53 protein-coding genes, 2 tRNA genes and 1 pseudogene (2 of these 56 cut by a window edge) are annotated in these 56,368 nt (G+C 64.6%); 31 read left to right on the top strand and 25 right to left on the bottom strand.

What is annotated here, in order from left to right; genetic code table 11:
* From G7044_RS06360 to G7044_RS06335, 6 genes are all read left to right on the top strand, one after another.
* Positions 1–520, top strand: partial view of a TonB-dependent siderophore receptor gene (locus G7044_RS06360; protein WP_166327045.1) — the end only. It extends 1,580 nt beyond the left edge of the window; 520 of the gene's 2,100 nt are visible here — the last part of the coding sequence; its start codon lies beyond the left edge, outside the window; it ends in the stop codon at positions 518–520.
* Entirely contained in the window at positions 520–1,434 is a 915-nt protein-coding gene (locus G7044_RS06355) for an iron-siderophore ABC transporter substrate-binding protein (protein ID WP_235931152.1), read from the top strand. Before G7044_RS06360 ends, G7044_RS06355 begins: the two co-directional genes overlap by 1 nt.
* Entirely contained in the window at positions 1,431–3,422 is a 1,992-nt protein-coding gene (gene fhuB / locus G7044_RS06350; protein WP_235931151.1) for a Fe(3+)-hydroxamate ABC transporter permease FhuB, read from the top strand. Before G7044_RS06355 ends, fhuB begins: the two co-directional genes overlap by 4 nt.
* Complete coding sequence (locus G7044_RS06345) at positions 3,419–4,189, top strand: ABC transporter ATP-binding protein (RefSeq protein ID WP_166327043.1); 771 nt, start codon at positions 3,419–3,421, stop codon at positions 4,187–4,189. The genes fhuB and G7044_RS06345 overlap by 4 nt, the downstream gene beginning before the upstream one ends.
* A 105-nt stretch (positions 4,190–4,294) precedes the next feature.
* Positions 4,295–5,764 carry a mannose-1-phosphate guanylyltransferase/mannose-6-phosphate isomerase gene (locus G7044_RS06340; RefSeq protein ID WP_166327041.1) on the top strand — a complete coding sequence of 490 codons (1,470 nt, stop codon included), beginning with the start codon at positions 4,295–4,297 and terminating at the stop codon, positions 5,762–5,764.
* Positions 5,764–7,128, top strand: a complete 1,365-nt coding sequence (locus G7044_RS06335; protein ID WP_166327039.1) for a phosphohexomutase domain-containing protein — start codon at positions 5,764–5,766, stop codon at positions 7,126–7,128. Before G7044_RS06340 ends, G7044_RS06335 begins: the two co-directional genes overlap by 1 nt.
* Before the next feature lie 394 nt (positions 7,129–7,522).
* Here the strand turns inward: G7044_RS06335 and G7044_RS17965 are convergent, their stop codons facing one another.
* The gene (locus G7044_RS17965) at positions 7,523–7,846 is read right to left on the bottom strand and encodes a hypothetical protein (protein WP_235931150.1); all 324 of its coding nucleotides are present in this window, start codon (positions 7,844–7,846) and stop codon (positions 7,523–7,525) included.
* 14 nt (positions 7,847–7,860) lie between these two features.
* Here G7044_RS17965 and G7044_RS17960 point away from each other — a divergent pair, with 14 nt between their 5' ends.
* On the top strand, positions 7,861–8,115 hold the full coding sequence (locus G7044_RS17960; RefSeq protein WP_235931195.1) for an HlyD family secretion protein: 255 nt from the start codon (positions 7,861–7,863) through the stop codon (positions 8,113–8,115).
* A gap of 59 nt (positions 8,116–8,174) precedes the next feature.
* Here G7044_RS17960 and gndA read toward each other — a convergent pair whose 3' ends face one another.
* Both gndA and G7044_RS06320 read right to left on the bottom strand, forming a co-directional pair.
* The gene (gene gndA, locus G7044_RS06325; RefSeq protein WP_166327037.1) at positions 8,175–9,590 is read right to left on the bottom strand and encodes an NADP-dependent phosphogluconate dehydrogenase; all 1,416 of its coding nucleotides are present in this window, start codon (positions 9,588–9,590) and stop codon (positions 8,175–8,177) included.
* Between the two features lie 253 nt (positions 9,591–9,843).
* A tRNA-Gln gene (locus G7044_RS06320) sits at positions 9,844–9,918 on the bottom strand.
* 94 nt (positions 9,919–10,012) lie between these two features.
* Between G7044_RS06320 and G7044_RS06315 the strand changes: the two genes are divergently transcribed.
* The 5 genes from G7044_RS06315 to G7044_RS06295 all read left to right on the top strand — a co-directional run bounded on the left by G7044_RS06315 (position 10,013) and on the right by G7044_RS06295 (position 15,725).
* Entirely contained in the window at positions 10,013–11,200 is a 1,188-nt protein-coding gene (locus G7044_RS06315; RefSeq protein WP_166327035.1) for a BaiN/RdsA family NAD(P)/FAD-dependent oxidoreductase, read from the top strand.
* Between the two features lie 30 nt (positions 11,201–11,230).
* Positions 11,231–12,358, top strand: coding sequence for a tRNA guanosine(34) transglycosylase Tgt (gene tgt / locus G7044_RS06310; RefSeq protein WP_166327033.1), 1,128 nt, complete (start codon positions 11,231–11,233; stop codon positions 12,356–12,358).
* Positions 12,359–12,410: 52 nt separating this feature from the next.
* A complete protein-coding gene (locus G7044_RS06305; protein WP_166327031.1) occupies positions 12,411–13,457 on the top strand; it encodes a glycosyltransferase family 8 protein in 1,047 nt (348 codons plus the stop codon).
* A 127-nt stretch (positions 13,458–13,584) separates the two neighbouring features.
* Entirely contained in the window at positions 13,585–14,763 is a 1,179-nt protein-coding gene (gene rnd, locus G7044_RS06300) for a ribonuclease D (RefSeq protein WP_166327029.1), read from the top strand.
* Entirely contained in the window at positions 14,760–15,725 is a 966-nt protein-coding gene (locus tag G7044_RS06295; RefSeq protein ID WP_166327027.1) for a GNAT family N-acetyltransferase, read from the top strand. The genes rnd and G7044_RS06295 overlap by 4 nt, the downstream gene beginning before the upstream one ends.
* Here the strand turns inward: G7044_RS06295 and G7044_RS06290 are convergent, their stop codons facing one another.
* The 13 genes from G7044_RS06290 to G7044_RS06230 form a co-directional block, all read right to left on the bottom strand.
* Complete coding sequence (locus G7044_RS06290) at positions 15,726–16,685, bottom strand: beta-ketoacyl-ACP synthase III (protein WP_166327025.1); 960 nt, start codon at positions 16,683–16,685, stop codon at positions 15,726–15,728.
* A complete protein-coding gene (gene plsX / locus G7044_RS06285; RefSeq protein ID WP_166327023.1) occupies positions 16,682–17,806 on the bottom strand; it encodes a phosphate acyltransferase PlsX in 1,125 nt (374 codons plus the stop codon). The genes G7044_RS06290 and plsX overlap by 4 nt, the downstream gene beginning before the upstream one ends.
* Before the next feature lie 21 nt (positions 17,807–17,827).
* On the bottom strand, positions 17,828–18,034 hold the full coding sequence (rpmF, locus tag G7044_RS06280; protein ID WP_166327021.1) for a 50S ribosomal protein L32: 207 nt from the start codon (positions 18,032–18,034) through the stop codon (positions 17,828–17,830).
* 193 nt (positions 18,035–18,227) lie between these two features.
* A complete protein-coding gene (gene mobA / locus G7044_RS06275) occupies positions 18,228–18,842 on the bottom strand; it encodes a molybdenum cofactor guanylyltransferase MobA (RefSeq protein ID WP_166327018.1) in 615 nt (204 codons plus the stop codon).
* On the bottom strand, positions 18,839–19,897 hold the full coding sequence (locus G7044_RS06270; protein ID WP_166327016.1) for an Mrp/NBP35 family ATP-binding protein: 1,059 nt from the start codon (positions 19,895–19,897) through the stop codon (positions 18,839–18,841). The genes mobA and G7044_RS06270 overlap by 4 nt, the downstream gene beginning before the upstream one ends.
* 7 nt (positions 19,898–19,904) lie before the next feature.
* Positions 19,905–20,636, bottom strand: a complete 732-nt coding sequence (tpiA, locus tag G7044_RS06265; protein WP_166327014.1) for a triose-phosphate isomerase — start codon at positions 20,634–20,636, stop codon at positions 19,905–19,907.
* 50 nt (positions 20,637–20,686) lie between these two features.
* Positions 20,687–21,055, bottom strand: coding sequence for a HesB/IscA family protein (locus tag G7044_RS06260; protein WP_166327012.1), 369 nt, complete (start codon positions 21,053–21,055; stop codon positions 20,687–20,689).
* Positions 21,056–21,110: 55 nt separating this feature from the next.
* Positions 21,111–23,288 (bottom strand): phosphoribosylformylglycinamidine synthase subunit PurL, encoded by a 2,178-nt coding sequence (gene purL, locus G7044_RS06255; RefSeq protein ID WP_166327010.1) that lies wholly within the window; start codon positions 23,286–23,288, stop codon positions 21,111–21,113.
* Between the two features lie 281 nt (positions 23,289–23,569).
* Entirely contained in the window at positions 23,570–24,118 is a 549-nt protein-coding gene (locus G7044_RS06250; protein ID WP_166327008.1) for a holin family protein, read from the bottom strand.
* Positions 24,109–24,720: a holin-associated N-acetylmuramidase gene (locus G7044_RS06245; RefSeq protein ID WP_166327006.1), complete on the bottom strand. Its 612-nt coding sequence runs from the start codon at positions 24,718–24,720 to the stop codon at positions 24,109–24,111. The genes G7044_RS06250 and G7044_RS06245 overlap by 10 nt, the downstream gene beginning before the upstream one ends.
* A 96-nt stretch (positions 24,721–24,816) precedes the next feature.
* Positions 24,817–25,260 carry a cytochrome c maturation protein CcmE gene (gene ccmE, locus G7044_RS06240; RefSeq protein WP_166327004.1) on the bottom strand — a complete coding sequence of 148 codons (444 nt, stop codon included), beginning with the start codon at positions 25,258–25,260 and terminating at the stop codon, positions 24,817–24,819.
* Between the two features lie 9 nt (positions 25,261–25,269).
* Positions 25,270–26,082, bottom strand: coding sequence for a glutamate racemase (gene murI / locus G7044_RS06235; protein ID WP_166327002.1), 813 nt, complete (start codon positions 26,080–26,082; stop codon positions 25,270–25,272).
* Positions 26,083–26,145: 63 nt separating this feature from the next.
* Complete coding sequence (locus G7044_RS06230) at positions 26,146–29,544, bottom strand: indolepyruvate ferredoxin oxidoreductase family protein (protein ID WP_166327000.1); 3,399 nt, start codon at positions 29,542–29,544, stop codon at positions 26,146–26,148.
* Positions 29,545–29,696: 152 nt separating this feature from the next.
* Between G7044_RS06230 and G7044_RS06225 the strand changes: the two genes are divergently transcribed.
* The 4 genes from G7044_RS06225 (at position 29,697) to G7044_RS06210 (ending at position 33,970) form a co-directional block, all read left to right on the top strand.
* Positions 29,697–30,596, top strand: coding sequence for a LysR family transcriptional regulator (locus G7044_RS06225; protein ID WP_166326998.1), 900 nt, complete (start codon positions 29,697–29,699; stop codon positions 30,594–30,596).
* Between the two features lie 87 nt (positions 30,597–30,683).
* Complete coding sequence (locus G7044_RS06220) at positions 30,684–32,642, top strand: heme lyase CcmF/NrfE family subunit (RefSeq protein ID WP_166326996.1); 1,959 nt, start codon at positions 30,684–30,686, stop codon at positions 32,640–32,642.
* On the top strand, positions 32,639–33,097 hold the full coding sequence (locus G7044_RS06215; protein ID WP_166326994.1) for a cytochrome c-type biogenesis protein: 459 nt from the start codon (positions 32,639–32,641) through the stop codon (positions 33,095–33,097). The genes G7044_RS06220 and G7044_RS06215 overlap by 4 nt, the downstream gene beginning before the upstream one ends.
* Positions 33,098–33,199: 102 nt before the next feature.
* Positions 33,200–33,970, top strand: coding sequence for an enoyl-CoA hydratase-related protein (locus G7044_RS06210; RefSeq protein ID WP_166326992.1), 771 nt, complete (start codon positions 33,200–33,202; stop codon positions 33,968–33,970).
* A gap of 42 nt (positions 33,971–34,012) precedes the next feature.
* Here the strand turns inward: G7044_RS06210 and G7044_RS06205 are convergent, their stop codons facing one another.
* From G7044_RS06205 to G7044_RS06180, 6 genes are read right to left on the bottom strand one after another with little or no spacing between them, the layout of a single operon-like run.
* Positions 34,013–34,642: a nicotinate-nucleotide adenylyltransferase gene (locus tag G7044_RS06205; protein WP_166326990.1), complete on the bottom strand. Its 630-nt coding sequence runs from the start codon at positions 34,640–34,642 to the stop codon at positions 34,013–34,015.
* A 51-nt stretch (positions 34,643–34,693) separates the two neighbouring features.
* On the bottom strand, positions 34,694–35,395 hold the full coding sequence (locus tag G7044_RS06200; protein ID WP_166326988.1) for an ABC transporter ATP-binding protein: 702 nt from the start codon (positions 35,393–35,395) through the stop codon (positions 34,694–34,696).
* Positions 35,388–36,179, bottom strand: coding sequence for an ABC transporter ATP-binding protein (locus tag G7044_RS06195; protein ID WP_166326986.1), 792 nt, complete (start codon positions 36,177–36,179; stop codon positions 35,388–35,390). The genes G7044_RS06200 and G7044_RS06195 overlap by 8 nt, the downstream gene beginning before the upstream one ends.
* Complete coding sequence (locus G7044_RS06190) at positions 36,176–37,132, bottom strand: branched-chain amino acid ABC transporter permease (RefSeq protein ID WP_166326984.1); 957 nt, start codon at positions 37,130–37,132, stop codon at positions 36,176–36,178. Before G7044_RS06190 ends, G7044_RS06195 begins: the two co-directional genes overlap by 4 nt.
* A complete protein-coding gene (locus tag G7044_RS06185) occupies positions 37,132–38,004 on the bottom strand; it encodes a branched-chain amino acid ABC transporter permease (protein ID WP_166326982.1) in 873 nt (290 codons plus the stop codon). Before G7044_RS06185 ends, G7044_RS06190 begins: the two co-directional genes overlap by 1 nt.
* Positions 38,005–38,058: 54 nt before the next feature.
* Positions 38,059–39,195, bottom strand: a complete 1,137-nt coding sequence (locus G7044_RS06180) for an ABC transporter substrate-binding protein (protein ID WP_166326980.1) — start codon at positions 39,193–39,195, stop codon at positions 38,059–38,061.
* Between the two features lie 231 nt (positions 39,196–39,426).
* Here G7044_RS06180 and paaG point away from each other — a divergent pair, with 231 nt between their 5' ends.
* From paaG to G7044_RS06125, 11 genes are all read left to right on the top strand, one after another.
* Positions 39,427–40,221 carry a 2-(1,2-epoxy-1,2-dihydrophenyl)acetyl-CoA isomerase PaaG gene (paaG, locus tag G7044_RS06175; RefSeq protein WP_166326978.1) on the top strand — a complete coding sequence of 265 codons (795 nt, stop codon included), beginning with the start codon at positions 39,427–39,429 and terminating at the stop codon, positions 40,219–40,221.
* A gap of 14 nt (positions 40,222–40,235) precedes the next feature.
* A complete protein-coding gene (gene paaI, locus G7044_RS06170) occupies positions 40,236–40,661 on the top strand; it encodes a hydroxyphenylacetyl-CoA thioesterase PaaI (protein WP_166327443.1) in 426 nt (141 codons plus the stop codon).
* 19 nt (positions 40,662–40,680) lie between these two features.
* The gene (gene paaK, locus G7044_RS06165) at positions 40,681–41,997 is read left to right on the top strand and encodes a phenylacetate--CoA ligase PaaK (RefSeq protein WP_166326976.1); all 1,317 of its coding nucleotides are present in this window, start codon (positions 40,681–40,683) and stop codon (positions 41,995–41,997) included.
* An 89-nt stretch (positions 41,998–42,086) separates the two neighbouring features.
* Positions 42,087–42,683, top strand: a complete 597-nt coding sequence (locus G7044_RS06160; protein ID WP_166326974.1) for a TetR/AcrR family transcriptional regulator — start codon at positions 42,087–42,089, stop codon at positions 42,681–42,683.
* 102 nt (positions 42,684–42,785) lie between these two features.
* Entirely contained in the window at positions 42,786–44,420 is a 1,635-nt protein-coding gene (locus tag G7044_RS06155) for an ABC transporter ATP-binding protein/permease (RefSeq protein WP_166326972.1), read from the top strand.
* Complete coding sequence (locus tag G7044_RS06150) at positions 44,417–46,030, top strand: amino acid ABC transporter ATP-binding/permease protein (protein ID WP_166326970.1); 1,614 nt, start codon at positions 44,417–44,419, stop codon at positions 46,028–46,030. Before G7044_RS06155 ends, G7044_RS06150 begins: the two co-directional genes overlap by 4 nt.
* Before the next feature lie 84 nt (positions 46,031–46,114).
* Complete coding sequence (locus G7044_RS06145) at positions 46,115–47,710, top strand: cytochrome ubiquinol oxidase subunit I (RefSeq protein ID WP_166326968.1); 1,596 nt, start codon at positions 46,115–46,117, stop codon at positions 47,708–47,710.
* A 4-nt stretch (positions 47,711–47,714) separates the two neighbouring features.
* The gene (cydB, locus tag G7044_RS06140) at positions 47,715–48,878 is read left to right on the top strand and encodes a cytochrome d ubiquinol oxidase subunit II (protein WP_166326966.1); all 1,164 of its coding nucleotides are present in this window, start codon (positions 47,715–47,717) and stop codon (positions 48,876–48,878) included.
* Positions 48,879–48,889: 11 nt separating this feature from the next.
* Complete coding sequence (gene cydX / locus G7044_RS06135; RefSeq protein ID WP_166326964.1) at positions 48,890–49,027, top strand: cytochrome bd-I oxidase subunit CydX; 138 nt, start codon at positions 48,890–48,892, stop codon at positions 49,025–49,027.
* A 105-nt stretch (positions 49,028–49,132) separates the two neighbouring features.
* Complete coding sequence (locus G7044_RS06130) at positions 49,133–49,552, top strand: TIGR01244 family sulfur transferase (RefSeq protein ID WP_166326962.1); 420 nt, start codon at positions 49,133–49,135, stop codon at positions 49,550–49,552.
* A 13-nt stretch (positions 49,553–49,565) separates the two neighbouring features.
* Positions 49,566–49,862 carry an RNA-binding S4 domain-containing protein gene (locus G7044_RS06125; protein WP_166326960.1) on the top strand — a complete coding sequence of 99 codons (297 nt, stop codon included), beginning with the start codon at positions 49,566–49,568 and terminating at the stop codon, positions 49,860–49,862.
* Between the two features lie 142 nt (positions 49,863–50,004).
* On the opposite strand, the gene G7044_RS06120 is transcribed toward G7044_RS06125, so the two are convergent.
* Positions 50,005–50,418, bottom strand: coding sequence for a tyrosine-type recombinase/integrase (locus tag G7044_RS06120; protein WP_235931148.1), 414 nt, complete (start codon positions 50,416–50,418; stop codon positions 50,005–50,007).
* A 231-nt stretch (positions 50,419–50,649) separates the two neighbouring features.
* Here G7044_RS06120 and G7044_RS17955 point away from each other — a divergent pair, with 231 nt between their 5' ends.
* On the top strand, positions 50,650–50,904 hold the full coding sequence (locus G7044_RS17955) for a hypothetical protein (RefSeq protein ID WP_235931147.1): 255 nt from the start codon (positions 50,650–50,652) through the stop codon (positions 50,902–50,904).
* A gap of 300 nt (positions 50,905–51,204) precedes the next feature.
* Positions 51,205–51,699 (top strand): hypothetical protein, encoded by a 495-nt coding sequence (locus G7044_RS06110; protein ID WP_166326956.1) that lies wholly within the window; start codon positions 51,205–51,207, stop codon positions 51,697–51,699.
* A 113-nt stretch (positions 51,700–51,812) separates the two neighbouring features.
* On the opposite strand, the pseudogene G7044_RS06105 reads toward G7044_RS06110, so the two are convergent.
* A pseudogene (locus G7044_RS06105) lies at positions 51,813–52,581 on the bottom strand (IS5 family transposase).
* A 1,651-nt stretch (positions 52,582–54,232) separates the two neighbouring features.
* Here G7044_RS06105 and G7044_RS06100 point away from each other — a divergent pair.
* Positions 54,233–55,117: a tyrosine-type recombinase/integrase gene (locus G7044_RS06100; RefSeq protein ID WP_166326954.1), complete on the top strand. Its 885-nt coding sequence runs from the start codon at positions 54,233–54,235 to the stop codon at positions 55,115–55,117.
* Positions 55,118–55,124: 7 nt separating this feature from the next.
* On the opposite strand, the gene G7044_RS06095 is transcribed toward G7044_RS06100, so the two are convergent.
* Positions 55,125–55,200, bottom strand: a tRNA-Ile gene (locus tag G7044_RS06095).
* Positions 55,201–55,419: 219 nt separating this feature from the next.
* Here G7044_RS06095 and purM point away from each other — a divergent pair.
* Positions 55,420–56,368, top strand: partial view of a phosphoribosylformylglycinamidine cyclo-ligase gene (gene purM, locus G7044_RS06090; RefSeq protein WP_166326952.1) — the 5' portion only. 98 nt of this gene lie beyond the right edge of the window; the window shows 949 of its 1,047 coding nt (coding positions 1–949); its start codon is at positions 55,420–55,422; its stop codon lies off the right edge, out of view.

The following is a 56,368-nucleotide window of genomic DNA, read 5'->3' as shown; positions in this document are numbered from 1 at the left end:
CGGGCTGATCACCGCCTCGGTCTATGACCTGCGCCAGACCAATGTGAAACAATGGGCCGGCTACAGCCCCGAGGGCTATCTGCTCTATCGCCAGATCGGCGAGGTGAAGTCGCGCGGGCTGGAACTGGAAGCCACGGCCGAAATCGCCGACGGCTGGGACCTGCGCGCGGCCTATGCCTATAACAACACCGAACAGCTGGGCGGCACCAATACCGGGCAAGAAATGTGGAACGCACCGAACCACCTTGCCAGCCTCTGGGTCGACCGCGATTTCGGCAATGGCTTCCGGGCTGGCGGCGGCATCCGCTATGTTGGCGAGCGTGAGAGCGTGGACAACAACATCACGCTGGACAGCTATACCCTGCTGGATGTCGGCGCGAGCTATACCCGCGAAAACATCGAGGCCAGCCTGAACATCAGCAACCTGACCGACAAGACTTATCTGGCCACCTGCGGCTGGTATGGCTGCCATTACGGCGAAGGCCGCACCGCGACTGCCATCGTCAAGTACAAGTTCTGATGATGCTTCCGGCTGAGTACCGGCCGGATCGCCGCAACTTCCTCGCCGCCGGCCTTGCGCTGGCGGCGGGTTTGTCATTGCGTCCCGCGGTGCTGCTGGCGCAGGATGCGCCCCGGCTTGCTGCCATCGACTGGGCGATGCTGGAAACCGCCGCTGCCATCGGTCACACGCCGCTGGCGGTGACCGAGCTGATCCGCTACCGCGCCGATGGTGGCGGCGTCGATCTGCCCGATACGGTCACGGATCTGGGCCTGCGCGGCGCCCCGAATTACGAACTGCTGCAGCTGACGCGCCCCGATGTGATCCTCAGCTCGCCCTTTTACAGCCATTACGAGGACCGGCTGGCCAGCATCGCGCCGGTCGTTTCCCTGCCGTTCTACACGCCGGGAGAGCCGCCCTTGCCGAAAGCGCTTGCCGCGCTGACGGCACTTGGCACGGCCATCGGCGATGCCTCCGCAGGCGAGGATGCGCTGGCGCGGACCGAGGCCGATCTGGCCGCGCGGGCCACGGCCCTTCGCCCGCTGGCCGCTCGCCCGCTATGCCTTGTTGAGATCGGCGATGCCCGCCACCTGCGCGCCTTTGGCTTTGACAGCCTCTACGGCAGCACGCTGGACCGGCTGGGGCTGACGAATGCATGGGCAGGGCAGACCGAATTCAGCTTTCTCGCCCCCGTGCCGATGGAGCGGCTGGCCGACTTCCCCGAAGCCACGCTGGTCGTCATCGGCCCGGTCGCCCCCGCCGTGCGCCGCGCGCTGTCCCGCAGCGTGCTGTGGCGCGCCCTGCCGGCGGTCAGCGAGGGCCGCGTCTTCCAACTGCCGCAGATGGCACCCTATGGCGGCGTGCCGTCCGCGCTGCGCTTCGCCGCCAGCCTGCAGGCGGCGCTGTCCGCCGGCCCGGTCGAGGCGCTGACATGACCGGCATGGTGCTGCCGCGCGGGCGGCTTGGCTTCCTGATGACCGGTGCGGCGCTGCTGGCGCTGATCCTGTGGCTGCTGGCGGCGCAGGGGCTGCTGCCCTTGACCGACTGGCCCGCATGGCCGTTCCGGGCCGAGGCGATGAGCCTCGATCAGATCCGGTTGGCCTTCGGGCTGATGCCGCGCGGTGTCATCGCGCTGGTGGCCGGTGCGGTTCTGGGGCTGTCGGGCGCGCTGCTTCAGGTGGTGCTGCGCAACCCGGTGGCCGATCCGACGACGCTGGGGATCTCGGCCGGGGCGCAGCTGGCGCTGGTGACGGCGACCATCCTCGCGCCCGGACTGCTGGAGATCGGGCGTTGGCCGGTCGCCATGGCGGGGGCCTTTGCGGCCACCCTGCTGGTGATGGGGATCGGCGCGCGGCGCGCCTTCGCGCCGGTCACCATGGTCATCGCAGGGATGCTGGTCGGCATGACCGCCAACGCTATTGCCACCGCCATCACGCTGGCGCGAGGTGAATATCTGCTGTCGCTGGTGATCTGGAATGGCGGCTCGCTGGTGCAGCAGGACTGGTCGGGCGTCCGGGCGCTTGCGGGCGTGCTGGTGTTCGGCGCGCTCGCCTCGGCCCTGCTGGCGCGGCCCTTGCGGGTGCTGTCGCTGGGGGCCGAGGGCGCGCAGGGGCTGGGGCTGAATGTTGCGCTGGTGCGCATGGCCGCCGTGGCGGTGGCTGCGCTGCTGGCGGCGGCGGTCTCGGCCGAGCTTGGGCTGATCGCCTTCGTCGGCCTTGCCGCACCGGCGCTGGCGCGGACGCTTGGCCTGCGCGGGATCGCGCCTTTGCTGCTGGTCTCGCCCCTGATCGGGGCGCTGATCCTGTCGGTCTGCGACGGATTTGTGCTGGCCATCGCCGGGCAGCGGGGCGAGATGTTTCCGACCGGCGCACTGACCGGGCTGATCGGCGGGCCGCTGCTGATCTGGCTGCTGCCGCGCCTGCGTGGATCGACCCCGCCGGGGACGGAGGCCGCCGAGGGGCCGGCCCCGCGCAGCGACCATCCGGGGCGGATCCTTGCGGCGCTGGTGCTGGCGCTGGTGGCGCTGGCACTGGTGCTGGTCTGGATCGGGCGGGTGCCAGGGGGCTGGACGGTGCTTGACGGCGAAAGCTTCGCGGCCTTCCTGCCCATGCGCCTGCCGCGCCTGATCGCAGCGGCGGCGGCGGGGGCGGCGCTGGCGCTGGCGGGGGCGATCCTGCAACGGCTGACGGCGAACCCCATCGCCTCGCCCGAGGTGCTGGGTGTGTCGGGCGGTGCCGCGCTCGGCTATGCCGCGACGGTGTTTCTGGTCGCCGCGCCCACATCGGTGATGCTGGGCGCGGGCAGCATGGCCGGGGGCGCGCTGGCGCTGGCACTGGTGGCGCTGTTCACCGCGCGGCGCGACATGCCGGCGGAACGCGTGCTGCTGGCCGGGATCGCGGTGTCGGCCTTCGCCTCGGCGGTGCTGACAGCGATGATGGCGGTCGGCGATCAGCGGTCCTGGCAGGTGCTGGGCTGGCTTAGCGGGTCATCCTCGGCCATTGGCATGGGGGCAGCGCTTGGGCTGGCGGCGATGGCGGTGCTGCTGTGGGGCGCAGCGATCGGCGTGCGGCGCTGGCTGGCGGTCCTGCCGCTGGGGCAGGGCGTCGCGGGCGGGCTTGGCCTGCCCCTGCGGCAGGCGCGCCTCGCGCTGATCCTGTTGGCCGGGCTGGCCACGGGTGCTGCGACGCTGCTTGTCGGCCCGCTCAGCTTCGTGGGGCTGATGGCCCCGCATATGGCCCGCCGCATCGGCCTTGCCCGCCCCGGCCATGCCGTGACCGGCGCGGCGCTGATCGGGGCGCTCATGATGGTCGCTGCCGATTTCGGCGCCCGCATGGCGGGCTTTCCCTATGAATTGCCGCTTGGCATGTTCGCCTCGCTGATCGGGGCGCCCTGGCTGATCTGGTTGATGATGAGACGCAGATGACCCCGCTTTTCCAGATCCGCAACCTGAGTGTCGATGTTCCCGGCCGCCGCCTGCTGCACGGGCTGAACCTGGACCTGCCGCAGGGCCAGATGATCGCGCTGATCGGCCATAATGGATCGGGCAAATCGACGCTGCTGAAGGCGCTGGCGCGACAGATCCCTTCGGCCGGTCACGTCGCGTTCGAAGGCCGCGCCCTGTCCGACTGGCCCGCCCGCGATCTCGCCCGGCGCCTGGCCTTCCTGCCGCAAAGCCCGCCCCCGGCCGAGGGCATGACCGTGCGCGAGCTGACCGCCCTTGGCCGCTATCCCTGGCATGGCGCGCTTGGCCGTTTCGGGCCAGCCGATGATGCGGCGGTCGATGCGGCGATCCATGAGTGCGGGCTGGATCCCTTCGCCACGCGGCTGGTCGATACGCTGTCGGGGGGCGAACGCCAGCGTGCCTGGCTGGCGATGATGCTGGCCCAGCAGGCGGGCACGCTGCTGTTGGACGAACCGATCAGCGCGCTGGATATCGCCCACGCGGTCGAGGTCCTGTCGCTGGTCCGCCGGCTGTGCCGGACACAGGGGCTGAGCGCGGTGATCGTCCTGCACGAGGTCAACATGGCCGCGCGCTTCTGCGATCACATCGTGGCGCTGAAGGGCGGGCGTCTGGCGATGCAGGGCACGCCCGCCGATCTGATGCAGGCGGAGGCCCTGCAAGCCATCTATGGCCTGCCGATGGAGGTGCTGCGCCGCGCCGATGGTCAACCGGTCACCGTTCCAGCCTAGACCGCGCCCGATCCGACTGCACGATTGCTTAACCATTCGATGATACGTAATCATGCCGGAAAAGGTGCCGACACGGTGCCTGATCGTTTAGGAATTGCGGGTAACATGCTGTCAGAAAACGCTTTGATCGTTCCGGTTCTTCTCAGTGGCGGCTCTGGCACGCGGCTTTGGCCCTTGTCGCGCAAGTCCTATCCCAAGCAATTCGCCCCGCTGATTGGCGAGCAGACCCTGTTCCAGCAGGCCGCCCTGCGCTTTGCCCCCGAAACAGCGCCCGAGGGGCAGCGCTTCACCGCGCCGCTGGTGGTGACCGGGTCGGATTTCCGCTTCATCGTGGTCGAGCAGTTGCAGCAGGTCGGCGTCGATCCCGGCGCGGTGATGATCGAACCCGAAGGCCGCAACACCGCCCCCGCCGTTCTGTCGGCGGCGCTGTATCTGATGGCGCATCAGCCCGAGGCGATCATGCTGATCGCGCCGTCCGATCACGCGATCCCGGATGGCGATGCCTTCCGCGCCGCCGTGCTGCGCGGGCTGCCCGCGGTTGCGGATGGCAAGATCGTCACTTTCGGCATCACCCCCGACCGGCCCGAAACTGGCTATGGCTATCTCGAACTCGCCGCTGCGCCGGATGCCGGCGAAGGCCCGGTGGATCTGGTCCGCTTCGTCGAAAAACCCGACGCGGCGCGGGCGGCCGAGATGGTCGCCTCGGGCGAATATCTGTGGAATGCGGGGATCTTCCTCGCCCGCGCCGCCGATATGGTCGAGGCGTTTCGCAAATACGCCCCCGATGTGGTTGAACCCGTTGCCGCGGCGTTGAAAGGGGCCACTGCGGATCTGGGCTTTCTGCGGCTGGAACCGGATGCCTACCGGCAGGTGCCCTCGATCTCCATCGACTATGCGGTTATGGAAAAGGCGGACAATCTGGCGGTGGTGCCGTTTTCCGCCGGCTGGTCGGATCTGGGCGGTTGGGATGCGGTCTGGCGCGAGCAGGGGCCGGACGCCGATGGCGTCGCCCTGTCGGGAAAGGCGCAGGCGATCGACTGCCACGACACGCTTTTGCGCGCCGAAGGCGATGGGCAGGTGCTGGTCGGGATCGGTCTGGATAATATCATCGCCGTCGCCATGCCTGATGCGGTGCTGGTCGCACCCAAGGACCGCGCGCAGGATGTGAAGAAAGCCGTGGATCTGCTGAAGTCCAAGGGGATCTCACAGGCCGAAACCCTTCCGCGCGACTATCGCCCCTGGGGCTGGTACGAAACGCTGGTCCTCGGCCCCCGCTTTCAGGTCAAGCGCATCGTGGTCCATCCCGGCGCGCAGCTGAGCCTGCAAAGCCATCACCACCGTGCCGAACACTGGATCGTCGTCGAAGGCACTGCGAAGGTAACGATAGATGACGAGACCCGGTTGGTTTCCGAAAACCAGTCCGTCTATATACCGCTGGGTGCGGTGCACCGGATGGAAAACCCTGGCAAGCTGCCGATGGTCCTGATCGAGGTGCAGACCGGCAGCTATCTGGGGGAAGACGACATCATCCGCTATGACGACATCTATGCGCGCGGGCAGGGGGCCAAGGGCTGATGCTGAACGCCTTCAAGGCTTACGACATTCGCGGCCGTCTGGGCGTCGATCTGGATGCCGGGATCGCGCGGCGCATCGGGCGCGGTTTTGCGCGCGCGCTGGATGCGAAGAAGGTGGTTCTGGGCCGTGACATTCGCGCGTCGAGCATGGAACTGGCGGGGGCGGTGGCGCAGGCGCTGGTGGATGAAGGGGTCGAGGTGTTGGACCTCGGTCTTGCCGGCACTGAGGAGATGTATTTCGCCGTGACCCATTTCGCCGCCGATGGCGGGATCGAGGTCACCGCCTCGCATAACCCGATGGATTACAACGGCATGAAGATGGTGCGGGCAGGGTCCGCACCGCTGGATACGGCGACCGGACTGGGCGCGATCCACGACCTTGCCGAGGCTGATGATTTCGGTCCCGCCCGCCCCGGCGGCAGCATCCGTGACGTGGCGCAGGAAGCACGGGCGGCCTATGTCGCCCGCGTGATGGAGTTCGTCGATGTGGCGGCGCTGCGCCCGCTGAAGATCGTGGTGAATGCGGGCAATGGTGCGGCGGGCCCGACCTTCGATGCGATCGCCGATGCCCTCGCGGCCAAGGGTGCGCCGCTGGAGTTCATCCGCATCCATCATCAGCCAGACGGCGGTTTCCCCAATGGCATCCCCAACCCCTTGCTGCCGGAAAACCAGCCCGTAACCGCCGATGCCGTGCGGTCCGCCGGTGCCGATCTGGGCATCGCCTTTGACGGTGATTTCGACCGCTGCTTTTTCTTCGACGAAACCGGCGCCTTCATCGACGGCGAATATATCGTCGGCCTGCTGGCCGCCGCCTTTCTGGCGCGCGAACCCGGCGCGCGGATCGTCCACGACCCCCGTGTGATCTGGAACACCCGCGACATCGTCGAAAGGGCCGGCGGCACCGCCATCCAGTCGCGCACCGGCCATGCCTTCCTGAAGGCGGCGCTGCGCGAACATGATGCCATCTACGGCGGCGAGATGTCGGCTCATCACTATTTCCGCGATTTCGTCTGCTGCGACAGCGGCATGATCCCCTGGCTGCTGGTCACGGAACTGATGGGCCGCTCGGGCCAGCCGCTTTCGGCGATGGTGGCGGAACGGCGCGCGGCCTTTCCATCCTCGGGCGAGATCAATTTCACGGTCGCCGACGTCGCCGCCGCCCGCGCACGGGTCGAGGCCGAGTTCGGCCCCCAGGCCATCGGCCGGGACGAGACCGACGGACTGTCGCTGGACATGGGCGACTGGCGGTTTAACCTGCGCGCCTCGAATACGGAACCGCTGTTGCGGCTGAACGCGGAATCGCGCGGCGACCGCATGCTTCTCGACCGGCAGGTGGCGCGGCTGCGCGACCTTATCGCCGGCTAGATCCGCCCCAGAATGTAATCGGCGCGGGTCGCGTCATCTTACGTCCCGGGACGACAGCCACTACCGATACATTCCTGCCTGTCGCCAGAGGTGGCAGGCGCGCACCATTACGCATTCCCTCTTACAGAGCGCTGAATTAGCTTAGTCGATTTTCGGCCTTGCCTGCCGGGTTGATGCCGAATGCAAGGCCCGAAAACTACAGCCTCGGGTGGTTCAGAACTGGTAAGCAGAGCAGCTGTCTGCCCGACAGTTAAGCCCCGCAACGCTTTTAACTGAGCACGCAGGATGTTTGGAGATCATCTGATTTCCTCAATTTCTGCCCTTTTATTGGGTCTGGTCGGCCTTCTGGCCGTGCTGTTTGCCTCGCACATGTCGGCCTTCCAGTATGCCTTCCTCAGACCGAGAACGCTGATGTTCGGGGCAATATACTAGGCTTGCGCCACAGCTTTCCGGATATGTTGATGTGGTCAAAGTCGTCGATTTCCAGCAGGTCTAAGAAGGCCGGGTCATCGCTAGTATTGGTGATCACCCATATCGCCAGAAGCAGGCGCAGGCCGAGGTGGAGTTCTTGGGTGCTGAAGACCCAGAACCAGAACCAGAATATCAACTCCGCTATTGCCAAGCAGAAATCGGCGGAAGCCGCGCTGCGTGCGACGCCGCCCACCAAAGCTGGGAACGCGCCAGCGCGCTTAATGCTCGCGCGGCGACCGCGCCGCATTCACCGTCGACGCGATGGAGGGACGCCGCTTTGCCGGCAGGGTCGAATCCTTCTCGCCCGCTACGGCATCCGAATTCAGCCTGTTGTCCGGCACGAACGCCACCGGCAACTTCACCAAGGTTGCGCAGCGCCTGCCGGTCCGCATCAGCATCGACCCCGATCAGGACACGGCCGAATATCTGGAGCCGGGCCTGTCGGTGGTGGTCACTGTGACCGAGGGCTCGGCAGAAAAGGCCGTCAACGCGCCGCGGGTGATTGTGGGCAACTGAGCTGCGCCAGAACGCAAAAGGCCGGCATGGCGCCGGCCTTTTCAAAATTTGCGGTGGGCTTAGCCGTGTGCGCCCCACGGGCCATGCGGCGCGTCCTGGCCGTCCAGCCGTTCAAAGCCGTGATTGCCGAAAAAGTCGCGCTGCGCCTGAATCATATTGGCCGCACCGCGCGGGCTGCGCATGCTGTCGAACCAGGACAGGCCGGCCGCCAGTGCCGGAACCGCAATGCCCGCACCGGTCGCGGCGATGACGGTCTTGCGCAAGGCCGCCTCGTTTTCGCGCAGCAGGCTGGTGAAGGGCTCGGCAAAGATCAGGCTTTCGCCCGGATTGGTCGCCAGCGCCGATGCCATGTCGTTCAGCATTTCCGAACGGATGATGCAGCCATTGCGCCAGATCTTCGCGATAACGGGCATTGGCAGGTTCCAGCCGAATTCGGCCGAGGCGCGGGCCAGCATCTCGAACCCTTGCGCATAGCACAGGATCTTGCCCGCGATCAGCGCGCGCTCCAGCGTTTCGGTGTCCAGCACCCCGTCGGGCAGCGGCTGGGGCATGCCGCCGAAGACCTCGGCACCTTTCTTGCGCTCCGCCAGCCGGGCGGACAGATTGCGCGCCGTCACTGCGGCCTCGATCACCGGGATGGCAACCGCCAGTTGCTGCGCCTCGATCACGGTCCAGCGGCCGGTGCCTTTCTGGCCGGCCTTGTCCAGGATCACGTCCAGCATCGGTGCGCCGCTGATCGGGTCGGTGGCGCGGGCGACCTTGCCCGAGATCTCGACCAGATAAGAGGCCAGCGTGCCCGCGTCCCAGCCCTCGAAGGTCTGGGCCACCTGAGCGGCGTCAAAGCCCATGCCGTCGCGCATCAGCGCATAGGTTTCGGCGATCATTTCCATGTCGGCATATTCGATGCCGTTATGGACCATCTTGACGAAATGACCGGCCCCGCCCGGACCCATCAGGGCGGCGCATGGTTCGTCCTGATACTTGGCCGAGATCGCCTCCAGGATCGCCCCCATCCGCTCCCATTGCGCAGCATCGCCGCCGACCATGATCGAGGGGCCGTGCCGCGCGCCTTCCTCGCCGCCCGAAACCCCGATGCCCATGAAGTCGAAGGCGTCATTTTCGGATTCGCGGCTGCGGCGCTCGGTATCGGTGTAATTGGCATTGCCGGCGTCGATAATCAGGTCGCCGTCCCCCAGCAGCGGGCGCAACGCGGCGATCTGGTCGTCGACCACGGGACCGGCCGGGACCATCAGGATGATCGAGCGCGGCGGGGTGATGGCGGCGACGAATTCCTCCAGCGTCTTGGCGGGCGTCAGCTTCGCCGCCAGATCGCCCGCGCCCGAGGTGAAGGCATCGGTGACCGCAGGGGTGCGGTTGTAGACGGCGATGGGATAGCCGTTTTCGGCAATATTCAGGGCCAGCGCTGCACCCATGGTGCCAAGGCCGATCAGGCCAATATGGGGGGAATTATCCATGATGTCTCCTGCATTGAGGACGCATTTACGGCTGTTAGCGTAATCATCCGTTAATGGCCGGATCGGCGCCGGATGCCAATGCCGAATCTGCGACGGTTCGTGTGGAGCGTTCGCGCAACCTTGGGGGATGCCACGGCCCGGCGGCGCTTCACAAGGAACGCTGGGGTAAGCATGTCTGCGGGCGCGCTGCGTCGATCAACCCACACTCGCGACGCTGTCGCGGCCTGCGCTGCAGATCAGATTTTCGAAGAATTGGCTGGGGCGGTAGGATTCGAACCTACGGTACACGGTACCAAAAACCGATGCCTTACCACTTGGCCACGCCCCAACTGTGGGGGGCTATCTAGCGCCCGTTTCCGGGGGGTGCAAGGGGGGAATTTGAAAAACTTGCGACGCCTTTGCGCAGCGCGTAGGACGCCAGCATGGATTGTGATCTGTTGATAATCGGGGCCGGCGCTGCCGGCCTTTTCTGCGCCGGGACGGCCGTTGCGCAAGGTGCAAGCGTGGTGGTCATCGACCATGCCTCGCGACCGGGAGAGAAGATTCGCATCTCGGGCGGGGGGCGTTGCAACTTCACCAATCTCGCCACGTCGCGAGAGCGGTTCCTGTCCGAGAATCAGCGCTTTGCTGCCTCGGCGCTGGCAGGGTTCAGGCCCGCCGATTTTGTCGCCCTGGTTGATCGCGCGGGAATCGCCTGGCACGAAAAGACGCTGGGTCAGCTGTTCTGCGACGGCAAGGCCACGCAGATCACCGATATGCTGATCCGCCGTATGACCGGGGGTGAATTGTGGCTGGATACCGGCCTCGAAACCCTGGCCCGCACGGCGGATGGTTTTGTGGCGCGGACATCGCGCGGTGTGGTGCGTGCGGGTCGCGTCGTGGTTGCCTGCGGTGCGAAGTCGATCCCGAAGATGGGGGCGACCGGCCTCGCCTATGATCTGGCCCGGCAGTTCGGATTGCGAATTGTCGAGACCCGCCCCGGTCTGGTGCCGTTGACCTTTGCCGAGCAGGATCTGGCCCTGTCAAAACCCCTCGCCGGGATCGCGGTCGAGGCAGAGGTCAGCCACGGCAAGACCCGGTTCCGCGATGCGCTGCTGTTCACCCATCGCGGGCTGTCAGGGCCGGCGATCCTGCAAATTTCAAGCTTCTGGCGGCCGGGAGGAGAGATTGTCGTGAACCTTGCGCCCGATCTCGATATCGGTGCGTTGCTGCGCGAACGGCGCGGGCAGGGCGGCCGGGTCGCGATGCAGACCGTGCTGGGCGCGCATCTGCCGGCCCGGCTGGCCGATGCGATTGCTGCCGAGATGGGACTGGAAGGCGCGCGGCTGGCCGATCAGAACAACGCCGTCATCGACCGGATCGCGGCGCGCATTCATCGCTGGCAGGTCCGTCCGGTGGGTTCGGAAGGGTATCGCACCGCCGAGGTCACGGTGGGCGGCGTCGATACCCGCGATCTGGATGCAAAGACCATGCAGGCGCGGGATGTGCCGGGACTGTATTTCATCGGCGAATGTGTCGATGTGACGGGCTGGCTGGGCGGTTATAATTTCCAATGGGCCTGGGCCTCGGCACACGCGGCGGGGCTTTCGCTGGCGGCGCACAGGCATTAAGTAAGCCACTTCGCGAGACAAGGGCCGGACATGAGCGGATTTTCCTTTACCCTGAATGCCACCGACGGGCGCGCCCGCAGCGGCGTCATCGACACGCCGCGCGGCCAGATCCGCACGCCAGCCTTCATGCCGGTCGGCACGGCGGCCACGGTCAAGGCTATGCTGCCGGAATCGGTGGCCGCGACCGGGGCTGATATCCTGCTGGGCAATACCTATCACCTGATGCTGCGTCCCGGCGCCGAGCGGATCGCGAAGCTGGGTGGCCTGCACAAGTTCATGAACTGGGACAAGCCGATCCTGACCGATTCCGGCGGCTTTCAGGTCATGTCGCTGGCGGAACTGCGCAAGCTGACCGAGGACGGCGTGACCTTTTCAAGCCATGTCGACGGCTCGCGCCACTTCCTGTCGCCCGAAACGAGCATGGAAATTCAGCGCCTGCTGGGATCCGACATCGTCATGGCGTTCGACGAATGCCCGGCGCTGCCCGCGACCGAGGAACGCCAGGCCGAGGCGATGCGCCTGTCGATGCGGTGGGCGCAGCGGTCGCGCGATGCGTTCGGCGACCGGCCGGGGCACGCGCTGTTTGGAATCATGCAGGGCGGTGTGCTTCGCCATCTGCGCGAGGAATCTGCCGATGCTCTGCGCGGGATTGGCTTTGACGGCTATGCCATCGGCGGTCTTGCGGTGGGCGAGGGGCAGGAGGCGATGTTCGGCGTTCTGGACTATGCGCCCGACCTGCTGCCTGCCGACAGGCCGCGTTACCTGATGGGCGTGGGCAAACCGGACGATATTGTCGGCGCCGTGCAGCGCGGCGTGGACATGATGGATTGCGTGCTGCCCTCGCGATCTGGTCGCACGGGGCAGGCATGGACCCGGCGCGGGCAGGTCAACATCAAGAACGCCCGCCATGCCGATGACCCGCGTCCGCTGGATGAAAACTGCACTTGCCCGGCCTGTCGCGGCTATTCACGCGCCTATCTGCACCATGTCTTCCGCGCCGGAGAGATGATTTCCGGGATGCTGCTGACTTGGCACAACCTGCATTACTATCAGGAACTGATGGCCGGACTGCGTGGCGCCATCGCCGGGGGGCAGCTGGATGAGTTCGTCGCCGATTTCCACGCGGAAAGGGCCAAGGGCGATATTCCGACGCGTTGACCTGTTAAGGTTTTCGGCGAGAATGGTAGCGTGAATAACCGGTGGGCGCGCCATGATTGCAACTGCCAGTCGACCTGCAGAGCACCCTGACGCCGCGATCTTTGCCTGCGATTCGGGTCATCTTCCCTTTGCCTGGGTGGCGGCCCTGCAGATCGCCCGGTTAGAGCCGGGGCGGCGCTTTGACGTGGTGATCGCCTCGCCCGACTGCGATCAGGTGCCGCCACATCTGGTCGAGGGGCCGGTCCGCTGGGTCACGCTCGACACCAGCGCCATCCCGCAGATCACCCATCCGAATGCACGGATCACCCTTGGCACCTTTTACCGGCACCTGCTGCCCGAATTGCTGCAGCACGATTATGCCCGGCTTCTGTATATGGACACCGACACCTGGCTGCGCCGTCCGGGCATCCAAGGCCTGTTCGATCGCATCGAGGGCGACTGGCCGCTGGCGGCAGCGCTGACCTTTCTGCATCAACCGGAACTGCGCACCCGCGCAAGCCGCAAGAACCGGGAACAGTCGCGTCAGGTCATTCGCGATCTTGGCGGAACCAAGGGGCGGTTCTTCCAGTCCGGGGTCATGGTCATGCAGACCGGCCCGCATGTGGCGGCCGAAATCGGGCCGAGAACGCTGGAATTCGCTGCAACCCGCTTCGATCTGCTGAAAAAGCACAAGCTGGGTGATCAGGCAGCGATGAACGGGGCCGCCGCGGATCTGACGGTAACGCTGGACCCGCGCTGGAACTGGCACCTCGCGCGGTGGCGGCAGGGTGATCTGGTCGCGCGGTTTGACCCGTTCATCCTGCATTTCGCCGGGGCCGAAAAACCCTGGCTGATCTCGGACGATCCGACGGCGACCGAGGTGAACGCCGCCTGGTTTGCCGATCTGGCCCGCTGGGACCCGGATTTCCGCCCCCAGGCGGCGCCGCATTCGCAGGCCTGGCGGGCGCAGAACCCGCGTTTTGGTGTGCCGCTTCTGGATGCTCTGCGGTCGCGCTTGCGGTCGGCGCGGCTGGCCTGGAAACATTCGCGCCCGCCGCGAATGGGCCCCAAGGGGATCGCGGCCATGCAACGCCTGGTCGATGCGGCGGAAATTCGCTGAAATCTGGCCCGGAAACGCCGGATATTGCTTGAAAATCGGGATGCGAACAAGATTGTCTGGAACCGGCTTGCTGTTCCTGCTAGGCCGATTCTTGGCGGATGACCCGCCCATTTGCAGAAAGTTACGAATGTCCCAGTTCATCACTATCACAACGACCGAAGCCCTCGCAGCGTTCTGCGAACAGGCCAAGGCGCTTCCCTATGTCACGCTCGATACCGAATTCCTGCGCGAGCGGACTTATTATTCCCGGCTTTGTCTGATCCAGATGGCGTTGCCTCCGGCCTCGGGCGCGAAATCCGAAGGCGGCCCCGCGGCGCTGATCGACCCGCTGGCCCCCGGCCTGTCGCTGGAACCGCTTTACGACCTGTTCCGCCACGAGGCGACGGTCAAGGTCTTCCACGCCGCCCGTCAGGATCTGGAAATCTTCTTTCACGATGCAGGCGTCTTCCCGGTGCCGCTGTTCGACACCCAGATCGCCGCCATGGTCTGCGGCTTTGGCGAACAGGTCGGCTATGAGACGCTGGTGCGCAAGATTGCCAAGGCCAATCTGGACAAGTCCTCGCGCTTTACCGACTGGTCGCAACGGCCGCTGTCGAAGGCGCAGCAGGATTACGCGATTGCCGATGTGACCCATCTGCGCGCCATTTATGAATGGCTGCGCGCCCAGATCGACAAGACCGGCCGAGGTCCTTGGGTCGCCGAGGAAGTGGCGATCCTGCTGGACCCGGAAACCTATATCACCCGCCCGGCCGAAGCCTGGCAGCGGGTGCGCACGCGCTCGTCCTCGCCGCGTTTCATGGCCATCGTGCGCAAGCTGGCCGAGTTCCGCGAGGAATATGCCCAGACCCGCAACGTCCCGCGCTCGCGCGTGTACAAGGATGACGCATTGGTGGAACTGGCCTCGACCAAGCCCACCACCGAGGCAGAGCTGGGCAAGTCCCGCCTGCTGCTGCGCGAGGGCCGCAAGCCCGAGATCGCGCAGGGCATCCTTGCCGCAGTCAAGGCCGGGATCGAGGATCCGAACCCGCCCCGACCGCCCAAGGACGAACCGGGCGCGCCCGGCAATGCAGCGCTTGGCGAATTGCTTCGTGTGCTTCTGAAAGCCAAGGCCGATGCGGTGGGCGTGGCGCCCAAGCTGATTGCCACCTCGGCCGATCTGGACGCGATCGCGCAGGGCGCGCGCGACCTGCCGGCGCTGCATGGCTGGCGGTCCGAGGTTTTCGGGCAGGACGCCCTGCGGCTGGCCGATGGCAAGATCGCGCTGTCGGCTTCGGGCGGCGCGGTCCGGGTGGTCGAAGTCTCGTGAGGATACGCCTGCGTCCGCCAGAATCGGGCGACGCGGAGGCAATTTATCGTGCCATGCAGGACCCGGGCACCATTGGCTGGCTGCCCAACCTGCCGATGCCCTATCTGCGTGCCGATGCCGAGGGGTTCCTGCAGGCGGCCGCGGGCGGTCCTGATCGGGTGATCGAGGCTGACGGCGCCTTTGCCGGGATGATCCGAACCGGCCCCGACCTCGGCTATTGGCTGGCGCGTGAATGCCGGGGGCGCGGGATCATGCTGCGCGCCGCGCAGGTGGCGCTGGTGACGTATTTCGCGGGGGCGGGCGAGACGGTCACCGCCAGCCATCTGGTTGACAACCTCGCCTCGCGCCGGGTTCTGCGCAGGCTGGGTTTTCGCGATATCGGCCCCGAACCGATCCCCGGACGCGGCGGGGGTGAGGGCCTACCGGGCCGGGCGATGGAACTGAATGCCAACGATTTTTCGGCTGCCCTTGCCATCCGCACCCAGCGTTGCTGCATTGACCGCCTGACCGACGCCGATCTGCCAGAGATGCACCGGATCTTCACCGCGCCAGATACCGCGCGGATGCTGCTGCGCTTCCAAGTCGGGATGCCGTTTGGCGATTTAGCCGCGATGATCCGCCCGATCATGGATCCGTTGCGCCGGCGAATGCGCATGGCGATCCGCCGCGAGGGGCGGCTGATCGGCAGTATCGGCGTCCATGATGGCGATGCGCCCTCGATCTATTACGCGCTCGCGCCAGAGGTGGCAGGGCAGGGACTTGGCAGCGAGATCGTGCCGGTCTTTTGTGACACGGTGCAGGACTGGTTCGGGCTGGAGACGCTGAAAGCCGAGGTGTTTCAGGACAACCCCGCCTCGCGTCGTATTCTGGAAAAGGCGGGCTTCGTGGTTACGGGCGAAGACAGCGTCAACTCGCTTGGGCGCGACGGGCCGGCGCCGGGATGGCTGATGCAGCGCGGCTGATTACCAGCGCAGGACCACCGCACCCCAGCTTAGGCCGCCACCAATCGCTTCGGTCACCACCACATCGCCCTCGCTGAACCGCCCGGCCTCGTCGGCCACCGACAGCGCCAGCGGGATCGACGCGGCCGAGGTATTGCCGTGATCGGCGACGGTCAGGATGACTTTTTCCATCGGCAGGTTCATGCGCTGCGCAGTGGCAGCGATGATGCGGGCATTGGCCTGATGCGGCACCAGCCAGTCGACCTGATCCGTCGTCAGTCCGGCCTTGTCGATGGCGCGATGCGCGGTGTCGGCCAGCTTTTCGACGGCGTGGCGGAACAGGATATTGCCCTGCATCCGCAGCTTGCCCGCGGTGCCGGTCGTGGCCACGCCACCATCCACATACAGAATGTCGCGGTAAGAACCGTCGCTGTTCAGGTCGGTGGCCAGAATTCCGCGCGCGCCATCCGCCGCTTCCAGCACCACGGCGCCGGCGCCGTCGCCGAACAGCACGCAGGTGCCGCGGTCTTCCCAGTCCATCAGCTTGCTGAAGGTCTCGGCGCCGATGACTAGCACCCGTTCGGCCTGACCCGACCGGATCAGACCGTCTGCATTCGCCAGCGCAAAGACGAAGCCCGCGCAGACCGCCTGAACGTCGAAGGCAAAGCCGCGCGTCATGCCCAGACCCGCCTGCACCATGGTCGCGACCGAGGGGAATGTCAGGTCAGGGGTCGAGGTGGCGACGATCACCGTGTCGATGTCATCGGCCGCAAAGCCGGCGCGATCCAGCGCCGCCTGCGCAGCCTTGATCGCCATTTGCGAGGTGGTCTCGCCCTCGGCGGCGAAATGGCGTCGCTCGATCCCGGTGCGGGCGCGGATCCATTCGTCCGAAGTGTCGATCTTGTCTTCGAACCAGCTGTTTTCCACCACGCGCGCGGGCAGGTAGCGGCCGGTGCCGCGAATGACGGCGCGGCGGATCACGAAGCCACCTCATCGGTCGAGGAGATATTGATGGCGCGGGCTTCCTCGACATTGGCGGCGGCTTCGGCGACGCGCGCCGCCAGCCGGTCCTGAAAGCCCGATTGCGCCAGCTGGAAGGCCAGCTTGATCGCTGCCGAAACGCCCGTGGCGTCGGCGGAGCCGTGCGATTTTACCACCATACCGTTCAACCCCAGAAACACACCGCCATTGACCCGGCGCGGGTCAATCCGCTTCTGCAATCGCTTCAGCGAGGTCAGTGCCAGCAGCGCGGCGAATTTCGACATGAGCGAATTGGCAAATGCTTCCTTCAGGAAGTCGCCCACCAGCTTGGCCGTGCCCTCGCCGGTTTTCAGCGCGACATTGCCGGTAAAGCCATCCGTGACGATCACATCGGCCCGGTTCGAGGGCAGGTCGCCACCTTCGACAAAGCCCACATATTCGAAATTCCCGGTCTCCTGCGCGGCCTGGATCAGTTCATGCGCCTGACGCAGCTCTGCCCGGCCCTTGTGTTCCTCGGTGCCGACATTCAGCAGGCCGACGCGGGGGCGCGCCAGATCCAGACCGTTGCGGGCATAGGCCGCGCCCATCAGCGCATATTGCAGCAGATCGGGGGCATCGGCGCGGATATCGGCGCCGCAATCCAGCATGACGTTGAAGCCCTGCGCATTTCGCGAGGGCCACAGGCAGGCGATCGCCGGACGGTTCACGCCGGGCAGCTTGCGCAGCCGGATCATCGACAGCGCCATCAGCGCGCCGGTATTGCCGCAGGACACCGCAATCGACGCCTCGCCATTGCGGACCGATTCGACCGCCGACAGCATCGAGGTGCCCTGCGCGTTGCGGATCACCTGGCCGGGCTTGTCATTCATTGTGACAACGCCCTGCGCATCGCGAATCTCGCAACGTTCGGCCAGCCCGCGCTTGCGCGCAATCAGCTTCGACAGCTCGGCCTCGGGGCCATGAACGACAAAGCGGATATCCGGGTTCTTTTCGGCGCTTTGGGCCATTCCCGCTATGACGGCGACGGGGCCGCTATCGCCGCCCATCGCGTCAACGGAAATGACCACGCTGCCCCCTTGCGCGGGGCGACGTGGTGCTTCGGTGTCCGCCGTCTGCGTCATGCAGTTACGCTACGCCGCCGATCAGGCCGCGTCGTCGTCCAGGTCGATCTCGGTCGACTGCGCGACAACTTCGCGATCAGCGTAATGGCCGCAGGACGGGCACACGTGATGCGGACGCTTCAGTTCGCCGCACGAGGGGCATTCATTGGGGTTTGCCGCCGAAAGGGCGTCATGCGCGCGGCGCATGTTACGCTTCGAACGGGTCACGCGGTTCTGAGGGACAGCCATGTCACAACCTCGGGTCTGGGGCCGCGCGATCCATGCGGGGCCGGTGTCGAAAATAGATCAGAGCCGCGCCAATAGGCGACAACCGCACCGGAAGCAAGTGAAAACCTGTCGGCAGATTGAGGCCCGAGCGCGCGGCTCGCGAAGCCCGGAACATAGCGATCTTGCGCAGCAATGCAAGGGTCGATCGGCGAAATCAGCGGGCCGTGTCCGACAGGCCCCGCAGCAGGGTGGTGGCGCGGGTCAGATCGTCCGGGGTGTTGATGTTAAAGAAGGGTTCTGCGCCCTGAAACAACGCCGTGCCAGCCTGATATGCGGCCGCCCATTGCCGTACCCGGCGCTGCCCATGGGTCAAGGCTGCCCGCAGATCCTCGCGCAGGGCCGTGGGCCACAGACCGAAGGTCGGGTGCAGCCGCGCCGCGCCCTGATCCAGATCAGCCGCCAGCGCAAGGCCCCGCGGTCCCGCCGCCGCTTGCAGCCCGGTGGCCAGATCGTCGGGTGGGAAGGGGGTGTCCCCGGCCGCCGTCAGCACGGCGTCGAAACCCAGTCCCGCCGCCCAGTCCATCGCCGCCAGCACGCCGGCCAGCGGACCGGGATGATCGGGCAGGGAATCGGCCAGCACCGGCAGGCCAAAGCGTTCGAAGCGCGCGGGATCGCCATTGGCGCTGATCGCCAGCGGGCTTGCCTGCGGGGCCAGCCGCGCGATCACATGGGCCAGCATGGGCCGGTCGCCAAGTGTCAGCAGCACCTTGTCGCCGCCACCCATGCGGCTGGATTGCCCGCCCGCAAGGATGACGGCGGGAAGCCTCATGCGATGCCGGCGGTGACCAGCCCGCGCGCGAGCTTGCGGAACGCGCCCGAGGACGCGCTGTCGGGGTTCGATACCACGACGGGGGTGCCGGCATCGCCCGCAACGCGCACGTCCAACTCCAACGGCAATTCGCCCAGCAGCGGCACGCCCAGCTTTTCGGCCTCGGCGGCGACGCCGCCATGGCCGAAGATATGCTCGGCATGGCCGCAATTGGTGCAGACATGGACGGCCATATTCTCGATCAGTCCCAGAATGGGCACGTTCAGCCGCTTGAACATGTCGATGCCCTTGCGCGCGTCCAGAAGCGCGATGTCCTGCGGGGTCGATACCATGATCGCGCCGTCGACATGGGCCTTTTGCGACAGCGACAGCTGCACGTCCCCAGTGCCCGGCGGCAGGTCGATGATCAGGCAGTCAAGCGCGCCCCACTGCACCTGAAACAGCATCTGCTGCAACGCGCCCATCAGCATCGGACCGCGCCAGATGATCGCCTCGTCTTCCTTGGTCAGCAGACCCAGTGACATCAGCTTCACCCCGTGGCTTTCCAGCGGGATGATGGTCTTGCCGTCGGGGCTGGCCGGGCGACCCGTCACCCCCATCATGCGCGGCTGGCTGGGGCCATAGACATCGGCGTCCAGCAGGCCGACGCTGCGGCCCTCGGCGGCAAGTGCCGCGGCGAGGTTCGCGGCCACGGTCGACTTTCCAACCCCGCCCTTGCCCGAGGCGATGGCGATGACATGGCGCACGCCGGGAACGGCCTCCGGTGCGTTCGGGCTTTTGGCCTTGGGCTTCAGATCGGGCGGCGCCTTGTCGCTATGCGCGGTCAGCACGCCCATGACCTTGCCCGCGCCGGGCAGGGCGCGGATGGCGGCCTCGGCCTGCGTAAGGGCTGCCTCCATCACCTGTGCATGGGCAGGGTCGATTTCCATCACGAAACGGACATCGCCATTCGGCTCGACGGTGATGGCGCGGGCGATCCCGGCATCGACCAGATTGCCCATCGGGGTGGCGACGCCGCGCAGGGCGGCGGTGACGGCTTCCTTGGTCAGGCTCATGTTTTCCTCAGGCGCGGGATAGCGCGTCGATGATAGGGTTGAAGTCGCTGGCCTTCAGGCTGGCCCCGCCGACAAGCGCGCCGTTCACATGCGGAACGGCGAAGATCTCTGCCGCATTGCCGGGCTTGACGCTGCCGCCGTAAAGCAGGCTGAAATCGGCGCCATCGGCAAAGCGCGCGGCCAGCTTGTCGCGGATCAGGGCGTGGACCTCGGCGATCTGGTCGGTGGTGGGGGTGCGGCCGGTGCCAATGGCCCAGACTGGTTCATAGGCGACCACGGTATTGGCGGCGGTCGACCCATCGGGAACAGAACCCGCCAGCTGGGTGGCAATCACGTCCAGCGTATCGCCGGCGTCGCGCTGCGCCTCGGTTTCGCCGACGCAGACAATGGCGACAAGGCCCGCGTGATGGGCCGCCTGCGTCTTGGCGGCAACGATGGCGTCGGTTTCGCCGTGATCGGCGCGGCGTTCGGAATGGCCGGTGATGACATGGCTTGCGCCCGCATCCTTCAGCATAGGGGCCGAAATATCGCCTGTATGCGCGCCCGAGGCGTTCGCATGGCAATCCTGCGCGCCGATCTGGACCGCGCCCGCCCGGCCAGCGGCCAACGAGATCAGCGTGAAGGGCGGGCAGATCAGCACCTCGCAGCCTTCACCCGCGCCAAGCTGGTCAAGCTCGCTCAGCGAGGTTTTCACCCCGTTCATCTTCCAGTTTCCAGCGGCGATCTTTTTCGGGGCCATGACATCCTCCTGTCGGTTCGTGACGGGGATAGGCCCGCGAGGCCCGGTATTCAAGCGTCGGGAGTGTCGCGGTCCAGCTTGAAGGACACGGATTCACCGCAACCGCAGGCATCGGTGACATTCGGATTGCGGAACTTGAAACCCGATTCCAGCAGCCCGGTTTCATAGTCGATCTGAGTGCCGAACAGGAACATCTGCGCGGTGGGGGCAATCAGGATGCGCGCGCCGTTCTGTTCCACGACCTCATCCGTCGCATCGGCGGCAGGCACCAGGTCCATGGTATATTCCATGCCCGCGCAGCCGCCCTTCTTCAGCCCGATCTTCAGGCCGTAGGCGTCCTTGCCGGCCATCAGCCGGGAAATCTGGCGTTCGGCCGCGGGGGTAATGGTGACCGGGGCCTGTCCGGGGATCGAGAACATGGCTTAACCTCTGTTGCGCATCCGTAATTTAGGATGCGCAACCCGTTTTCTCAAGTCAGCCCAGCGGCGTTTCACCGTGAATCGCGTTCGAGAAGGCCCGGCGATACAGATCCGACAGCTCGGCCAGGTCGCCCGCGTCATCGCCCATCTGCACGGCCATGCCGCCGAACTGGCCGACTTCGCTGGCCGGGACGCCGGCAGCCTCTGCCGCTTTCAGCAGCGCTTCGGCCTGTGCGGGCGAACATGCGACCAGATAGCGGGCCTGATCCTCGCCGAACAATTGGGCGATGTCGCCGCTGTCCAGCCGCAGGCCGATGCCCGCGCCTTCGGCCATCTCGAACGCCGCCAGAGCAAGACCGCCATCCGACAGATCGGTTGCCGCGCGCAGATGCTGGCGGTTGTCGCGCAGAAACTCGCCATGCTTGCGCTCGGCCGCCAGATCGACATGCGGCGCATCGCCGGCTTCGATCCCGAAAGCCTCGGCTGCCAACGCGGACTGGCCCAGATGGCCGTCGGTTGCGCCGATCACGATGGCCAGATCGCCGTCTTCAGGCAGGCCGGCGATCAGCTGGTCCAGATTGGGCAGCAGCCCCACCGCGCCGATGGTCGGCGTGGGCAGGATGCCCTGACCGTCGGTTTCGTTATACAGCGACACATTGCCCGACACGATCGGCATATCCAGCGCTGCCACAGCCTCGCCGATGCCTTTGATGGCGCCAACGAACTGGCCCATGATCTCGGGCTTTTCGGGGTTGCCGAAATTCAGGTTGTCGGTCGTGGCCAAGGGCAGGGCGCCGCAGGCGGTGAGGTTGCGATAGGCTTCGGCCACCGCCTGCTTGCCGCCTTCGAACGGGTTCGCCTTGACATAGCGCGGGGTCACGTCGCTGGTGAAGGCAAGCGCCTTTTCGGTGCCATGCACCCGCACCACGCCCGCGCCCAGACCGGGGCGGCGCACGGTGTCGGCGCCGACCTGGCTGTCATATTGTTCCCAGACCCAGGCCTTGTGTGCATAGCTGGGGCTGCCGATCAGCGCCCGCAGAGCCTGCACAGGTGTGATCGCGGGCAGGGCGGGCATGTCGCCCGCCGCCGGGGTCTCGATCCAAGGGCGGTCATATTCAGGCGCGCTCGACGACAGTTTCGACAGCGGCAGGTCGGCCATCACCTCATTGCCGTGCAGGATCAGGAAACGGTCCTCGGCGATGGTCTCGCCCACGATGGCGAAATCGAGATCCCACTTTTCGAAGATCGCCCGCGCCTCGGCCTCGCGTTCGGGCTTCAGCACCATCAGCATGCGCTCCTGCGATTCCGACAGCATCATTTCGTATGCGGTCATGTTGGTTTCGCGCTGCGGCACCGCGTCGAGGTTCAGCTGGATACCCAAGCCGCCCTTGTCGCCCATCTCGACCGCCGAACAGGTCAGCCCGGCTGCGCCCATATCCTGAATCGAGATCACGCTGTCGGTCGCCATCAGCTCCAGACAGGCTTCCAGCAGGCATTTTTCGGTGAAGGGGTCGCCGACCTGAACGGTGGGGCGCTTTTCCTCGATCGTGTCGTCGAATTCGGCGCTTGCCATGGTCGCACCGCCGACGCCGTCGCGACCGGTCTTGGCGCCCAGATAGACGACCGGCATGCCGATGCCCGAAGCGGCCGAGTAGAAAATCTTGTCCGCATCGGCCAGACCCGCCGCAAAGGCGTTGACCAGACAGTTGCCGTCATAGGCGCGGTGGAAACGCACCTCGCCGCCGACATTCGGCACCCCGAACGCGTTTCCGTAAGCGCCGATGCCGTCGACCACGCCCTTGACCAGATGCGCGGTCTTGGGGTGTTCGGGGCGACCGAAGCTCAGCGAATCCATCGCCGCGATCGGGCGCGCGCCCATGGTGAAGACGTCGCGCAGAATGCCGCCAACGCCGGTCGCAGCACCCTGATGGGGTTCGATATACGAAGGGTGGTTGTGGCTTTCCATCTTGAAGACCACGGCCTGCCCATCGCCGATATCGACGACGCCCGCATTCTCGCCGGGGCCGCAGATGACCTGCGGGCCGGTGGTGGGCAGGGTGCGCAGCCATTTCTTCGAGGACTTGTAGGAACAATGCTCGTTCCACATGGCACTGAAGATGCCAAGCTCGGTGAATGTCGGCTCGCGTCCGATGATGTCGAGAATGCGCTGGTATTCGTCGGGCTTCAGCCCATGCGCCGCGATCAGATCCGTGGTGATCTCCGGTTCGTTCATGGCCGTCCCTCAAGCTTTGGCATGGTGCGCTATGGTGTGATGCGCCGCCTTTTAGGCGCAGAGCGCCGCAAGGGAAAGGGGCAGGGACGATCCCGCAGAGCAAAAAAAAAGCCGGGCATGACGCCCGGCCTAAGTCCAACAGGGAGGTGAAGGTTATGAGAGTTGCCTCTATCATCGCCTTCACCGCTCGATTTAGGGGCAGGGTGCCGCCCATTCAAGCGTTAACTTGCTGCAATGGCAGCATAGCCGATATGCGCGCAGGGCATGGCGAACCACATGGTTTACGTAGCGGCATTTTTCTGGCTCGCCCGCCAATCCTGCAGTGCAGCGTTACCGTCGAAACCTTCCTCTTCGGTTATGCGGGAAGGGGCGGACGTGGGTGCAGTCATGTCCGAGGCCGGCAGGACGGATTTCTCGATCCGCCGGGGGAAGGTGCGGCTGCGGAAGTAATGCGCCTCGCGCGCGCCGAAATAAAACGACACGATGGCGCCCAGCAGCCACCACAGCGGCTCGGGCACGGTTTGCAGTCCGACCATGCGCTGCGAAAAGCCGGCGGGTTCCACCATGGCATAGACGAACAGCCCCAGCGTCCCCAGCGTCAGTAAGGGGCGGGGCAGGCGATTCAATCCGTTCATCAGATCGTCGAACCAGCCCCGACGGTCGGAGCCAAACTCTGCCGACAGTTGGGTGATGGCATGGCCATAGGCCTCTTCGTCCAGTTCCATCCGGCGCGTGGCGTTTTCGCGGAAGATCTCGGTCACGTTGGTGGCGGCGTTGCCGATGGTCTGCGCAGCCGTGCCCACGCCGATAAAGCGGTCGATCATGCCCATTTCGCTGTCCTTTCGCGGTGCTGGCTGGCGGTGAGGTGGTATTTCGGGGCGATGAAGGCCTCGGCCCGGGTGATCCAGCCGCCTTTGCCGCCGGCGCGGGTGGTGGCGTATTTGCGGCTGGCGGGCCGGGCGTCGGCGATGGCGTAATAGTAGTTGCGCCGCTCGATCCCATAGGCATCGGCGATGTGGCGCGGTGCGGACTTTGCGGCGGCTGTTGCGGCGGCTATGGTGCGCGGGCCGATCACCCCGTCATCGCTGGCCGGAAAACCCATCCGCGTCAGCAGGCGTTGCAGGATCTTCACCGCATTCGCGCCGGCATTCACATACATGTCGAAGACGCTGGCATGCAGCGCCGCAGGCAGGCGTTCGACGCCGGGGCGGCGGAAGTAATGTTCCTTGAACACCGCCGTCGCCTGGGCGCGGGTCAGCGCCTTCACGTCTGACACATTGACCCGGCCATCGCGGTTCAGGTCCAGCCCAAGCCGCTGCATGGTGCCGATGGTGACGCCGTATTTCGTCGCCCCGCCCGGATCGTCGGGGTCATTCACATAACCACCTTCACGCGCCACGATCTCGGCGGCGATTTCATCCACGGATCTCATCCCGTCCCCCTTTTCACAATGAAATGGGGACAAGGCTGCTTCAGCCGCGTTAACCTGTCGTTAACCCTGCGCGCGTTGCGTCAGCTTGCAGGGGCGTCAGCTTGCCGGGCCTTCATAGACGCCGGCTTCCTTCAGCGAATCCTCGACCTCGCGCGGCATGTAATTCTCGTCATGCTTGGCGAGGATTTCGCTGGCCACGAAGGTGTCGCCCTCCATCGTGCCGGTGCCGATCATGCCCTGACCTTCCTGGAACAGGTCGGGCAGAACGCCGGTAAAGCGCACGGGAACGTTATGCGCGCCGTCGGTCACGGTGAAGCTGATTGTCTCACCCGCGCCGCGGATCAAGCTGCCATCTTCGACCAATCCGCCAAGCCGGAATACCTCGCCGGCCGAGGGCGGTTCCTCGAAGACCTGCGTGGGTGCGCGATACAGGTTGATGCCATCCCGAAAGCCATAGCCGATCAGCACGGCGGCCAGCGCGAGGGCGACTGATGCGGCAATGATGATTTGAATTCTACGCTGTTTTTTCAGTGACTTCACGTCGATACCTCAGGCAGATTCGAAGCTGATCCTCTGGCGCAGGAACTGCGTCGCCTTGGATGACACGCGGGCCGGATCGCCCGTGGTCAGGAACTTGGATTCAGTGCCGCTGCCCAGAAATTCCGGGCGGCGTTGCAGATAGTCGGCAAGGCTTTCGGCGACCAGATTGGCCTGGCTGAACACCTGCACCTGCGGGCCGAGCGCCTTCTGAAACTCTTCCTGCATCAGCGGGTAATGGGTGCAGCCAAGGATCGCAGCCTCGGGATGCGGCATTCGGCGCTTCAGCGCCTCGACATGGCTGGTGACCAGGGCTTCGGCAAGGATCTCGTCACCCTCCTCAATCGCATCGACCACGCCGCCGCAGGGCTGTGCCTCGACATCGACACCGATGGCGCGGAAGGCCAGTTCACGCTGAAAGGCGCGGCTGGCGACAGTGGCGGGGGTGGCAAACAGGGCGACATGCTTGACCGCAACCTCGCGGGGGGGCGAGTTGTCACCCCATTGCCGTTCGGTCAGCGCCTCGATCAATGGAACAAATACGCCTAGTACGCGCTTGTTTTCAGGGACGAATTTTTCCTGCATGCGGCGCAGGGCCGCGGCGGATGCGGTGTTGCAGGCAAGGATGACAAGATCGCAGCCCTCGTCCCACAGGCGCTGCGTGGCGGCACAGGTCAGGTCATAGATGTCATCGGACGTGCGAACGCCGTACGGGGCGTGCAGGTTGTCGCCGAAATAGACCAGCGGCAAATCGGGCAGGCGGTCGCGGATCGCCTTGTAGACGGTCAGCCCGCCCAGTCCTGAATCGAAAACTCCAACAGCCATGCGCGCCTCCGTCAGCCTGGATGGCGACATATGCCGCCATCCGGTGAAAGTCCATGACAGAGGTCATTCTGCCGCATGCGCCATCGGCGCGCCACCATCGGCAAAAGCGGCCAACAGCTCGGCCCGGCGCTTGGCGGCGGCCTCGGCGGCCTTGTCCTTGATCAGACCGTAGCCCTTCACCGACAGCGGCAGACGGGCCAGTTCGCGCAGGATTTCGACCGTCGCCGGGGTGACTTGCGGCAGAAGGCTGCGCATGTCGTCCTCGAACTGGGTGATGGCGGCGCGTTCGGCGCGGCGTTCTGCCAGCCAGCCGAAGGGATCAAAGGCAGTGCCCCGCAGGCGCTTCATCTTCGCCAACTGCCGGAAGACCGGCAGGATCCACGGCCCGAATTCGCGCTTCTTCGGCCGACCATCGGCATCGCGGCCCGGCAGGATCGGCGGCGCGAGATGGAAGGACAGCCGGGTTTCCCCGTCGAAGTCGCGCGCCACGCCTTCAGCGGTTTTCAGATGCAGGCGGGCGACTTCGTATTCGTCCTTGTAGGCCAGCAGCTTGAAATAGCCCTCGGCCACGTCCTCTCGCAGATCCTCGGGCGCTTGCGCCACCAGGTCGCGGAAGCGCTGCGCATAGGCCTCGTCCTGATAATCCACCAGGAAATCGGCGCGATAGCTGACCGGATCGGGGCGGATCGCCTGAACGGGTGCGGTGGCGCGGGCCACGGCCTCGGGGTCGGTCATCGCCCAGCGACCGATCTGGAAGGCGCGCTGGTTTTCGGCGACCTTTGCCCCGTTCAACTCGATCGCGGTCAGGATCGCCTGCTCGGTCAGCGGGATCAGCCCCTGCTGCCACGCAGCCCCCAGCACAAGCATGTTCGAATAGATCGAATCGCCCAGTGCCGTCTGCGCCAGCTTGTTGGCGTCGAAGAAGGCCACCTTGTCGCCAAGCCGCGCCTGCAGTGACACCTTCAGCCGGTCGGCCGGAACCTGGAAATCGCGGTTCTTGGTGAATTCGCCGGTGATGATCTCGTGATCGTTGACCACAGCGCCGGTGCGGCCATTGGTCATCAGACCGATGGTCTTGGCGCCAGCGGTCACCACCAGATCACCGCCGATGATGCAATCGGCCTCGCCCACGGCGACGCGGATGGCGCTGATGTCTTCGGGGCGGTTGGCCAGACGCAGGTGGATATGGACCGCGCCGCCTTTTTGGGCGAGACCGGCCATCTCCATCATCCCCGCACCCTTGCCGTCCATATGGGCAGCCTGTGCCAGCACCGCGCCGATGGTCACCACGCCAGTGCCGCCAACGCCCGTGATCACAAGATTATGAGTGCCGTCGATTGCCGGCAGGGTAGGCGCGGGCAGGTCGGGCAGGTCCATTGCCGCCGCCTTGGGCTTTTTCAGCTTGCCGCCCTGAACCGAGACGAAGCTGGGACAGAAGCCGTTCACGCAGGAGTAATCCTTGTTGCAGCTGGACTGTTCGATCTGACGCTTGCGGCCCAGTTCCGTGTCCAGCGGCACGACGGAAACGCAGTTCGACTGCACCCCGCAATCGCCGCAGCCCTCGCAGACCTCGGGGTTGATCCAGATGCGGCGATCCGGGTCAGGAAACTGGCCCTTCTTGCGGCGGCGGCGTTTTTCGGCCGCGCAGGTCTGGATATACAGGATGGCCGAGGTGCCGCCCAGTTCGGACAGCTCTTTCTGGACCGCCATCATCTTGTCGCGGGTTTCGGTGCGCAGCCCGTTGAACTGCGCCGGATCGACGTCTTCCTTGTCGTCATAGACCACGACCACCGGGTCCACGCCCATCGAGGTCAGTTCCCGCGCGATCTGCGGCGCGGTCAGCCCGCCCTCGATCGGCTGGCCGCCGGTCATGGCGACGGCATCGTTGAACAGGACCTTATAGGTGATGTTGGTATTGGTTTCGACCGCGTGGCGGATCGCCAGACTGCCGGAATGGTTATAGGTTCCGTCGCCAAGATTTTGAAAAACATGCTTTCTTTTTGAAAATGGAGCCTCGCCCGCCCAGTTCGCGCCTTCGCCGCCCATCTGGGTGAAGCCGGTGGTTTCGCGGTCCATCCACTGCACCATATAGTGGCAGCCGATGCCAGCATAGGCGCGGCTGCCCTCTGGCACCTTGGTCGAGCTGTTATGCGGGCAGCCCGAACAGAACCACGGCGTACGGACGGCGATTTCGGGGGCGTTATCGGCGCGGCGCGCGGCGGTCAGCTTGTCCAGACCCGCGCGGATGCCTTCGGTGCCGCGGCCTTCCTCGATCAGGATGCCGCCCAGTTTCTCGGCGATCATCACCGGATCCAGCGCATATCGGGTCGGGAAGACCTCCTCGCCGGTGCGGTCGTGTTTCCAGCCGATGACGCGGCGGCCATGGCGGTTGTCGAAGATGGCTTCCTTGACCTGCACCTCGATCAGCTTGCGCTTTTCCTCGATGACGACGACGAGATCCAACGGCTCGGACCATTCCTGGAAGGTCTTCATGTCCATCGGGAAGGGCTGGCCGATCTTGTAGGTCGAGATACCCAGCCGATCGGCCTCTGTCTCGTCAATGCCCAGCAGGGCAAGGGCATGGACCAGATCCAGCCAGTTCTTGCCGGCGGCGACGAAACCGATCTTGGCGCCGGGCTTGCCCCAGACCTTGCGGTCCATGCGGTTTGCCCGCGAAAACGCCTCGGCCGCGAAGCGCTTATAGTCGATCATGCGGGCTTCCTGCACGACCGGCGTGTCGCCCACGCGGATGTTCAGCCCGCCTTCGGGCATGGCGAATTCGGGCGTCACGAAGTTCAGTCGGAAGGGATCGCCATTCACGACCGAGGTCACCTCGACCGTATCCTTCATCGTCTTCAGCCCCGTCCAGACGCCGGCAAAGCGTGACAAAGCAAAGGCATAGAGGCCATAGTCCAGAATTTCCTGTACGCCTGCAGGCGAAATGACCGGGATATAGGCGTCGACCATGGCCCAGTCGGACTGGTGCAGCACGGTCGAGGATTCGCCGGTATGGTCATCGCCCATCGCCATGACCACGCCCCCGAATTTCGACGAGCCGGCCATGTTTCCGTGGCGCATGACGTCGCCCGAGCGGTCGATGCCGGGGCCCTTGCCGTACCACAGCGCATAGACGCCGTCATATTTGCCCTCGCCGCGCATCTCGGCCTGCTGGCTGCCCCAGATGGCCGTTGCGGCCAGGTCCTCGTTCAGTCCGGCCTGGAACAGGATGTCATTCTGCTTCAGCAGCTTGTCGGCTTTCATCATCGCCAGATCGACGCCGCCCAGTGGACTGCCGCGATAGCCGGTGACGAAGCCCGCCGTGTTCAGTCCGGCCTGTTCGTCGCGTGCATGCTGCATCAGCATCAGCCGCACCAGCGCCTGCGTACCGTTCAGCAGCACATGAGATTTCGACAGATCAAAACGATCCGCCAGTGAAAACGCCTGTTCCTGAGGAACCCCCATCTAGCCCTCCTGCTCGTGGTGGTGTGGGTCAGTATATGTCAGCAATGCTGACCCACAAAGCAAAATCTGTTCTTTCTCACATGTTGCTCAAAGCGGCCTTCCGGCGTAAGGGTTGCACAAATTGCAAGGCACATACGACAGAAAGTCATAACATGGATTGGGACAAGCTGCGCATCTTTCATGCGGTCGCCGACGCGGGCAGTTTGACCCACGCGGGCGATTCGCTGCGGCTTTCGCAATCGGCGGTCAGCCGGCAGATCCGCGGGCTGGAAGATCAGCTGGGCGTTCCGCTGTTCCACCGCCACGCGCGCGGGTTGATCCTGACCGAGCAGGGCGAGCTGCTGTTCGACGCCACCGCCGAAATGGCCCGCAAGCTGGATATGGCCGAAGCCTATATCCGCGACACCGAAGAACATGTCATGGGCGAGCTGAAGGTGACCACCGCGACCGGCTTCGGGACGCTGTGGCTGGTGCCGCGCCTGAATAAACTTTACGCGATGTATCCCGACCTGAAGGTCAATCTGATCCTCGAAGAAAGAGTCATGGACCTGCCCATGCGCGAGGCCGATGTGGCTATCCGCATGAAGGAACCCAGCCAGTCCGACCTGATCCGCCGCCGGCTGCTGAACATCCGCATGCGGCTTTACGCCACCCGCAGCTATCTGACCGATGCGGGCCGCCCGACCTCGCTGCCGGATCTTTCGCGCCACCGGGTGATCTGCCAGGACCCGGCCATGCCGCAAGTGTCTGCTGGCAAGTTGCTGGTCCAGCAACTGCTGGAACAGAGCCCGCGATCCCTGCTGATGGTGAACAACTATTTCGGCGTCTTGCAGGCGGTGCTGAATAATGTCGGCATTGGTGTGCTGCCCGATTACCTGACCTCGGATTTTCCCGAACTGGTTCGCGTCTTTGACGATGTCGAATCTGCCGAGGTGCCGGTTTTCCTGGCCTTCCCCGAGGAATTGCGCGGGTCGCGCAGGGTCATTGCCTTCCGCGATTTCGTCGTCGACGAGATCCAAGCCTATCGCAAATCGCAGCAACCGACCTCGTAACAGCTGCGTCACATGGCCGCGAAGAAGTCCGTCACGCTGGCCTCGAAGGCGGGACGGCGCTAGATTGGCCTGATAATGGAGGCCACCATGATCGCCGAACTTGGGCATTTCGCCCTTATCCTCGCCTTTGCGGTGTCACTGTTTCAGTGCAGCGTCCCCCTTTACGGCGCCTATCGCGGCTGGCCGGCATGGATGGAGGCCGCGCGCCCGGCGGCCGTCGCCCAGCTGGGGCTGGTCGGCATCGCATTCGCCGCGTTGACGGTGGCCTTTGTCACCTCGGACTTCTCGGTCGTGCTGGTTTACGAGAATTCGCATTCCGCCAAGCCGATGATCTACAAGATCTCGGGCGTTTGGGGGAACCACGAAGGCTCGATGCTGCTATGGGTGCTGATCCTGGCGCTGTTCGGGGCGGCGGCTGCCACTTTTGGTGCCGATCTGCCGCCCAGTCTGCGCGCGCGGGTGCTGGCGGTGCAGGCCGCCATCGGCGCGGCATTCTATGCCTTCATTATCTTCACCTCGAATCCGTTCATGCGCTTTGATTTCCCGCCTTTCGACGGGCGCGATCTGAATCCGCTGTTGCAGGATCCCGGCCTGGCCTTCCATCCGCCGTTTCTCTATCTCGGCTATGTCGGCCTCAGCATGGCATTTTCCTTCGCCGTGGCGGCGCTGCTGGAGGGCCGAGTTGACGCCGCATGGGCGCGCTGGGTCCGGCCGTGGACCCTGGCGGCGTGGATGTTCCTGACCATCGGAATCGCGCTCGGGTCGTGGTGGGCGTATTATGAACTCGGTTGGGGCGGCTTCTGGTTCTGGGATCCGGTCGAGAATGCCAGCTTCATGCCCTGGCTGCTGGCGGCTGCACTGCTGCATTCGGCCATCGTTGTCGAAAAGCGCGAGGTTCTGAAAAGCTGGACGATCCTGCTGGCGATCATGGCCTTCGGTTTTTCGTTGATCGGCACGTTCATCGTGCGCTCTGGCGTCATCACCTCGGTCCACAGCTTTGCCTCGGATCCGTCGCGTGGCGTGTTCATCCTTGGCATTCTGGCGGTCTTCGTGGGCGGGGCGCTGACACTGTTTGCGGGTCGCGCCGGATCCATGCAGGCGAAGGGCGTCTTCTCGCCCATCTCGCGCGAGGGCGCGCTGGTAGTGAACAATATCCTGCTGGCGGTCGCGGCCTTCGTCGTTTTCATCGGCACGGTCTGGCCGCTGATTGCGGAAATGGCCTTTGACCGTAAGCTGTCGGTGGGCACGCCCTTCTTCGAAAAAGCCTTTACCCCCTTCATGGTGGCGTTGGCGCTGATCCTGCCGATCGGGGCGATCATCCCGTGGAAGCGCGGCCAGATTGCGCGCGCCCTGCGCCCGCTGCGCGGCGCCCTCGCTCTGAGCTTCGCGGTCATGGCACTGGTCTTTGCCGTCTCGACCGGGCGTTCGGCGCTGGCGGTGATCGGGGCCGGCCTGGGCTCATGGCTGGTCTTCGGCGCCATTGCAGAGCTGTGGTTTCGTACCGGCTCGGCCGGGTTCTCGCGCCTGGCCCGGCTGCCGCGCGCCGATTGGGGCAAGGCCTTCGCCCATGCCGGGCTTGGCGTCACCTTCATCGGCATCAGCCTGCTGATGGCCTGGCAGGTCGAGGATATCCGCACCGCCCGCGTCGGTGAGCCGTTCGATGTCGCCGGCTATCAGATCACGCTGGACGCGGTCGAGGAGGTGCCGGGCCCGAACTATGTCTCGACCATGGCGTCGATGACCGTGGCGCGCGACGGCCGTACGGTGGCGGTGTTGCAGCCCGAAAAGCGGGTCTATCCGGTGCAGGCCATGCCCACGACCGAGGCCGCAATCGACAACGGCTTCTTTCGCGACATCTATCTGGTGATCGGCGATCCGCAACAGAACGGGGGCTGGGCCGTCCGCAGCTATATCAAGCCCTTCGCAAACTGGATCTGGCTGGGCTGTATGATGATGGCCCTTGGCGGCTGCATCAGCCTTTCGGATCGCCGCTATCGCGTGGCCGCGGGTGCCCGCCGCCGCGCAGTCGGGGTGCCTGCCGAATGAAACGCCTGCTGCTGATCCTGATTCTCGCGGCGACGCCGCTTCTTGCCGTCCAGCCAGATGAGATCCTGTCCGATCCTGCGCTGGAGGCACGGGCGCGCGAGATCTCGAAAGAGCTGCGCTGCCCGGTCTGCCAGGGCGAAACCATCGACGAATCCAATGCGCCGATCAGCCGCGATCTGCGGCTTTACGTCCGCGAACGTCTGGTCGCGGGCGACAGCGACGCGCAGGTTCTGGATGCCGTGACCGACCGTTTCGGTGAATTCGTCCTGTTCGAACCGCGCGCGACTGGCGGCAACCTCGTGCTTTATCTTGCCGGGCCGGTGGTGGCGCTGCTGGCGGCGCTGCTGGGGTGGCGCTTCCTGCTCAGTCGACGACCTGCCAATGCAGCCACCGAACCCGAGGCGCCCTTGTCGCCCGAGGAACAGGCGCGCCTGAACGAGATCATGCGCCGCTAGACCGGCGGGGAATGACGTAACATTCCGTTGCAACTGACGTGACGGCGGGGCTTTTCGCCGCGCCGCCGCCGGGCCATTCTTCTGCCCAAGCAGGAGGATATCATGGCATACGAGACCATCAGTTTTTCAACCCGCGACGGCATCGCCACGCTGATGCTGAACCGCCCGCAGGTGATGAACGCGCTGAACACCCAGATGCGCGCTGAGATTACCGAGGCGCTGAACACGCTGCCCGACGATGTCCGCTGTGTGGTGATGACGGGCGCGGGCGCGGCCTTCTGTTCGGGACAGGATCTTTCGGATGCAGCCGCAGCGGCCGATATCGAAGGCACTCTGCGCCGCGAATACGAACCGATGCTGCAGGCGGTCATCAATTGCCGCGCGCCGGTGATTTGCGCCGTCAACGGCGCGGCAGCCGGGGCAGGGGCCAATCTGGCGCTGGCGGCGGATGTGGTGATCGCGATTGAAAGCGCCTATTTCTCGCAGGCCTTTACCAAGATCGGCCTGATCCCGGATGCCGGCGGGACCTGGATCCTGCCGCGCCTTGTCGGCAATGCCCGCGCTATGGGCATGATGCTGTTCTCCGACAAGATCCCGGCTGCGCAGGCGGCGGATTGGGGGATGATCTGGCAATCGGTGCCAGAGGCCGATTTCGTCGCGGAGGTGCAGGAGCGGGCGCGCTATCTCGCCGCCGGCACGACCGGCGCCTATCTGAAGCTGCGCCGTGCGGTACGCGAATCCGGCGCGAATGATTTCGCGACGCAGCTGGAATTGGAAGCCCAGCTACAAGGCGAGGCAGGACGCAGCGCCGATTTCCGCGAAGGCGTCACTGCGTTCCTGCAAAAGCGCGCGCCGAACTTCACCGGTCGCTAAGCGGCCCGGCAGGCGGTGCACCCTTGCCGCCTGCATCTGCCATCAGGGCCGGGGCTTTGCCTTGGAAGCGGCAGCCTTTGCCCGCCGGGCCGCGCGGATGGCGGTCGAGGATGCATTCGACAGCGGCATATCCACCATGACCCATGCAGGCGGCGGAGTGCTGCCCAGCAGTTGCGCATGGCTGTCCGGCACCCGGTCCGCCGCCATGATCCGCGCTGCCTTGGACAACCGCGCCTGCAGCCGCGAACCCGGACGCGCCAGCACACCGATCGGCACCCGGTCCGCGATCTCGCGCCAGCGGTCCCAGCGCGGGAACTGCACCAGATTGTCCGATCCCATCAGCCAGGTGAACCGCACCTTGGGGTAAAGTCGCTGCAATTCCGCGATGGTGTCGACCGTCTTTGTCGTGCCCAGCATCGCCTCGATACCGGTAACGCTGACCCTTGGGTCGTCCATGATCCGCCGGGCAAAGGCGATGCGCTCGGCCAGCGGGGCGGGGCCATGTGCCTTCAGCGGGTTGCCGGGCGTGACCAGCCACCAGACCCTGTCCAGCCCGAAACGCTTCAACGCTTCCTCGGTCAGGCGCACATGGCCCTCATGCGCGGGATCGAACGACCCGCCAAGAAGCCCCACCCGCTGACCTGCGGTCGCAATCGGAAAACCCTGTCTCATCCTGCTGCTCTAGGCGGCGGCAGGGCCATGCTCAAGCCCCGAACGCGCGCCTTAAATCCCCAGATAGGCCTCGCGGATGCGCGGATCGGCGATCAGCATGTCGGCGGGGCCGTCCATGGTGATCTGGCCGGTTTCCATAACATAGCCCCGATCGGCGATCTTCAGCGCCCCGAAGGCGTTCTGTTCGACCAGCAGCACGGTCACGTTCAACGCCTTCAGACCCGAGACCACATCGAAGATCTGCTGCACCAGAATCGGCGCCAGACCCATCGAGGGTTCGTCCAGCAGCAGGCAATTGGGCCGGCCCATCAACGCGCGTGCGATGGCCAGCATCTGCTGTTGCCCACCCGACAGCCCGCCCGCAGCCAGATTGCGCTTTTCGCGCAGGATCGGGAACATCTGAAATGCGTCTTCCATGTCGCGATCCACGCGGTCATCGGTAAACAGGAATGCGCCCAGACGCAGGTTTTCCTCGACCGTCAGATTGGTGAAGATCTGCCGGCCCTCGGGCGATTGGGTGATGCCGCGGCGGATGCGGCGATAAGCGGGGACGGTAGTGATGGTCTCGCCCCGGAACACGACCTCGCCACCCGAAACGGGCTGCGTGCCCGAGATGCAGCGCAGCAGCGTCGTCTTGCCGGCACCATTCGCGCCGACGACGGTGACGATCTCGCCAGACTGGACGTTCAGGGCGATGCCGTGCAGCACCTCGATGCGGCCGTAACGGGAGCGCAGGTCGCGGATCTCAAGCATGGGCGGCACCTGCGTCTGCACCGGCTTCCGCGCGCAGATAGGCGGCGATGACGGCGGGGTTCTGGCTGACGGTGGCGGGGTCGCCCTCGGCGATCTTTTCGCCGTGGTCCAGCACAACGATATGGTTCGAGATCCGCATCACCATCTTCATGTCATGTTCCACCAGCAGGATCCCCACACCGCTTTTGGCGACCTCGGCGATCATATGGTCGATCTCCTCGGTCTCGACGGCGTTGCAGCCGGCGGCGGGCTCGTCCAGCAGCAGCACCTTGGGGTTCAGCGCAAGTGCGCGGGCAATCTCCAGCCGCTTCAGCTTGCCATAGGACAGGTTCCCGGCCTCGGTTTCCGCGGCGCGATCGAGGCCTACCCGGGCCAGCAGTTCCATCGCGCCGTCCTTTGCTGTCCGGGCGCGGGCGCGCGAGGCGGGCAGGCTGAACAGGTCGGCCATAAAACTGCCCGTTTCCTGCAGGTGATAGCCGGCGATGGCGTTTTCCAGCACGGTCATGTTCTGGAAGATCTGCAGGTTCTGAAACGTCCGCGACATGCCGCGCCGGGCCAGCAGATCCGGGCGCATGGCGGTGACGTCCTGGCCATCCAGAATGACCTTGCCCGCGCCGGGGTGGTAGATCCCGGAAATCATGTTGAACAGCGTGGTCTTGCCCGCGCCATTCGGGCCGATCACCGACAGGATCTCGCCGGGTTGCAGCGAGAAACCGACATCATGGACCGCCCGCAGACCGCCGAAGGTGATGCCCAGACCGTCGACTGACAGAAGCGTGCTCATTCGTCCTTCCCCCGGATCAGGCGCAGGACCGAGGGCAGCAGCCCGTCGCGCATGAAGATCATGACCAGCATCATGATGAGGCCCAGCAGCAGCTGTTCATATTCGGCGAACATGGTCAGCACCTGCGGCAGCAATGTCAGGATGCCAGCGCCGAAGATCGCGCCCAGAACCGAGCCGGCGCCGCCCAGAACCGTCATCGTCACCCATTCGATCGAATGCATGTAGCCCGCGATGTCCGGCGTCACGAATTGGTTCTGCAGCGCCACCAGCGACCCCGCGGCCGAGGCATAAACGGCCGAGATCACGAAGGCCTGCAGCTTGTAGCGGGCCACATCGACGCCGACGGTGCGGGCGGCGATTTCGGAACCGTGCAGCGCGCGCAGCGCCCGGCCGGTGGGACTGACGTACAGGTTCAACGCCAGCCACGCCCCGATCATCAGCACGACGCCGCAGAACCAGTACCAGAATTCCGAATTCTTCAGATTGATGCCAATGGCCTTGGCTGCGTCTCGCAACCCGGAATCTGGGACCTGCGTGCCATCCGGGCCGCCGGTCAGCCATGCCTCGTTGGTCAGGGCCATATAGACGAGGATGCCAAAACCCAGCGTCGCCACCCCAAGGTAATAGCCTTTCAGCCGCAGGATCGGGCGCCCGACCAGAAAGGCCAGCAGGGCCGAGATGATCGCCCCCAGCACCGCCGCAAGCAGCACGGGGATACCCCAATGGACCGGCATCAGCGCGCAGCTATAGGCGCCGATGCCTGCGAAGCCGGCGTGACCAAGGCTGATCTGGCCGGCGTAGCCGATCAGGATCACCATCCCGGTGACCGCCAGCCCGTTGATGAAGATCAGTGAGCCCACGCGGTAATAGAAGCTGGAAGGGAAGAAGATCGGCGTCAGCGCGATCAGCGCCGCCAGCACCAGCAGCGTAGCGGATTTATTGCTCAGCCGCATTACACGCGCTCCGTCTGTTTGATGCCGAACAGGCCCTGCGGCATGATGAACAGCACCAGCAGGATGATGACGAAGGCCGCCGCATCCTTGTATTGCGAGCTGAGATAGCCCGCCGTCAGCGCCTCCAGCACGCCCAGCAACAGACCGCCCACCAGCGCCCCCTTGGGGTTGCCCATCCCGCCCAGCATGGCGGCGGCGAACCCCTTAAGTGCCAGCGCGATGCCGACATCATAGGAGGTATTGGTGATTGGCGTGATCAGCACGCCCGCAAGCGCGCCGATGGCAGCCGAAAGCGCGAAGGACAGCGTCATCACCCAATTGGTGTTAATGCCCACCAACTGCGCGGCCAGCCGGTTGTTGGATGTCGCCAGCACCGCCTTGCCGGTCAGGGTCTTGGTGAAGAACAGGTAAAGCGCGACAAAGACGGTCAGACCGCCGGCGATGACCCAAAGCGATTGCGGCAGGATGGTTGCCCCGCCAATGCGGAACGGCGTGTCGCCCGAGAATGAAGGGAAGCGATGGATCTGCTTGCCGAACAGCACCTGTGCGACCCCTCGCAGAAAGATCGAGGCGCCGATGGTGATGATGATCAGCGACACGACGGGCGCCCCGCGCGCAGGCTCGATCGCTAGCTTGTTCAGTGCCACGCCGACGCCCGCCGTAGCCACGATTGCGATCAGCGCCGCCAGGGGCAGCGGCAGGCCCGCCGCATAGGCGAAGACGGTCATCATCCCGCCCAGCATGACGAACTCGCCCTGGGCAAAGTTCACCACGTCGGAAGCGTTGTAAATGATGGTGAAGCCAAGCGCGACAAGCGCATAGACCGCGCCCACCGTCAGCCCCGAAAACAGGAATTGCAGCAGTTCCGACATGGCCCCCTCGCATGTGAAAGGGGCGCGGGGGTGGCCCGCGCCCGGATCGGTCAGTTATTCAACGATGGTCCATTCGCCGTTCTTGATTTCCAGCATCTCGAACGCGTCCAGCGTCAGGCCCAGATGGTCCTCGGGCGAGTAATTGACCTCGCCCGCAGTACCCATGAAGCCGGCCGTCTGTTCGATAGCGTCGCGGATGGCGGCGGGCTCGGTGCTGCCGGCCTTCTCGATCGCGGCCTTCAGGATATACAGCGCGTCATAGGCATGCCCGCCAAAGGTCGAGACATCCTCGCCGGTTTCTGCCTCATAAGCGTCGCGGTAGCCTTGAACGACCGGCTTCTGCGCATCGCCATCGGGCAGCTGATCGGCGACCAGCAGGGCGGCGGCGGGCAGGCGGACGCCTTCGGCGGCCTCGGTCCCGGCCAGTTCGATGAACTGCTTGGACGCAACGCCATGCGACTGATACAGCGGCGCGTCAATGGCCAGCTGGGTGTGGTTGCGTGTCACCACCGCAGGCCCCTGACCCATGCCGGAATTCAGGATCGCCTGCGCGCCCGAGCCTTTGATATTGGTCAGCTGCGGCGTCATGTCGGCGTCCTGCGGGCCGTAAACCTCATCGGCGACGATTTCCACGCCCGAGGCTTCGGCCACGCCCTTGCACTGCGCCTGCATCGACTTGCCGAAGCCGTCCGAGCCGGAAATCATCCCCACCTTGGTGAAGCCCTGCGAAACCATGTCGGCAAAGATCTTTTCGCAGGCCATGCGGTCGGTATGCGGGGTCTTGAAGACCCAGGGGTTCACCGGCTCGACGATCTCGACTGCGCCGGCCAGGCTGATGAAGGGAATCTCGGCATCCTCGAAGACCGGGATCATGGCCATGGTCGGGCCGGTGGTGGTGCCGCCAATGACTGCGACCACTTCGTCATCCTCGACCAGGCGGGTGGCGAAGGTCCGGGCCTTGTTGGCGTCGCCGCCGTCATCATAGATGATCAGGTTGATCTGTTCACCATTGATGCCGCCGGCGGCGTTGATCTTGTCGACCTCCATGCGCAGGGTCTTGGCTTCGGGGTCGCCCAGAAAGGCGGCCGGTCCGGTTTCGGCCAGCGAGGCGCCGATATTGATATCGGCCATGGCCGGGACGGCGAAGGCCGAGATCGCGGCGGCGGTGGTCGTCAGGTTGCGGAATGTCATTCAGCGTTCCTCCCAGTTGCTGAACTGCGCCGGCTCTGCGGCATTTATTCTTGCGATTCGGGGCAGGTCGCCAAGGTCAGACTTGCGCCTTTGGTCTTGCTTGCACGGCAGCGCGCAAGATTCGGCAAGCTGGTCTCCTCCCATCCTCGCAAAGATAATTGACTGACCGGTCGGTTTATGCAACATCTTTTTTGCCTGCGGGGAGAAACGCGAGCGGGCGGAGGAACAAGCATGAATGACGCATCGACCGTCCTGACCACGTTTGACCGTGGCGTCCTGCAATTGACGCTGAACCGGCCCGACAAGCTGAACAGCTTCACGCCCGAGATGCATCTGGCCTTGCGCGCGGGGCTTGAGCGCGCGCATGAGGATCCCGAGGTTCGCGCCGTGCTGCTGACCGGGGCCGGTCGCGGCTTTTGCGCCGGGCAGGATCTGGGCGACCGCGATCCGCGCAAGGGCGGGCCTGCACCCGATCTGGGGGCAACGCTGGACAGCTATTACAACCCGAACCTGCGGATGATTCGCGGTCTGGAAAAGCCGGTGATCTGCGCCGTGAACGGGGTCGCCGCCGGGGCAGGGGCGAATATCGCATTGGCCTGTGACATCGTGCTGGCGGCGAAATCGGCGCGCTTCATTCAGGCGTTTTCAAAGATCGGGCTGATCCCCGATGCCGGCGGGTCGTGGTCCTTGCCCCGCATGATCGGCGAGCCGCGCGCCAAGGCGCTGACCCTGCTGGCCGAACCCTTGGGCGCCGAACAGGCCGCCGAGTGGGGGCTGATCTGGAAGGCCGTCGATGACGACGCCCTGATGGACGAGGCGATGGCGATCGCCCTGAAGCTGGCGGCGGGACCGACGGTCGGGTTGGGCCTGACCAAGCAGTTGATCCAAGGGGCGGCCACGCGCGGGCTCGATGCTCAACTTGACGCCGAACGCGACGCGCAGCGTCAGGCCGGGCGCACTGCCGATTACGCCGAGGGCGTCACCGCATTCCTTGAAAAACGCAGCGCGGAGTTCAAAGGCAGATGAAGCGCGCCTCTGAAATGACCCCGCAGGAAATCGCCCAAGGCTCTGCCGATGCCATGTGGTCGACCGACCGCGCCAGCCAGCGGCTTGGCATGAAGATCGAACATATCGCGCCGGGTGAGGCGACCTTGTCCATGGAAGTGACCGAGGCGATGACCAACGGTCACGAAAACGCCCATGGCGGCTATATCTTCACCCTCGCTGACAGTGCCTTCGCCTTTGCATGCAACACCTATAACGCCGTGACCGTTGGTCAGCAGGCAAGCATCAACTATGTCGCCCCCGGCCGGTTGGGCGACGTGCTGACCGCGACCGCGCGCGAGGCTTCGCGCAACGGGCGCAGCGGTGTCTATGACGTGCATATCACCAATCAGGACGGGCGTCCGGTCGCGCATTTCCGCGGCCTCTCACGCGCCATCAAGGGCAGTTATCTGCCTGAATGACCCTCGGAGGAGCGAAAACATGGAAGATCTGACGCCCGACCGCAAATCGCTGGACCCGATCGAGATCGCCTCGCGCGATGAGATTGCGGCGCTGCAATTCCACCGCATGAAGCGGACGCTGAAACACGCCTATGAGAACTCGCCCTTCTACCGCCAGCGCTTTGACGAGGCCGGCGTCAACCCCGAAGACCTGCACACGCTGGCCGACCTGGCGAAGTTCCCTTTCACCTACAAACAGGACCTGCGCGACAACTATCCCTTCGGCATGTTCGCCGTGCCGCGCGAACAGCTGACGCGGATCCATGCTTCCAGCGGGACGACGGGCAAGCCGACTGTGGTGGGCTATACCAAGGGCGATATCGACAATTGGGCAAACCTGATCGCGCGTTCCATCCGCGCCTCGGGCGGGCGGCCGGGCGACATCTGCCATGTGGCTTACGGTTACGGGCTGTTCACCGGCGGGCTTGGCGCGCATTACGGCGCTGAACGGCTGGGTTGCACGGTGGTGCCGATCTCTGGCGGGATGACCGAACGCCAGGTCGATCTGATCCAGGACTTCAAGCCGCGCATCATCATGGTGACGCCCAGCTACATGCTGTCGATCCTGGACGAGTTCCGTCGCCGCGGCATCGACCCGCGCGAAACCTCGCTTCAGGTCGGTGTCTTCGGGGCCGAGCCCTGGACCAATAAGATGCGCGAGGAAATCGAGCAGGTCTTCGACATGCATGCAGTCGATATCTATGGCCTCAGCGAGGTGATGGGCCCGGGCGTGGCCAATGAATGCGTCGAGACCAAGGACGGGCTGCATATCTGGGAGGATCATTTCTACCCGGAAATCATCGACCCGGAAACTGGCGAGGTCCTGCCCGATGGCGAGATGGGCGAACTGGTCTTCACCACGCTGACCAAGGAAGGCCTGCCGATGATCCGCTATCGCACCCGCGACCTGACCCGGCTTCTGCCGGGCACCGCGCGGTCGATGCGGCGGATGGAAAAGATCACCGGGCGAAGCGACGACATGATCATCCTGCGCGGCGTCAACGTCTTCCCGACGCAGGTCGAGGAACAGATCCTCAAGGTCCGCGAACTGGCCCCGCATTTCCAGATCGAGCTGACCACGGGTGCGAACCGCATGGACAACATGACCGTGCATTGCGAATGCCTGCCCGAAACCGCCGACCAGACGGCCCGCGATGCGGCGGCGAAGATGCTGGCCCATCACATCAAGTCGGTGGTCGGCGTATCGACGAAGATCGTCGTCCACGACCCGGCCGGTGTCGCGCGTTCGGAAGGCAAGGCCAAGCGCGTCGTCGACAACCGCCCGAAAGAGCGGTGATTTACCGCGCCCTTGCCCCGGTGACATTCTTGGGCGGGGGCGTTAATGCAGCGGGCGGCGCAACTTGCCGCCGCAAGACAGGAAACTGAATGGCCCGAACACGCGCCAGCGATTTCGCCGAAAAGCAGCAGGATCTGCTGCGCAATGCGGCTGCCGTGATCGCCGAACAGGGCATGGACAAGGCGTCCATGTCGCAGATTGCCGAACGCGCCGGTGTGTCCAAGGCGCTGCTGTATCACTATTATCCCGGCAAGGACGCGCTGATCTTCGCCATCATCCGCACCCATCTGGCCGAGGTTGACGAGGTGGTCGAGGCCGCAGATGACCCCACTCTGCCTGATCGCGACCGGCTGCGGGCGCTGGTGGGCGCGGTGCTGGATGTCTATCGCGGCGCTGACAACGAACATATCGTACAGCTGAACGCCAAACGCGCGCTGTCAGAAGCCCAGCAGCAGGAACTGGCCGAGATCGAGCGCCGGATCGTGCGGCGCTTTTCCGTGGTGATCGACCGCATCAACCCCGAGCTGCGCACCGGCCGGCCGCTGCTGATGCCGGTCACCATGTCGCTGTTCGGAATGATGAACTGGGTCTATATGTGGTTCAAGGATGGCGGTCCTGTCACTCGCGAAGACTACGCCGACATTGCCACCACCCTGATCCTCGAAGGCGTCAAGGCCGTCCGCTAACGCGTTTGGCCGCGCAGGTCCGGGCGCTTTGTCGCAGGCGGTGGCCTTTCCTGCCCAGCAGATGCAGGTTAGAAATCTGGCCTCACCACCCGCCGGGACCCGATGAGCCGACAGCCTTCCCCCTCTGCCAGCGCCGCCCGACAGATCGAGGCTCCGCTGCGCGGCCAGCTTGCCCGCGCCAGCGCGCTCTCGGTCGCGGCAGGGCTGGTCTGGCCCCTGCAGGCGGCGGCGGTGGCATGGGCCATCGCGGGCTGGGTCGCGGGCGACCTGACACGGACCCTGCTGGCGGCGGCGATCTTTCTTGCCGGCACGATGCTGCGGGCGGTGCTTGACCATATCGCCGGCGGGATCCTGTTTCGTGCCGGCGACCGCGCGTTGGCCGATGCACGCGCGCGTCTGATCGACCGCGAATTCGCCGCCCCCGGTCCCGCGCGCTCGGCCGCGATGGCGGCGTTGGTGGCGGAAAAGCTGCCGCTGTTGCTGCCTTGGATCACCCGCTATCGCCCGGCCATGGCGCGGGCGCGGGTGATCCCGCTGGTCTATATCGCCATCGCTGCCGTGATCGCCTGGCCCGCCGCGCTGGTGCTGGCAGTCGCGGGACCGCTGATTCCGGTTTTCATGGCACTGATCGGGATGGCGGCAGAAAGCGCATCTCGGCGGCATCTGGCCGAGATCGGCAGTCTGAATGCCCTGCTGATGGAACGGCTGGGCGCGCTGATCGACCTGCGCCTGCTGGGTGCCGGGGACCGTGCGCGGGCCGATTTCGATGCCCGCGCCGAGGGGCTCCGGGCGCGGACCATGGCGGTCCTGCGCATCGCCTTCCTTTCCTCGACGGTGCTGGAGCTATTCGCCGCGATCGGCGTCGCATTGATGGCGGTCTATGTCGGCTTTACGCTTCTGGGAGTTTTGAATTTCGGCACCTGGGGGCGCGGCATGGGGGTTGCGGAAGGGGTACTTCTGCTGCTGCTTGCGCCGGATTTCTTTCAACCCCTGCGCGACCTTGCCGCCGCCTGGCATGACCGCGCCGCGGGCCTCGCCGTCGCAGCCGAACTGACCGAGGCCGAGGACGCGCCGCGCCAGCCAATGCTGGGGCAGGGTGCGCCTGCAACCCCGCTGCCGGGCCGGCTGCGGCTGCGACTGCGGGACGCAGTCGCGGCGCTGCCGGGCGGGGCGCGGCTGTTCTTGCCGGATCTGGATCTCGATGCCGGGCAGTCGCTGGCGATCAGCGGCGCCAGCGGGGCGGGTAAGTCAACGCTGCTGGGCGTGGTCGCGGGGCTGGTGCCGCTGGATGTGGGCCGGGTCGAAGTCGCCGGGCAAAATCTGGACGCGGGCAATGCCGATGCCTGGCGGGCGCGGCTGGCGGTGATGCCGCAGGGCATGCACCTGCCGGACCTCGCGCTTGGCGACTGGCTGGGCGCGGGTGATCCGACGGCGGCGCTACGCCTGGCCGGGGCCGAGGGCATCGTCGCGCGCCTGCCGGACGCTCTGCGTAGCCGCCTTGGCGAAACCGGTGGCGGCGTTTCCGGGGGCGAAGCGCGCCGTCTGCTGCTGGCCCGCGCCATTCATGCCGGGCGAGAGCTGCTGATCGCCGACGAACCGACCGCCGATCTCGACCGCGAAACCGCTGCCCATGTCATCGCCAGCCTGCGCGCCCTGCAGGCACAAGGCCGCACGCTGCTGGTGGCCAGCCACGACCCGGCCCTGCTTGCCGCCATGGACCGCGAGGTCCGGCTGTGAAGGACCTGCGCCTGATCCTGAACCGCGTCCTTCGCGCTGCACCCTGGCTGATGGCCGGCGGCGCGGCGCTGGCGCTGCTGGTGCTGATTTTCGGCATCTCGCTTCTGGGCGTTTCGGGCTGGTTCATCACCGCCACCGGCATCGCCGGGCTGGCCGGGGCGGGGATCGCCTTCGATGTATTCCGGCCCTCGGCCTCGATCCGCTTCTTCGCGCTTGGCCGGACGGCGGCGCGATATGGTGAGCGGGTCCTGACGCATGAGGCCGTGCTGCATGCGCTGGCGCGACTACGTGGCGATCTGCTGGCTGGCCTTTCCGCGCGCCCCGCCCGCGAGGTCGAGGCGATGCGGTCGGAAGCGGCGCTGACCCGCATCACCGCCGATGTCGATGCGCTGGATGGGCTGGTCCTGCGGCTGCTGCTGCCGATCTGCGCAGGTCTGGCCGCGCATATGCTGGCTGGGCTGGCGCTGTGGGGGATCGTCGGCGCGCCGATGGCGCTGGCGGTCGCGGCGGGTTACGTGCCGGGTGCGGCTTTGGCGCTGATCCGGCTGGGTCGGCTGGCCCCCGCAAACGCCATCCGGGCAGAGGCCGCGACCCAATCTCTGCGCCGCGACATGATCGCCGGTTTGCGCGATCGCGCGGCGCTGATCGTCGCAGGCCTGCTGCCCGCTCGCCGCGCCGCCTTGCTGGCGCAGGACCGTGCCGCCCGCAGCGCCGCCGCAAGCCTTGACCGGGCAGAGCGGGATGCCCGCGCGGTTCTGTCACTGCTGCCGGGGCTGGCGGCCGCGCTGGCGCTGCTGACCGGTGGCTGGATGATCGGGCAGGGGGCGGTTGGCCCGGCGCCTGCCGCCATCGGTTTCTTCGTGGCGCTGGGTCTGGGCGAGACGCTGCTGGCGCTGCCGCGCGGCCTGGCCGAGCTGGGCCGGATGCGTGATGCGGCCAGCCGGGTCGCGCCGCTGCTGCGCGATGCCGCCCCGCACGTTCCCGCGACGCCGCTCAAGCGGGCGCAGACCGGCCCGGTGTTACAGGCCGAAAAGCCCGAACTGCTGCTGAAGGCTGGCGACCGGGTAGCGCTGACAGGCCCCAGCGGATCGGGCAAGACCACCTTTCTGTGGCAGGCCGCCGGGCTGCTGCCCCCCGATGCGCCGATCCTGCTGTGGGGCACGCCAGTGCAGCAATGGCCCGAAACCGATCTGCGCACCCGGCTGACGCTGGTGCCGCAACGCGCCGCGCTGGTGGCGGGGACCGTGGCCGAAAACCTCGCGCTCAGCGGCTGCCTTGATCGGGCAGAGATGGAACGGGCGCTCGACGCCGTCGGCCTGACAGAGGTATTCCAGGCGCGGCAGAGCTTGGAAACCCGGCTGGCCGAGGGCGGCACCGGGCTGTCGGGCGGGCAGGCGCGCAGGCTCGCCATCGCCCGCGCTATCCTGCGCCGCCCCGATTTGCTGCTTCTGGACGAACCGACCGAGGGGCTGGACGACGCCAGCGCCGCCCGGATGCTATCGGGGCTGCATCGCGCGCTGCCCGATGCGGCGATCCTGTGCGCGATGCACCGCCATGCCGATGACCCGGTATTCGGTCGAATTGTCGCATTCAATATGCGGGATTGGTAAGTCAGACTTCGGGCGTTACCCTTATGGGGTGAATCAGGCCCGCCGGGCGCGTGATCGTGGCACCGGCCTACCAAGGAAGCACCCATGGAGCTGGACATTGTCGACCTGTCACGCCTGCAATTCGCGCTGACAGCGCTTTTTCACTTTCTTTTTGTGCCTTTGACGCTTGGCCTCTCTGTCATCGTCGCCATCATGGAAACGGTCTATGTGATGACCAACCGCCCGATCTGGCGGCAGATGACGAAATTCTGGGGCAACCTGTTCGGCATCAACTTTGCCATCGGCGTCGCGACCGGCGTGACGATGGAATTCCAGTTCGGGATGAACTGGTCCTATTATTCGCATTATGTCGGCGACATCTTCGGCGCACCGCTGGCGCTGGAAGGGCTGATGGCCTTCTTCATGGAGGCCACCTTTGTCGGGCTGTTCTTCTTTGGCTGGGACCGCCTGTCGAAGCCTGCGCATCTGATGGTCACCTGGCTGGTGGCGATTGCGACGAATTTTTCGGCGCTGTGGATCCTGATTGCCAATGGCTGGATGCAGCATCCGGTGGGCGCGGTCTTCAACCCGATGACCATGCGGATGGAGATGACCAGTTTCTACGAGGTCATCGTGAACCCGGTCGCGCAGGCGAAATTCGTCCATACCGTCAGCGCGGGCTATGTCATGGGCTCGGTCTTCGTGCTGGGGATCTCTGCCTGGTATCTGCTGAAGGGCCGCCATATCGGGCTGGCGCGGCGGTCGCTGACGGTTGCGGCCTCTTTCGGGCTGGCGGGGGCGCTGTCGGTGGTCGTGCTGGGTGACGAATCCGGCTATGACGCGGGCGAGAACCAGCAGATGAAAATGGCCGCTATCGAGGCGATGTGGAATACCGAACCCGCGCCTGCCTCGTTCACTCTGTTCGGCATTCCCGATCAGGAAGCGCGTGAAACGAAATACGCCGTTCACATCCCCTGGGTCATGGGCCTGATCGGCACCCGCAGCCTGACCGAGCCGATTGCCGGCATCAACCAGCTTGAGGCACAGGCAGAGCTTCGCGTCCGCCGCGGGATCATCGCCTATGATGCGGTGATGAAGATCCGCGAAACTCCGCAGGCGATTGGTGATCCTGCCATCCGCGCGCAGTTCGACGACAATGCCGACGATTTCGGCCATGCGCTGTTGCTGCTGCGCTATACCGACGATCCGCGCAACGCGACCGATGCGCAGATCGCCCAGGCAGCGGAAGATACCATTCCCCATGTCTGGCCGATCTTCTGGGCCTTCCGCATCATGGCTGGGCTGGGCTTTGCTTTCATCCTGACCATGGCCTTCTTCTTCTGGCGCTCCAGCTTCTGCGGGCAGACCTATCCGCGATGGTCGCTTTGGCTGGCGGTGGTCATGATCCCGACGCCGTGGATCGCGGTCGAAATGGGCTGGATCGTGGCGGAATACGGCCGCCAGCCCTGGACGGTGGACGGCGTTTTGCCAACCGCGCTTTCGGTCAGCCACCTGACCATCAGCGACGTGTTGCTGACCCTTGCCGGCTTCACGATCTTCTATTCCATCCTCTTCGTGATCGAGATGGCGCTGATGCTGAAAGCGATCCGCAAAGGACCGACCGACGATGTCGAACTGACCGAAGACTGGGAGGTGGCGCATGCCCGCCGCCTCTCGCCCAAACAAACCCCGGCGGAGTAGTCCCATGATTCTGCACGAGCTTTTCTCGCTGGAATTTCTGCGCGTCCTGTGGTGGGCGCTGATGGGGGTGATGCTGATCGCCTTCGCGCTGACCGATGGTTTCGACATGGGCGTCGGCGCGCTGCTGCCCTTCCTTGGCCGGACCGATACCGAACGGCGTGTCATCATCAATACCGTCGGCCCCGTTTGGGAGGGCAATCAGGTCTGGTTCATCCTGGGCGGTGGGGCGATTTTCGCCGCCTGGCCGTTGCTCTATGCGGTCAGTTTCTCGGGCTTTTATCTGGCGATGTTCCTGATCCTGTCGGCACTGATCGTGCGGCCGGTGGCGTTCAAATACCGCTCCAAGCGGCCGGGCAGGATGTGGCGCAGCAGCTGGGACTGGGCGCTGTTTTACGGCGGCGCGGTGCCGGCGCTGCTGTTCGGGGTGGCGGTGGGCAATATCCTGCTGGGCGTACCCTTCCGCCTGACGCCAGACCTGCTTTCGATCTATGACGGCAATGCGCTTCAGAAGCTGACCGGGTTGCTGCGGCCCTTTGCCTTGCTGGCGGGGGTGGTGTCCCTGTCGATGCTGGTCATGCACGGATCGGCCTGGCTGATCCTGAAGACCGAAGACCCCATCGCCCGCCGCGCCCGCCGCACCGGCACGGTCGCCGCAATGATCGCTGGCGCAGGCTATGCGCTTGCCGGGCTGTGGCTAGCCTTCGGGATCGAGGGGTTCCACTTTGCCAGCGCGCCGGATCCGAACGGCCATTCGAACCCATTGCTGAGCGAGGTCGTCCATGGCGGCAGCTGGCTGTCGGCTTATGCCGCGCGGCCTTGGATCGTGGTCGCGCCGGTGCTGGGTTTCCTGGGCATCGCGATGGTGCTGCGGGCCTTCCGGTCGGGCGGGGATCGTTCGCCGCTGGCCTGGTCCAAGATGGCGATCTTCGGGATGGTCTCCTCGGTCGGGCTGACCATGTTCCCGATCATTTTGCCGTCAAACACCGATCCGCGATCCTCGCTGACGGTCTGGGACGCCTCATCCTCGCAGCTGACGCTGTTCGTGATGATGTTCGCCTCGGCGATCTTCCTGCCGCTCATCCTGTTCTACACCGCCTGGGTTTACCGGGTGTTGTGGGGCAAGGTGACGGAAGAGGACGTCACCGATTCAGATAGCCACGCATATTGAAGGAGCTCCGAATGTGGTATTTTGCATGGATCCTGGGCCTTGCCATGGCGGCGCTGTTCGCCGTGGTCAATGCCATGTGGCTGGAATTCCAGCACGATCGCCAGATCGAGGCCGGTACTCCGGTCAAGGATGACGGCATCGCCCGTTAGGCCGATCCGGCGCGTCGCGGTTGCCTTGGCCCGATAAACGGGGCAGATGAAGGCGTGACGCGCCGCCCTGAAGGACGAGGCGGGCGCAGGGCAAAGGGTTTTGACATGGATATCAGGAAAATCGACGAAACGATCTCGGTCACGCCGCAGATCCTGCCCGAGGAACTGGCCGAACTGGCAGCCCTTGGTTTTCGCAGCGTGATCGCCAACCGCCCCGACGACGAAGAGCCCGGCCAGCCCACCCAGGACCAGATCGCCCGCGCCGCCGCCGAGGCCGGGTTGGAGTTCCGCTTTATCCCCGTTCGTCCGGGTGGATTGACTGCCGATCTTGTGGCCGAATTCGGTCAGGCCATGGACGAGATGCCCGGTCCGGTGCTGGCCTATTGCCGTTCAGGCACGCGCAGCGCGACGATCTGGGCGCTGTCGCAATCGGGGCTGAAGACGCGCGACGACATACTCACCGCCGGCGCCCATGCCGGCTATGACCTGCGCGGCATCGCAGGCGCGCTGCGCGACCCCGAATAAGGTCGCAGCAGGTATGGATTCGGTCAGGCTGGACAAGTTCCTCTGGGCTGCGCGGTTCTACAAGACCCGGGCGCTTGCCCAGCAAATGATCGAGGCCTCGAAGGTGCGCGTCGATGGCCAACCGGCCAAGCCCGCCCGCAGCGTCCGCCCCGGCACCCTGATCGAGTTGCGCCAAGGCCGGACCCGTCGCCGGATCGAGGTGCTGGAACTGTCCGAAACACGCGGCCCCGCCACGCAGGCGCAGGCGCTTTACCGCGATCTCGACCCGCCCGCGCGGGTCGGCATCTTCGATGACGAGGATGAGGGTTAAGTCGGGTTCCGGCGAGGAACTGGTAGGCCCGGAGGGCCGTCAATCCAGCAATTTTATCTAATGATTTCAGTCGCCATGTGTCCCACGTTGCGCGATTTCTGGCCTATATGAATCAATGGGTTAGGTTTGCGGTGTCCCACGCCTACCAGTCTAACCCCGCCAGTTTTTCCATGGCTTGTTCTGCCAGGCGATCACGGTCAGCGCCCCGCGTGTAGACCTCGCTGGTCTTGGCGTTGCTGTGACCGTGTATCGCCATGATGTGGTACTGGCTGGCGCCGTGCAGGGCCAGCAGTTCGGCAGCGGCTTTTTGGATGCCGTGGGGTGTGCGATCGGTTAGACCGGCATCTTGTGCCCAGTCCCGGAACTTGTTGCCGAAAGCGCTCTTGCTGGCAAATGGCTGGCCGTGACCGTTTAGCAGATAGGTCGGTCCGACAACGGTTTGTGCCCTGATGGCGGACTGCAGCGGCGGCAGCTGTTCAAGGGGCTGACGGACAGCGCAGGCAACCTTGAGCCAGGCCGCGTCCATCCCGATCAGCCGGGCGCGATCATCCGGCATAACGGCGACGGCCTCGAACTGATTAAAGCCCGCTCGGGGATGCCGTCCCCGCCGTCTGTGCTGAAAACTGAGCGTGACCCCGGCGTGACGAACGTGCGCAACCTCGCCTCGCTTCACTGGCGGCGCTGGCTTGGGAAAGCAAGCAGGTGACTGGTCCCGGCCACTTCGTTTGCGGAGCCGCTTGGGAGTGGGAAAGGCAACCAGTGGTTTGCGGCCGCTGAAGATCTGCCGATGTTCTTCGCCAGGGTCGAGGTAAGGGGCTGGAAGTCATTGCGTAAGGTTAAAGACGGCGAGACGGCCGACGACCTTTTCGCGTTCCTGACATGCTCGCCAAATGCCGAGGTCAAGGCTGTCGATCCCAAGGCTATGCCGGTGATCCTGAGCGGGCCCGACGATCGGGCGTCGTGGATGGAAGGAGCCCTGGCGGAGGATCTGCAACTGCGGCTGCCGGATGGTGCGCTGCGGTTGGTGGAGGAAGCGATTTAGGGCGGCCACAGATAGATGATGACTTGAAGCTTTGCAGTGGTATAAGGAGACCGCGACATCTGGTGGAGATCAGGTGTCTTATCCCCGGTCAAGATAGTCTATATCTGGAAGAAAATGAACATACTCGCGTTAGGAAGCTGTCGGATTCATCGTCCGTTAAGAAGACTTGATGACGATGGGGATATAATACTCTTAAATAGAGTTGACCCTTGTTGGTTCACACATACGGCTAGCGCGGCGCTGCAATCGCTAAAAATAATTTGTGGTCATGTTCCTCCGCCCCTTCATCTGCGGGAATTGGTGTTTGAAACTGACGATAATCGAAGCGTTGATTTTGTTGCGCCATCATTGGTCCAGAAGGCTGACGTAGTGATCGTCGAGGCTTGCACATTAAAAACAACTTGGATTGATAAATGGGAGGTGAATGCGCATCGTTTTTGGCATGCCCAGAAAAACCAAGACCCGCGAGCGAATCATGCAATAACTCAATTCAGTACATCGAAAGACTTAGCGGAAGCGATTTGTCAAATATCGGGAATCTCCGGGAAGCCTGTGATCGCCGTTAATCATATTGCGCGCACAGGAGATATTGCAATGGATCAATCTCGAGAATCCGTCACTGATGCGTTGAAGGAAGCTATGGGTTTCACGCCGTTTTTTTGTTTTGATACATCAATTGCTTTAAATGGATTTGACACAGAAATCGCGTTGGTAGACCATAATCATTACCGCCCCACTTTTGAAAAGACAGTGGGCCAAGAGTTGCTCGCATTCGCCAAAGCTGCAATAAAGTAGCGGCCAGATCAAACAGCCTTGATCCGGACCATGTTTATCGCAATCAGTCTGTCGATATTGTCCGGCACAACGGGAACGATCCGGAACTGGTAAAAGCACGCTAGGGTCTGGACTTATAGCCAGTAAATGACGAGTGCGGCGAGAGTGATGGCTGATAGGAAAACCTTCGGGCATCTGTCGTAGCGGGTTGCGATACGCCGCCAATCTTTCAGCCTTCCGAACATGATATCGATCCGATTGCGACGTGTGTATCGGCGCTTGTCGTATTTGACGGTCTTCTTCCGTTGCTTCCGACCAGGGGTACAGGCGCGTATCCCTTTGCCCTTCAATGCTTTCCGGAACCAGTCGGCATCATATCTGCGGTCCCAGAGCAGCCAGTACGACATCCGGCAGGCTGCTCATCAGTGCTCGCGCGCCAACGTAATAACTGACCTGAGCCGCCGTGACGAACAGGTTCGGGGGGGCGGCCTTCGCTGCCGCAGATGGCGTGCATCTTCGGATTCATGCCGCCCTTGGTGCGGCCGATCCGGCGTCCACGCCCCCGTTCGTCGGGAAAACAGTCTCCCGGACTGTTTACTGATCCTCCAAACTCACGCCCATGCTGGTCGCTGTTCGGTGGGCCTTCAGGTAAGTGGCGTCGATCATCACAGTCTTCTTTTCGCCGTGCTCAGCGGCCAGACCGGCCATCATCCGGGCGAAGACACCTTTGTCACTCCACCGCTTCCAACGGTTGTATAGCGTCTTATGAGGTCCATAGGCAGCAGGGGCATTTCGCCACCGCAATCCATTGTGATCGATGAAGATAATCCCGCTCAATACACGCAGGTCATCGACCCGGGGTTTGCCGTAGGATTTTGGAAATAAGGGCTTAAGACGCGCCATCTTCACGTCGCTCAACCAGAAAAGATCAGCAGTGTTCACCGCTCGTTTTTCGAGCCCTGAATCACGCCGCCAGACGGAAATCAATGGGTCCTGACCCTAGCAAAGTTGGAGCTGTTACCGTGGATCATAATTGTTGTGGCTGACCCTCCGATTAATCAATAGCGCGAATATTTATTTCACGAATGTTGTCATTTTAATTTTCGAAACTTTGCGCGCCGAAAGTCAAGTCCGAAGACGGTTTTCCGCGAGGCAATTGATATTTGTGCTGCACTGGACCCGGACGGCAAAATCCGGAACAGATAGTCCGATTCGGAATGGCCGGAGGAGTCTATTGTCAGCGTAGCGACGGATTATCGAATGCGCGGGCTGAATGTATCAGAATATTCTGGAATTTCGCCGTTGCGGCAATTGAGGCTCTATCTGTCCTGGACAACCTGCCCGTTATCGTCCTCGCTCCATGACGTTGCGATGCTGGCGGGTCTCGGTGCTTTGGTTGTTGTCGTCGGTCTGGCCGGTTGAGGAGGTAAGGCACATGCGAAATTTGAGAACAACCGTGGGGATCGTCGCCGCCATCGTCGCGGGTCCTGCTGTCGCACGGGCGGCGGCAGTCGCGGCCTTGGTGACGGCGGGGCCGATAGTGGCGGTTGAGACGCAATCGTCTGACGGCTCACAGGTCCGGTATATGAAGACCTGCGAACCACATCACGGCGGCTGGAAAGGCTGGCTTCCCTTATCGGCGGGGCCGGGGCCGGACTGGCCGAGGCTGAACCCGCGCCTGTCTGCGGTCGGTAATGACTATCTGCCCGTTCCTGCGCCGCCCTGCCATGTTGCTGCCGATCTGTGCCGTGATCGTCCGGACGGTGCGCGGATCGTTCGGCTCCGGCGGTCGAGTGACAGGTCAAAGTGGCGACCTTCCACGCAGCGGCGGCGCCGTTTCCGGGTCGGAGGGTAGTCACCTGTTGAGGAGGGCCGCGCTCGTGCAGTAAGCGGCCGGGGGATGGCTGATGAGGCGGTGGTTGGCTTGCTTAGCTGCCTTTGGTTAGTTGAAGGGAGTTGCAGGGGTGCAGGGGCGGCACGCCCCGCTCTGTTTTTCGATCGGGGCAAAAATAGAAGAAAAGTATCACTTATACAATGACGTACGGAAAATTTCTGTAAGTTCTCCACAGTTATCAACCGCAGTACCTTAGCTCCCGGGGGCAGGCGCTGGCTATCATTCTGGCAGCGGATAACAAGAAAAGGCCGCAGCAAATGTCAGGACAACGCGCAAACTTCAAACAGGTAGACGTAACCCGCGCAGCTAAGGGCGTGGTTGCGGCTGGTTTGCGGGTAGGTCGTGTCGAGATAGGCCGCGACGGCAGGATCGTAGTCTAAACTGACGGCTGCGATGGGGCGAAAGCGGCAAACGATTGGGATTGACATGGTGAAGAGGGCTGATCGGTTTCCACGGGCGCGCTCCTACTCTGACAGGCACGGGAAACGTCGCTGGCGGTATCGGCACAAGGGGCGGTCGGTTGAACTCGGCACGGAATGGGGCAGCGAGGAATTTCAGCGCCGCTATGCCGAGGCCGAGAACGGCAACAGGGTCGAAAAGGCCGGAGCGTCACGGGCAATACCCGGCAGCTTCAACGATCTGGTCGTGAAATTCTAAAAGATGCACCTGCCGACTGTCGCGGACAGCACGGCAGCGGACTATCGAGCGGTAATCGAGCCGCTGCGCATCAAGCACGGCGCCAAGAGCATTTCGCATATGCGCCGCCGCCACGTGCTGGAGATAAAGGCCGAAATGGCCGAGACGCGTCAGCAGGCGAACAAGACGTTGAAGCGCCTGTCGCAGATGATGGACCTGGCGATCGAGTTGGAATGGCGCACCGACAACCCGGTCAAGGGCGTGAAGCGGTATCCGACGAACCCGGACGGCTTCCATTCATGGGACGAGGGCGAGATCGCCCGTTTCTATGAGGTCCACGAGATCGGAACCCCGGCGCACCTATGCATGACGCTGATGCTCTATACCGGCGCGGCGAAGTGTGATGCCGTCAGGATGGGCAAAGGTCACATCCGAGACGGCAGGATCGTCTACCGCCGCCGCAAAACGAAGAAAAACCCGGACGGCTTCGAAGTCGATATCCCGATCCATTCCTATCTGGCAGAGACGCTTTCCCATGTGTCGGCTGATGCCTTCACTTTCCTTGAAACGGCGAAGGGCAGGGCGCGAACCGCCGCCGGTCTGGGTTCGTCCATGCGGGGCTGGTGCGATAAAGCGGGGTTGCCGAACTGTTCATCGCATGGGCTGCGCAAGGCGATCTGCCGCCGCATCGCGGAGATTGAGGGCGACGTATTCAAGGTGATGGCGGTCAGCGGACATCACGACCTGAAAGAGGCGCAGAAATACATCGACAAATACAATCGCAAGGCCAAGGCCGATTCAGCGATTGAAAGCCTTCCCAGCGGGGGAAATCAGGAACGAATTCTGGCGAACAACCCTGCAAGGTTCGCCAGAAAATCAGGTAAGATACTGAAGGAAAAGGATAAATAATGTCGTTTGGTAGGCCCGGAGGGACTCGAACCCCCAACCAAGGCGTTATGAGCGCCCTGCTCTGACCATTGAGCTACAGGCCCGTCCAACAGTCCCTGCCTGACTAGTCAGCGCAAGGGGCAGGGTCAAGCGTCTGCTGCTGCGATTGCGAGGGGGCGCAACCGAACCCCGGTGACCTAGATCGGAAGTCAGGACCGCAAGACCGCCCGATCCCCCCTTCCGTGATTGCCAGCGCGCGGCCCTTGCGTTATCGGGGGGGCGAATTCAGCACGAGGGGCCCTTGGGGCCAAAAGGGGATCGCGATGGTCGAGAGGCGCAAGGGGCTTTCCTATGCGGATGCAGGCGTCGATATTGACGCGGGCAATGAACTGGTCGAGCGGATCAAGCCCGCCGCTGCCGCCACCAAGCGGCCCGGCACCATGTCGGGTCTGGGCGGGTTCGGGGCGCTGTTCGACCTGAAGGCCGCGGGCTACAGCGATCCGATCCTCGTCGCTGCGACCGATGGCGTGGGCACCAAGCTGCGCATCGGGATTGATACGGGCGAGCTGGACGGCCTCGGCATCGATCTCGTGGCCATGTGCGTCAACGATCTGGTCTGCCAAGGCGCCGAGCCGCTGTTTTTCCTTGATTATTTCGCCACCGGCAAGCTGTCCGTGGATGAAGGCGCCCGCGTCGTCAATGGCATCGCCGAGGGCTGCCGTCGGTCTGGCTGTGCGCTGATCGGGGGCGAGACGGCGGAAATGCCGGGCATGTATCACGATGGCGATTTCGACCTTGCCGGCTTTGCCGTGGGCGCGATGGAACGGGGCGCGGATCTGCCGAAGGGCGTCGCGGATGGTGATGTGCTGCTGGGGCTGACCTCGGACGGGGTGCATTCCAACGGCTTTTCGCTGGTGCGCCGCGTGGCCGAGGCGGCGGGCCTGGGCTGGAATGACGCTGCACCCTTCGCTGAGGCGACGCTGGGGCAGGCGCTGCTGGTGCCGACGCGGCTTTACGTGCAGCCGGCGCTGGCGGCGATCCGGGCGGGCGGCGTGCACGGCCTTGCCCATATCACCGGCGGCGGCTTGACCGAGAACCTGCCCCGCGTCCTGCCCGAAGGGCTCGGCGCGGAAATCGACCTTGGCGCATGGGCGCTGCCCCCGGTCTTCAAATGGCTGGCCGAGGCGGGCGGCGTGACCACGCCCGAGATGCTGAAGACCTTCAACTGCGGCATCGGCATGGTGCTGGTGGTGGATGCCACCCGCGCTGAAG

This window comes from Paracoccus xiamenensis (assembly GCF_011308835.1).
Lineage (GTDB): Bacteria > Pseudomonadota > Alphaproteobacteria > Rhodobacterales > Rhodobacteraceae > Paracoccus > Paracoccus xiamenensis.
Note: the sequence above shows the minus strand (reverse complement) of the source record. Positions and strands in the feature narration are given on the sequence as shown.

Excerpts from the sequence above, each read along its gene's own strand:
- paaG (WP_166326978.1), top strand. The coding sequence starts at position 39,427 with ATGAATGACGCATCGACCGTCCTGACCACGTTTGACCGTGGCGTCCTG.
- G7044_RS06225 (WP_166326998.1), top strand. The coding sequence starts at position 29,697 with ATGGATTGGGACAAGCTGCGCATCTTTCATGCGGTCGCCGACGCGGGC.
- G7044_RS06355 (WP_235931152.1), top strand. The coding sequence starts at position 520 with ATGATGCTTCCGGCTGAGTACCGGCCGGATCGCCGCAACTTCCTCGCC.
- G7044_RS06305 (WP_166327031.1), top strand. The coding sequence starts at position 12,411 with ATGATTGCAACTGCCAGTCGACCTGCAGAGCACCCTGACGCCGCGATC.
- G7044_RS06345 (WP_166327043.1), top strand. The coding sequence starts at position 3,419 with ATGACCCCGCTTTTCCAGATCCGCAACCTGAGTGTCGATGTTCCCGGC.
- paaI (WP_166327443.1), top strand. The coding sequence starts at position 40,236 with ATGACCCCGCAGGAAATCGCCCAAGGCTCTGCCGATGCCATGTGGTCG.
- rpmF (WP_166327021.1), bottom strand. The coding sequence starts at position 18,034 with ATGGCTGTCCCTCAGAACCGCGTGACCCGTTCGAAGCGTAACATGCGC.
- G7044_RS17955 (WP_235931147.1), top strand. The coding sequence starts at position 50,650 with ATGTTCTTCGCCAGGGTCGAGGTAAGGGGCTGGAAGTCATTGCGTAAG.
- G7044_RS06205 (WP_166326990.1), bottom strand. The coding sequence starts at position 34,642 with ATGAGACAGGGTTTTCCGATTGCGACCGCAGGTCAGCGGGTGGGGCTT.
- G7044_RS06180 (WP_166326980.1), bottom strand. The coding sequence starts at position 39,195 with ATGACATTCCGCAACCTGACGACCACCGCCGCCGCGATCTCGGCCTTC.
- G7044_RS06155 (WP_166326972.1), top strand. The coding sequence starts at position 42,786 with ATGAGCCGACAGCCTTCCCCCTCTGCCAGCGCCGCCCGACAGATCGAG.
- G7044_RS06250 (WP_166327008.1), bottom strand. The coding sequence starts at position 24,118 with ATGGGCATGATCGACCGCTTTATCGGCGTGGGCACGGCTGCGCAGACC.
- G7044_RS06220 (WP_166326996.1), top strand. The coding sequence starts at position 30,684 with ATGATCGCCGAACTTGGGCATTTCGCCCTTATCCTCGCCTTTGCGGTG.
- G7044_RS06210 (WP_166326992.1), top strand. The coding sequence starts at position 33,200 with ATGGCATACGAGACCATCAGTTTTTCAACCCGCGACGGCATCGCCACG.
- mobA (WP_166327018.1), bottom strand. The coding sequence starts at position 18,842 with ATGAGGCTTCCCGCCGTCATCCTTGCGGGCGGGCAATCCAGCCGCATG.
- G7044_RS06340 (WP_166327041.1), top strand. The coding sequence starts at position 4,295 with ATGCTGTCAGAAAACGCTTTGATCGTTCCGGTTCTTCTCAGTGGCGGC.
- plsX (WP_166327023.1), bottom strand. The coding sequence starts at position 17,806 with ATGACGCAGACGGCGGACACCGAAGCACCACGTCGCCCCGCGCAAGGG.
- fhuB (WP_235931151.1), top strand. The coding sequence starts at position 1,431 with ATGACCGGCATGGTGCTGCCGCGCGGGCGGCTTGGCTTCCTGATGACC.
- G7044_RS06335 (WP_166327039.1), top strand. The coding sequence starts at position 5,764 with ATGCTGAACGCCTTCAAGGCTTACGACATTCGCGGCCGTCTGGGCGTC.
- rnd (WP_166327029.1), top strand. The coding sequence starts at position 13,585 with ATGTCCCAGTTCATCACTATCACAACGACCGAAGCCCTCGCAGCGTTC.
- G7044_RS06185 (WP_166326982.1), bottom strand. The coding sequence starts at position 38,004 with ATGTCGGAACTGCTGCAATTCCTGTTTTCGGGGCTGACGGTGGGCGCG.
- G7044_RS06195 (WP_166326986.1), bottom strand. The coding sequence starts at position 36,179 with ATGAGCACGCTTCTGTCAGTCGACGGTCTGGGCATCACCTTCGGCGGT.
- tpiA (WP_166327014.1), bottom strand. The coding sequence starts at position 20,636 with ATGGCCCCGAAAAAGATCGCCGCTGGAAACTGGAAGATGAACGGGGTG.
- G7044_RS06230 (WP_166327000.1), bottom strand. The coding sequence starts at position 29,544 with ATGGGGGTTCCTCAGGAACAGGCGTTTTCACTGGCGGATCGTTTTGAT.
- G7044_RS06315 (WP_166327035.1), top strand. The coding sequence starts at position 10,013 with ATGGATTGTGATCTGTTGATAATCGGGGCCGGCGCTGCCGGCCTTTTC.
- G7044_RS06130 (WP_166326962.1), top strand. The coding sequence starts at position 49,133 with ATGGATATCAGGAAAATCGACGAAACGATCTCGGTCACGCCGCAGATC.
- purL (WP_166327010.1), bottom strand. The coding sequence starts at position 23,288 with ATGAACGAACCGGAGATCACCACGGATCTGATCGCGGCGCATGGGCTG.
- G7044_RS06100 (WP_166326954.1), top strand. The coding sequence starts at position 54,233 with ATGCACCTGCCGACTGTCGCGGACAGCACGGCAGCGGACTATCGAGCG.
- cydX (WP_166326964.1), top strand. The coding sequence starts at position 48,890 with ATGTGGTATTTTGCATGGATCCTGGGCCTTGCCATGGCGGCGCTGTTC.
- G7044_RS06245 (WP_166327006.1), bottom strand. The coding sequence starts at position 24,720 with ATGAGATCCGTGGATGAAATCGCCGCCGAGATCGTGGCGCGTGAAGGT.
- G7044_RS17960 (WP_235931195.1), top strand. The coding sequence starts at position 7,861 with ATGGAGGGACGCCGCTTTGCCGGCAGGGTCGAATCCTTCTCGCCCGCT.
- gndA (WP_166327037.1), bottom strand. The coding sequence starts at position 9,590 with ATGGATAATTCCCCCCATATTGGCCTGATCGGCCTTGGCACCATGGGT.
- tgt (WP_166327033.1), top strand. The coding sequence starts at position 11,231 with ATGAGCGGATTTTCCTTTACCCTGAATGCCACCGACGGGCGCGCCCGC.
- G7044_RS06125 (WP_166326960.1), top strand. The coding sequence starts at position 49,566 with ATGGATTCGGTCAGGCTGGACAAGTTCCTCTGGGCTGCGCGGTTCTAC.
- G7044_RS06160 (WP_166326974.1), top strand. The coding sequence starts at position 42,087 with ATGGCCCGAACACGCGCCAGCGATTTCGCCGAAAAGCAGCAGGATCTG.
- G7044_RS06270 (WP_166327016.1), bottom strand. The coding sequence starts at position 19,897 with ATGAGCCTGACCAAGGAAGCCGTCACCGCCGCCCTGCGCGGCGTCGCC.
- G7044_RS06120 (WP_235931148.1), bottom strand. The coding sequence starts at position 50,418 with ATGCCGGATGATCGCGCCCGGCTGATCGGGATGGACGCGGCCTGGCTC.
- G7044_RS06145 (WP_166326968.1), top strand. The coding sequence starts at position 46,115 with ATGGAGCTGGACATTGTCGACCTGTCACGCCTGCAATTCGCGCTGACA.
- murI (WP_166327002.1), bottom strand. The coding sequence starts at position 26,082 with ATGGCTGTTGGAGTTTTCGATTCAGGACTGGGCGGGCTGACCGTCTAC.
- G7044_RS06215 (WP_166326994.1), top strand. The coding sequence starts at position 32,639 with ATGAAACGCCTGCTGCTGATCCTGATTCTCGCGGCGACGCCGCTTCTT.
- G7044_RS17965 (WP_235931150.1), bottom strand. The coding sequence starts at position 7,846 with ATGCGGCGCGGTCGCCGCGCGAGCATTAAGCGCGCTGGCGCGTTCCCA.
- G7044_RS06200 (WP_166326988.1), bottom strand. The coding sequence starts at position 35,395 with ATGCTTGAGATCCGCGACCTGCGCTCCCGTTACGGCCGCATCGAGGTG.
- paaK (WP_166326976.1), top strand. The coding sequence starts at position 40,681 with ATGGAAGATCTGACGCCCGACCGCAAATCGCTGGACCCGATCGAGATC.
- cydB (WP_166326966.1), top strand. The coding sequence starts at position 47,715 with ATGATTCTGCACGAGCTTTTCTCGCTGGAATTTCTGCGCGTCCTGTGG.
- G7044_RS06260 (WP_166327012.1), bottom strand. The coding sequence starts at position 21,055 with ATGTTCTCGATCCCCGGACAGGCCCCGGTCACCATTACCCCCGCGGCC.
- G7044_RS06190 (WP_166326984.1), bottom strand. The coding sequence starts at position 37,132 with ATGCGGCTGAGCAATAAATCCGCTACGCTGCTGGTGCTGGCGGCGCTG.